Origin of the sequence: Marinobacterium sp. BA1, from assembly GCF_041155135.1 — a bacterium.
Classification (GTDB): Bacteria; Pseudomonadota; Gammaproteobacteria; order Pseudomonadales; family Balneatricaceae; genus Marinobacterium; species Marinobacterium iners.
This window is the reverse complement of sequence record NZ_BAAFHC010000001.1, coordinates 863,829-921,499: the sequence shown is the minus strand read 5'-3', so window position 1 is coordinate 921,499 and position 57,671 is coordinate 863,829. Positions and strand designations below refer to the sequence as shown.

At 57.3% G+C, this 57,671-nt stretch carries 54 protein-coding genes, 1 tRNA gene and 1 pseudogene (2 of these 56 cut by a window edge); 6 read left to right on the top strand and 50 right to left on the bottom strand.

The annotated features are described in order from the left end of the window. The 9 genes from ACAM29_RS04460 to ACAM29_RS04420 form a co-directional block, all read right to left on the bottom strand. Positions 1 to 922 carry the 5' portion of a nitrogen regulation protein NR(II) gene (locus ACAM29_RS04460; RefSeq protein WP_206834338.1) on the bottom strand. It extends 509 nt beyond the left edge of the window, so only the first 922 of its 1,431 coding nucleotides appear in the window; the start codon lies at positions 920 to 922; its stop codon lies off the left edge, out of view. A 135-nt stretch (positions 923 to 1,057) separates the two neighbouring features. Further along, the gene (locus ACAM29_RS04455) at positions 1,058 to 2,362 is read right to left on the bottom strand and encodes a TRAP transporter large permease (protein WP_369623342.1); all 1,305 of its coding nucleotides are present in this window, start codon (positions 2,360 to 2,362) and stop codon (positions 1,058 to 1,060) included. Then, positions 2,352 to 2,846 (bottom strand): TRAP transporter small permease, encoded by a 495-nt coding sequence (locus ACAM29_RS04450; RefSeq protein ID WP_369623341.1) that lies wholly within the window; start codon positions 2,844 to 2,846, stop codon positions 2,352 to 2,354. Before ACAM29_RS04450 ends, ACAM29_RS04455 begins: the two co-directional genes overlap by 11 nt. A 63-nt stretch (positions 2,847 to 2,909) precedes the next feature. Further along, positions 2,910 to 3,923, bottom strand: coding sequence for a DctP family TRAP transporter solute-binding subunit (locus ACAM29_RS04445; protein WP_206834340.1), 1,014 nt, complete (start codon positions 3,921 to 3,923; stop codon positions 2,910 to 2,912). 170 nt (positions 3,924 to 4,093) lie between these two features. Next, a complete protein-coding gene (gene clpX, locus ACAM29_RS04440; protein ID WP_091822958.1) occupies positions 4,094 to 5,368 on the bottom strand; it encodes an ATP-dependent protease ATP-binding subunit ClpX in 1,275 nt (424 codons plus the stop codon). 80 nt (positions 5,369 to 5,448) lie between these two features. Further along, positions 5,449 to 6,084 carry an ATP-dependent Clp endopeptidase proteolytic subunit ClpP gene (gene clpP / locus ACAM29_RS04435; protein ID WP_091822961.1) on the bottom strand — a complete coding sequence of 212 codons (636 nt, stop codon included), beginning with the start codon at positions 6,082 to 6,084 and terminating at the stop codon, positions 5,449 to 5,451. A 97-nt stretch (positions 6,085 to 6,181) separates the two neighbouring features. Next, complete coding sequence (gene tig / locus ACAM29_RS04430) at positions 6,182 to 7,510, bottom strand: trigger factor (protein ID WP_091822964.1); 1,329 nt, start codon at positions 7,508 to 7,510, stop codon at positions 6,182 to 6,184. 76 nt (positions 7,511 to 7,586) lie between these two features. Continuing rightward, positions 7,587 to 7,760, bottom strand: coding sequence for a hypothetical protein (locus ACAM29_RS04425; protein WP_175527565.1), 174 nt, complete (start codon positions 7,758 to 7,760; stop codon positions 7,587 to 7,589). Positions 7,761 to 7,780: 20 nt separating this feature from the next. Beyond that, positions 7,781 to 7,856, bottom strand: a tRNA-His gene (locus tag ACAM29_RS04420). 405 nt (positions 7,857 to 8,261) lie between these two features. Here ACAM29_RS04420 and ACAM29_RS04415 point away from each other — a divergent pair. Beyond that, positions 8,262 to 8,767 (top strand): annotated as a pseudogene (locus ACAM29_RS04415) (transposase); the annotation flags it as partial. Between the two features lie 550 nt (positions 8,768 to 9,317). Here ACAM29_RS04415 and ACAM29_RS04410 read toward each other — a convergent pair. The 16 genes from ACAM29_RS04410 to ACAM29_RS04335 all read right to left on the bottom strand — a co-directional run bounded on the left by ACAM29_RS04410 (position 9,318) and on the right by ACAM29_RS04335 (position 24,690). Beyond that, entirely contained in the window at positions 9,318 to 10,970 is a 1,653-nt protein-coding gene (locus ACAM29_RS04410; protein ID WP_369623340.1) for an electron transfer flavoprotein-ubiquinone oxidoreductase, read from the bottom strand. Beyond that, complete coding sequence (locus tag ACAM29_RS04405; protein WP_369623339.1) at positions 10,967 to 11,620, bottom strand: TetR family transcriptional regulator; 654 nt, start codon at positions 11,618 to 11,620, stop codon at positions 10,967 to 10,969. The genes ACAM29_RS04410 and ACAM29_RS04405 overlap by 4 nt, the downstream gene beginning before the upstream one ends. Before the next feature lie 12 nt (positions 11,621 to 11,632). Beyond that, positions 11,633 to 12,388, bottom strand: coding sequence for an SDR family NAD(P)-dependent oxidoreductase (locus tag ACAM29_RS04400; RefSeq protein WP_369623338.1), 756 nt, complete (start codon positions 12,386 to 12,388; stop codon positions 11,633 to 11,635). A gap of 64 nt (positions 12,389 to 12,452) precedes the next feature. After that, positions 12,453 to 13,658, bottom strand: a complete 1,206-nt coding sequence (locus ACAM29_RS04395) for an acetyl-CoA C-acyltransferase (protein WP_369623337.1) — start codon at positions 13,656 to 13,658, stop codon at positions 12,453 to 12,455. Positions 13,659 to 13,669: 11 nt separating this feature from the next. Further along, complete coding sequence (locus ACAM29_RS04390; RefSeq protein WP_369623336.1) at positions 13,670 to 14,140, bottom strand: MaoC family dehydratase; 471 nt, start codon at positions 14,138 to 14,140, stop codon at positions 13,670 to 13,672. An 11-nt stretch (positions 14,141 to 14,151) separates the two neighbouring features. Continuing rightward, positions 14,152 to 14,937, bottom strand: a complete 786-nt coding sequence (locus ACAM29_RS04385; RefSeq protein WP_369623335.1) for an SDR family oxidoreductase — start codon at positions 14,935 to 14,937, stop codon at positions 14,152 to 14,154. A gap of 11 nt (positions 14,938 to 14,948) precedes the next feature. Next, positions 14,949 to 15,833, bottom strand: coding sequence for an SDR family oxidoreductase (locus tag ACAM29_RS04380; protein ID WP_369623334.1), 885 nt, complete (start codon positions 15,831 to 15,833; stop codon positions 14,949 to 14,951). 65 nt (positions 15,834 to 15,898) lie between these two features. Continuing rightward, a complete protein-coding gene (locus ACAM29_RS04375) occupies positions 15,899 to 17,053 on the bottom strand; it encodes an acetyl-CoA C-acetyltransferase (protein WP_369623333.1) in 1,155 nt (384 codons plus the stop codon). After that, positions 17,053 to 18,114: an acyl-CoA dehydrogenase family protein gene (locus ACAM29_RS04370; RefSeq protein WP_369623332.1), complete on the bottom strand. Its 1,062-nt coding sequence runs from the start codon at positions 18,112 to 18,114 to the stop codon at positions 17,053 to 17,055. Before ACAM29_RS04370 ends, ACAM29_RS04375 begins: the two co-directional genes overlap by 1 nt. An 8-nt stretch (positions 18,115 to 18,122) precedes the next feature. Beyond that, on the bottom strand, positions 18,123 to 19,289 hold the full coding sequence (locus ACAM29_RS04365) for an acyl-CoA dehydrogenase family protein (RefSeq protein ID WP_369623331.1): 1,167 nt from the start codon (positions 19,287 to 19,289) through the stop codon (positions 18,123 to 18,125). An 8-nt stretch (positions 19,290 to 19,297) separates the two neighbouring features. After that, a complete protein-coding gene (locus tag ACAM29_RS04360; protein ID WP_369623330.1) occupies positions 19,298 to 20,050 on the bottom strand; it encodes an enoyl-CoA hydratase family protein in 753 nt (250 codons plus the stop codon). A 1-nt stretch (position 20,051) separates the two neighbouring features. After that, complete coding sequence (locus ACAM29_RS04355; protein ID WP_369623329.1) at positions 20,052 to 21,146, bottom strand: NAD(P)H-dependent flavin oxidoreductase; 1,095 nt, start codon at positions 21,144 to 21,146, stop codon at positions 20,052 to 20,054. Continuing rightward, positions 21,143 to 22,066: an enoyl-CoA hydratase gene (locus ACAM29_RS04350; protein WP_369623328.1), complete on the bottom strand. Its 924-nt coding sequence runs from the start codon at positions 22,064 to 22,066 to the stop codon at positions 21,143 to 21,145. Before ACAM29_RS04350 ends, ACAM29_RS04355 begins: the two co-directional genes overlap by 4 nt. A gap of 13 nt (positions 22,067 to 22,079) precedes the next feature. Further along, positions 22,080 to 22,889, bottom strand: coding sequence for a CoA-transferase subunit beta (locus ACAM29_RS04345; protein WP_369623327.1), 810 nt, complete (start codon positions 22,887 to 22,889; stop codon positions 22,080 to 22,082). Positions 22,890 to 22,902: 13 nt separating this feature from the next. Beyond that, a complete protein-coding gene (locus tag ACAM29_RS04340) occupies positions 22,903 to 23,775 on the bottom strand; it encodes a CoA transferase subunit A (protein ID WP_369623326.1) in 873 nt (290 codons plus the stop codon). Between the two features lie 24 nt (positions 23,776 to 23,799). After that, positions 23,800 to 24,690, bottom strand: coding sequence for a VOC family protein (locus tag ACAM29_RS04335; RefSeq protein ID WP_369623325.1), 891 nt, complete (start codon positions 24,688 to 24,690; stop codon positions 23,800 to 23,802). Positions 24,691 to 24,893: 203 nt separating this feature from the next. Between ACAM29_RS04335 and ACAM29_RS04330 the strand changes: the two genes are divergently transcribed. Next, a complete protein-coding gene (locus ACAM29_RS04330; RefSeq protein ID WP_369623324.1) occupies positions 24,894 to 26,024 on the top strand; it encodes an ADP-ribosylglycohydrolase family protein in 1,131 nt (376 codons plus the stop codon). A gap of 219 nt (positions 26,025 to 26,243) precedes the next feature. Here the strand turns inward: ACAM29_RS04330 and ACAM29_RS04325 are convergent, their stop codons facing one another. The 14 genes from ACAM29_RS04325 to ACAM29_RS04260 all read right to left on the bottom strand — a co-directional run bounded on the left by ACAM29_RS04325 (position 26,244) and on the right by ACAM29_RS04260 (position 40,917). Continuing rightward, positions 26,244 to 26,975 (bottom strand): hypothetical protein, encoded by a 732-nt coding sequence (locus tag ACAM29_RS04325; RefSeq protein WP_369623323.1) that lies wholly within the window; start codon positions 26,973 to 26,975, stop codon positions 26,244 to 26,246. Next, on the bottom strand, positions 26,975 to 27,364 hold the full coding sequence (locus ACAM29_RS04320; protein ID WP_369623322.1) for a hypothetical protein: 390 nt from the start codon (positions 27,362 to 27,364) through the stop codon (positions 26,975 to 26,977). The genes ACAM29_RS04325 and ACAM29_RS04320 overlap by 1 nt, the downstream gene beginning before the upstream one ends. A 4-nt stretch (positions 27,365 to 27,368) precedes the next feature. After that, positions 27,369 to 29,405 carry an ATP-binding protein gene (locus ACAM29_RS04315; protein ID WP_369623321.1) on the bottom strand — a complete coding sequence of 679 codons (2,037 nt, stop codon included), beginning with the start codon at positions 29,403 to 29,405 and terminating at the stop codon, positions 27,369 to 27,371. A 516-nt stretch (positions 29,406 to 29,921) separates the two neighbouring features. Further along, positions 29,922 to 30,857: an NAD(P)-dependent oxidoreductase gene (locus ACAM29_RS04310; protein ID WP_369623320.1), complete on the bottom strand. Its 936-nt coding sequence runs from the start codon at positions 30,855 to 30,857 to the stop codon at positions 29,922 to 29,924. Positions 30,858 to 30,860: 3 nt separating this feature from the next. Beyond that, on the bottom strand, positions 30,861 to 31,787 hold the full coding sequence (locus ACAM29_RS04305; RefSeq protein ID WP_369623319.1) for a TauD/TfdA dioxygenase family protein: 927 nt from the start codon (positions 31,785 to 31,787) through the stop codon (positions 30,861 to 30,863). A gap of 15 nt (positions 31,788 to 31,802) precedes the next feature. Next, the gene (locus ACAM29_RS04300) at positions 31,803 to 32,573 is read right to left on the bottom strand and encodes a class II aldolase/adducin family protein (RefSeq protein WP_369623318.1); all 771 of its coding nucleotides are present in this window, start codon (positions 32,571 to 32,573) and stop codon (positions 31,803 to 31,805) included. A 108-nt stretch (positions 32,574 to 32,681) separates the two neighbouring features. After that, entirely contained in the window at positions 32,682 to 33,680 is a 999-nt protein-coding gene (locus ACAM29_RS04295) for an AraC family transcriptional regulator (RefSeq protein WP_369623317.1), read from the bottom strand. A gap of 37 nt (positions 33,681 to 33,717) precedes the next feature. Continuing rightward, the gene (locus ACAM29_RS04290) at positions 33,718 to 34,986 is read right to left on the bottom strand and encodes a HipA domain-containing protein (RefSeq protein WP_369623316.1); all 1,269 of its coding nucleotides are present in this window, start codon (positions 34,984 to 34,986) and stop codon (positions 33,718 to 33,720) included. After that, positions 34,962 to 35,273 (bottom strand): helix-turn-helix domain-containing protein, encoded by a 312-nt coding sequence (locus ACAM29_RS04285; protein WP_369623315.1) that lies wholly within the window; start codon positions 35,271 to 35,273, stop codon positions 34,962 to 34,964. The genes ACAM29_RS04290 and ACAM29_RS04285 overlap by 25 nt, the downstream gene beginning before the upstream one ends. A gap of 242 nt (positions 35,274 to 35,515) precedes the next feature. Continuing rightward, positions 35,516 to 36,448, bottom strand: a complete 933-nt coding sequence (locus ACAM29_RS04280; RefSeq protein WP_369623314.1) for a MaoC/PaaZ C-terminal domain-containing protein — start codon at positions 36,446 to 36,448, stop codon at positions 35,516 to 35,518. A 3-nt stretch (positions 36,449 to 36,451) separates the two neighbouring features. After that, on the bottom strand, positions 36,452 to 37,663 hold the full coding sequence (locus tag ACAM29_RS04275) for a thiolase family protein (protein ID WP_369623313.1): 1,212 nt from the start codon (positions 37,661 to 37,663) through the stop codon (positions 36,452 to 36,454). 17 nt (positions 37,664 to 37,680) lie between these two features. Beyond that, positions 37,681 to 39,510 (bottom strand): long-chain-acyl-CoA synthetase, encoded by a 1,830-nt coding sequence (locus tag ACAM29_RS04270; protein ID WP_369623312.1) that lies wholly within the window; start codon positions 39,508 to 39,510, stop codon positions 37,681 to 37,683. 38 nt (positions 39,511 to 39,548) lie between these two features. Then, the gene (locus ACAM29_RS04265) at positions 39,549 to 40,178 is read right to left on the bottom strand and encodes a nuclear transport factor 2 family protein (protein ID WP_369623311.1); all 630 of its coding nucleotides are present in this window, start codon (positions 40,176 to 40,178) and stop codon (positions 39,549 to 39,551) included. 7 nt (positions 40,179 to 40,185) lie between these two features. Then, on the bottom strand, positions 40,186 to 40,917 hold the full coding sequence (locus ACAM29_RS04260) for an SDR family NAD(P)-dependent oxidoreductase (protein WP_369625116.1): 732 nt from the start codon (positions 40,915 to 40,917) through the stop codon (positions 40,186 to 40,188). 226 nt (positions 40,918 to 41,143) lie between these two features. Between ACAM29_RS04260 and ACAM29_RS04255 the strand changes: the two genes are divergently transcribed. Both ACAM29_RS04255 and ACAM29_RS04250 read left to right on the top strand, forming a co-directional pair. Beyond that, positions 41,144 to 41,974, top strand: a complete 831-nt coding sequence (locus ACAM29_RS04255; protein WP_369623310.1) for an alpha/beta fold hydrolase — start codon at positions 41,144 to 41,146, stop codon at positions 41,972 to 41,974. A gap of 51 nt (positions 41,975 to 42,025) precedes the next feature. After that, positions 42,026 to 44,155: an FAD-dependent oxidoreductase gene (locus ACAM29_RS04250; RefSeq protein ID WP_369623309.1), complete on the top strand. Its 2,130-nt coding sequence runs from the start codon at positions 42,026 to 42,028 to the stop codon at positions 44,153 to 44,155. A 59-nt stretch (positions 44,156 to 44,214) separates the two neighbouring features. Here the strand turns inward: ACAM29_RS04250 and ACAM29_RS04245 are convergent, their stop codons facing one another. From ACAM29_RS04245 to ACAM29_RS04205, 9 genes are all read right to left on the bottom strand, one after another. Beyond that, complete coding sequence (locus ACAM29_RS04245) at positions 44,215 to 45,888, bottom strand: methyl-accepting chemotaxis protein (protein ID WP_369623308.1); 1,674 nt, start codon at positions 45,886 to 45,888, stop codon at positions 44,215 to 44,217. Between the two features lie 149 nt (positions 45,889 to 46,037). Further along, positions 46,038 to 47,171 carry an acyl-CoA dehydrogenase family protein gene (locus ACAM29_RS04240; protein WP_369623307.1) on the bottom strand — a complete coding sequence of 378 codons (1,134 nt, stop codon included), beginning with the start codon at positions 47,169 to 47,171 and terminating at the stop codon, positions 46,038 to 46,040. After that, entirely contained in the window at positions 47,168 to 48,382 is a 1,215-nt protein-coding gene (locus ACAM29_RS04235) for an acyl-CoA dehydrogenase family protein (protein ID WP_369623306.1), read from the bottom strand. The genes ACAM29_RS04240 and ACAM29_RS04235 overlap by 4 nt, the downstream gene beginning before the upstream one ends. Positions 48,383 to 48,405: 23 nt before the next feature. Then, positions 48,406 to 49,572 (bottom strand): acyl-CoA dehydrogenase family protein, encoded by a 1,167-nt coding sequence (locus tag ACAM29_RS04230; protein ID WP_369623305.1) that lies wholly within the window; start codon positions 49,570 to 49,572, stop codon positions 48,406 to 48,408. 10 nt (positions 49,573 to 49,582) lie between these two features. Next, positions 49,583 to 50,758, bottom strand: a complete 1,176-nt coding sequence (locus tag ACAM29_RS04225) for a lipid-transfer protein (RefSeq protein WP_369623304.1) — start codon at positions 50,756 to 50,758, stop codon at positions 49,583 to 49,585. A gap of 16 nt (positions 50,759 to 50,774) precedes the next feature. Further along, positions 50,775 to 51,194, bottom strand: coding sequence for a MaoC family dehydratase (locus ACAM29_RS04220; RefSeq protein ID WP_369623303.1), 420 nt, complete (start codon positions 51,192 to 51,194; stop codon positions 50,775 to 50,777). Next, entirely contained in the window at positions 51,166 to 52,299 is a 1,134-nt protein-coding gene (locus ACAM29_RS04215) for an acyl-CoA dehydrogenase family protein (protein ID WP_369623302.1), read from the bottom strand. Before ACAM29_RS04215 ends, ACAM29_RS04220 begins: the two co-directional genes overlap by 29 nt. Before the next feature lie 9 nt (positions 52,300 to 52,308). Then, positions 52,309 to 53,280 (bottom strand): OB-fold domain-containing protein, encoded by a 972-nt coding sequence (locus ACAM29_RS04210; RefSeq protein ID WP_369623301.1) that lies wholly within the window; start codon positions 53,278 to 53,280, stop codon positions 52,309 to 52,311. 55 nt (positions 53,281 to 53,335) lie between these two features. Then, complete coding sequence (locus ACAM29_RS04205; protein WP_369623300.1) at positions 53,336 to 54,118, bottom strand: SDR family oxidoreductase; 783 nt, start codon at positions 54,116 to 54,118, stop codon at positions 53,336 to 53,338. Positions 54,119 to 54,255: 137 nt separating this feature from the next. Here ACAM29_RS04205 and ACAM29_RS04200 point away from each other — a divergent pair, with 137 nt between their 5' ends. Together ACAM29_RS04200 and ACAM29_RS04195 are read left to right on the top strand one after the other, a co-directional pair. Then, on the top strand, positions 54,256 to 55,047 hold the full coding sequence (locus ACAM29_RS04200; RefSeq protein WP_369623299.1) for an enoyl-CoA hydratase: 792 nt from the start codon (positions 54,256 to 54,258) through the stop codon (positions 55,045 to 55,047). A 72-nt stretch (positions 55,048 to 55,119) separates the two neighbouring features. After that, positions 55,120 to 55,872 carry an SDR family NAD(P)-dependent oxidoreductase gene (locus tag ACAM29_RS04195; RefSeq protein ID WP_369623298.1) on the top strand — a complete coding sequence of 251 codons (753 nt, stop codon included), beginning with the start codon at positions 55,120 to 55,122 and terminating at the stop codon, positions 55,870 to 55,872. A 77-nt stretch (positions 55,873 to 55,949) separates the two neighbouring features. Here ACAM29_RS04195 and ACAM29_RS04190 read toward each other — a convergent pair whose 3' ends face one another. Together ACAM29_RS04190 and ACAM29_RS04185 are read right to left on the bottom strand one after the other, a co-directional pair. After that, a complete protein-coding gene (locus ACAM29_RS04190; protein ID WP_369623297.1) occupies positions 55,950 to 57,188 on the bottom strand; it encodes an NADH:flavin oxidoreductase in 1,239 nt (412 codons plus the stop codon). Positions 57,189 to 57,201: 13 nt separating this feature from the next. Beyond that, positions 57,202 to 57,671, bottom strand: partial view of an acyl-CoA dehydrogenase family protein gene (locus tag ACAM29_RS04185; RefSeq protein WP_369623296.1) — the 3' portion only. Its footprint extends 727 nt past the window's final position; the window shows 470 of its 1,197 coding nt (coding positions 728–1,197); its start codon lies off the right edge, out of view; it ends in the stop codon at positions 57,202 to 57,204.

Genomic DNA, 57,671 nt, shown 5'->3' with positions numbered 1-57,671 from the left:
CAGTTGTGCGCCCACGCGCAAATTCGAGCAGATTCTGAATCACTGACTCGACTTCTCGCCCGTTTTCGGCTGCGTTCTGCAGCAAGCGGTGAAGGCGTGCGACCTCCTCTTTCTGTTTGCCGCCTTCCTGCAGGAAGCTAGCGGATTCCAGCAGACTGTGGAAGCTGCGCAGATCAAACAGTATCGCCTGCAATGGCTTGTTTATATCGCTGGCCATGGTGGTGGCAAGCTCGCCCATCGACGCCAGTCGATCGTGCTGAATCAGCATGTTTTCGGCAATCACACGGCGGGTAACATCATCCACCATAATCACCACACCCGGCTCGCTGTAGTTTTCAAGCGGATAGACGGTGATATCCATGTAGTAACTGCCCGGCTGGCTGTAGCGCAGCGTCAGGGTTTCGTTCTTCTGCAGCGCCTCTTCAATGTGGCTCGGTTTCAAGGTGATGTCCGGATAGATAGCCCAGAGGTTGCGCCCGATCGCGTTGATCGCCTTGATACCGGAAAGCTTCTCGGCACGCGGGTTCCACTGTGTAATCGTGCCTTCCCGGTCAAGACCGACCAACACCAGCGGCATGGAGCTGAGAATATTCTGAATATAGGCCTCTGACGCCTGAAGGCGCCCAGTCGTCACCACATGCTCTGACACTTCCTGTTCCAACCGTGCGGTACGCTCTTTCACTCGTTTTTCGAGGTTGGCCTTGATCTCTTCCAGCTCGTGGTTGTAACCACGCGCCCGCCGCCAGACGATAAACAGCACGAGTGCCGCCAGCGTCAGCAGGATGATCAGCACACCGCTGGAAAAGTTGGCAACATATTGCCACTTGGTATTGCCATCCTCATCTCGGAACGGCGCAAATATATCGGCCTGGGCGAAGGTGGCAGGCAGCAAAAGCAACAGAGCTATACAGTATCGAAACATGATGCAAAGGGTATCCGGATGTAAAAAACTGGAAAGACGGGTGACTCAAGGCCCACATTATAATGAATCAGAGTGGCTTCGGGATACACCTGATCTGACCGGCCATGTCATGACCGGTCAGATCGGATCGGATGGCTACCAGGGGCCGACGACGTAACCCAGCTTGTCCGGCAGCCACAGGGCAATACCGGGCACCAGCATCACCAGCAACAGACTGCAGGCCATGGCTGCAATAAATATCAACGTCCAGCCAATGGTATGCTCCAGACGGATATTGGCGATCCGCGTGGTGACCATCAGGTTGACCGCGACGGGCGGTGTAAACTGGCCAATGGCGATATTCATCGCCAACAGGATGCCGAACCAGACCGGGTTCCAGCCAAAATGGTTCATCAGCGGCAGTACGATCGGGATCAGGATAAGGTAGATCGACACCGCATCCAACAGCATACCCGCAATCAACACCAGCAGCATGACCAACACCAGCAGGACCCAGCCGCTTTCCGACAGCGCCAGCAGACCATTGGCCAAGTGCTGGAATGTGCCAAGCGTAGTGCCGGCCCAGGCAAAGATACCCGCCAACGCTATGATCAGCATCACCACACCCGAGGTCACCGCTGCTTCCGTCATCAGATCAAACAACTGGCGAATCCCCAGATTGCGGTAAACCAAACAGCCAACGATAACACCATAGGTGACCGCAACCACAGCCGCCTCGGTCGGTGTGAACAGGCCTGAACGCAAACCGCCGAGAATGATCACCGGTGCAAACAGTGCCGGCAGCGCCGCCTTGAGGCTGGGCCAGAATGGCGGGCGCTCGGACTTTTCCGGGTCTTCCCAGCCATACTTGCGTGCCAACAGCAGTGCTGGCACGAGAAGGGAGAGCCCCGCGAGAATGCCGGGAAACAAACCAGCAGCAAACAGTGCACGCAGATCGACGCCAGGCACCACGATGGAGTACAAAATCAAGGCGATCGAGGGCGGGATCAGAATCGCGGTGGATGAAGATGCCGCTATCAGCGACGCCGAAAAGGCCTGAGGATAACCGGCCTTGCGCATGCTGGGCAGCATCACCATCGCCACGGCAGCGGCATCGGCGGGGCCTGAGCCACTCATCCCGCCCATAATCAGACAGACCAGTACGGCGACAACGGCAAGCCCGCCATGGCGAGGCCCGATCACCGACTGGGCAAAACGAACCAGGCTGGCTGCGACCCCTGCCCGCTCAAAAATAAGGCCCGTGAGGATAAACAGTGGAATGGCAATAAGGGGATATTTGGCCACACTGTTGTAGGTATTGGTTCCCAGAGTCGCCAGCATGTCTGGCGACAGCCCGGCCAGAATACCGACGATGCCTCCCAAGCCCAACGCAATGGCCACTGGCACACCCAGAAGCAGCGCCAGCAGGAAACTGCCGATCAGCAGTAGATCAGGGCTCATGGATCACCTCCTGTGGTTCATTGCCACGCAGGCGATCGATGAGATTCTGCGTCGTGCGCACAACGATGGCTGCTGCCAGCAACGGCAGCCAAGCCACATAAATCCAGTTGGGCAGCCCGAGCCCCGGGGACAGTGATTCCCATTGATACTCTTCCAGCGCCAGCTTGGCACCGTACCAGCAGGTAACGCCCAGTACGATCACGCCTGCCAGCCACTGCAGCACATACACAACCTTGAGCGCAGGTTTGGGCAGGTGATGTTCGATCAGTTCAATGCGAATGTGCTGATTATGACGTGCCGCTACCGCTGCTCCAGCAAAGGTGAGCAGTACCAGCAAAAAGACCGAAAACTCTTCCGTGAAGGCAAAAGAGGCATCGGTCGCATAGCGCACGATCACATTGCCCAGACTGATCAGACAGATCGCGATCAATGACAGGGACGCCAGCCAGGCCTCCGGCCTGAACTTGGGGGGTCGGGTAGACATTATCACTCCACTTCAGACAACAACGCCCGCCGGGGTGGCGGGCGTCCTCATGCAGGTGCCCTATTACTGCGGACGGTTGGCAATGGCTTCCTGCGCCTGCTTGACCAGCTCTTCGCCGATACGCGGCGTCCACTTTTCGTATACGGACTGAGTGGCTTCGACAAAGGCTGCGTGCTGTTCAGGGGTCAGGTCGGTCACCTGAACGCCACGCTCCTTGATTTTGGCCAGCGTCTCATCCAGTTCAGCACGGGATTTTTCGATCTCCCATTTGCCGGCATCAATGGCAGCCTGCTTCAGCAGGGCCTGATCTTCCGGGCTGAACTGGCTCCACACACGGTTGCTGACGGCAAATACCAGCGGGTCAGCCATGTAGTGCCACTGAGTCAGGTAGGTCTGGCCCACCTGATCAATACGCGCCACATCAAATACGGACAGAGGATTTTCCTGTCCATCAACCGCACCCGTTGTCAGCGCAGGCTTGGCGTCCGCCCAGCTCATCTGAGTCGGGTTGGCACCCAGCGCCGTAAAGGTATCCTGGAACAGCGGTGAACCCACAACACGGACCTTCAGCCCTTCCAGGTCAGACGGCTGCTTGACTTCATGCTTGGAGTTGGACAGTTCACGGAAGCCGTTTTCACCCCAGGCCAGCGGAGTAACACCGCGCTTTTCGATCGCTGCAAACACCGCTTTGCCCGCTTCACCCTGAGTGATTGCGTCGATGGCAGCGTAGTCCGGCATCAGGAACGGCAGTGAGAACAGGTTCAGTTCAGGCACCTGCGGTGACCAGTTGATGGTCGAGCCAACCGCCATATCAATCAGGCCGGATCGCATGGCTGAGAACTCCTTGGTCTGGTCACCGGAGACCAGCTGGGAGTTGCTGTAGATTTTCATGTTGATGCGGCCTTCAGACCGTTCTTTTACCAGCTCGACCCATTTGTCGGCAGCCTGTCCCCAGGGAAAGGCGGAAGGCAGAACGGTAGAGACGGTATACTCAGCCTTGTATTCGGCACTGGCAACAGAGCTGAACAGCAGTGTAGCGGCTGCAGCGGCCATGAATGTGCGACGTTTCAGCATCATGTCTTCCTTTTTTATCTGTTGTTGTATGGCAGCGGCATTATCCCGACCGCTTGCTCCAACCAATTATAAAAGGCTTGTCGACAGCGACGCAAAACAATTACACCCACTACCCTGCCCACAAACGAAAATCCCCGCACAGGGCGGGGATTTAGCGATAACGCAACACAGGATCAGCTGTCAGCCGAGGCTTTGGCTGGTTCCTGATTTTCGTAGATCAGGATCGGTTCGGAGGTGCCGGTGATCACACCTTCGTCGATCACTACCTTGGCAACATTATCCATCGACGGCAGCTGATACATGATATCCAGCAGAGTCGCCTCCAGAATGGAACGCAGACCACGGGCCCCGGTCCGACGCTCCAGCGCCTTTTCGGCGACCGCTTTCAATGCGTCTTCACGGAAGTCCACATCGACCCCTTCCATCTCGAACAGGGCCTGATACTGCTTGACCAGACTGTTCTTGGGCTCGGTGAGAATCTGAATCAGTGCCTCTTCATCAAGCTCGGACAACGTGGCAATCATCGGCAGACGCCCCACAAACTCGGGAATCAGACCAAACTTGACCAAGTCTTCCGCTTCGACATCGTGCAGTGCTTCGCTAAGACGGCTGTCGTCCTTGCTCTTCACCACGGCACTGAAGCCGATGGAGCTGCGCTCACTGCGGTCACGGATAATTTTTTCCAGACCGGCGAAAGCACCACCACAGATGAACAGGATATTGGACGTGTCCACCTGCAGGAACTCCTGCTGAGGATGCTTGCGTCCACCCTGAGGAGGAACGGAAGCGACCGTACCCTCAATCAGTTTCAGCAGTGCCTGCTGTACCCCTTCACCGGACACATCACGCGTGATGGAGGGGTTATCAGATTTGCGTGAGATCTTGTCGATCTCATCGATGTACACAATACCCAACTGGGCCTTTTCGACATCGTAGTCACACTTCTGCAGCAGCTTCTGGATGATGTTCTCGACATCTTCACCCACATAGCCCGCTTCAGTCAGCGTGGTGGCATCCGCAATGGTAAAGGGTACATTAAGCAGGCGTGCCATGGTTTCCGCCAGCAGGGTCTTGCCGCTGCCGGTGGGACCGATCAGCAGAATGTTGCTCTTGCCAAGCTCCACTTCACCCTTCTTCTGGAACCGCAGACGCTTGTAGTGGTTGTATACCGCAACCGCCAGCACTTTCTTGGCACGCTCCTGCCCGATTACGTAATCGTCCAGGGTTGCCTTGATCTCGGCCGGAGTCGGCAGGGTATCACTGGGCTCTTGCTCGTCCGAATCCTGAATCTCTTCGCGGATGATATCGTTGCAGAGATCAACACACTCGTCACAGATAAAGACAGAGGGACCTGCGATCAATTTGCGCACTTCATCCTGGCTTTTGCCGCAGAAGGAACAGAACAGCTTACTGCCCTCTCCCCCCTTGCCGGTCGTCTCGTCTGCCATCTTCTTACCTCAAAAAAACCATTTACACTTGTTATGCGCCCGAGGCGGCCGAATTTCAACCCGGCCGCGACTACAAAGGGTTATTCGCTTTCGATACGGCGCTCAAGTACGGAGTCGATCAGCCCGTATTCAGCAGCCGTTTTCGGATCCATGAAATTGTCACGATCCGTGTCACGCGCAATCGTCTCAAAATCCTGACCTGTGTGGTGAGCCAGCAGGCGATTCAATTTTTCGCGAATTGACAGAATTTCACGGGTATGGATCTCAATATCGGTCGCCTGGCCCTGATAGCCACCCAGCGGCTGATGAATCATTACACGCGCATTCGGCAGCGCAAAGCGCTTGCCCGGCTCACCTGCCGCCAGCAGGAAAGCGCCCATGCTGGCCGCCTGGCCAATACACATGGTGCTGACGTTGGGCTTGATGAACTGCATGGTATCGTAGATTGCCATGCCCGCCGTAACCGAGCCACCCGGTGAGTTGATGTACAGGTGGATGTCCTTGTCCGGATTTTCGGCTTCAAGGAACAGCAACTGGGCGACAATCAGGTTGGCCATATGGTCTTCGACCTGACCCACCAGAAAAATGACCCGTTCTTTGAGCAGACGGGAGTAGATATCGTAGGCGCGCTCGCCTCGTGAGCTCTGCTCCACCACCATCGGGACCAGCCCGGAATTGGTGATTTCGGTGGAACGCCCGGAATAGATATCTGCCATGCAAGAATTCTCCTTACCCTGATAAGCGAAAAAACGACAGTCAGCCAGGCCAACTGTCGTTTCCTTTACGGCTTACGCCCTGACCGGCTGTTCCGGATCAGGCTTCGGTCTCTTCAGCTTGCTGCTGAGCAGGCTTGATAGCCTCCTCGTATGCAACCGCTTTTTCAGTGACTGTAGCAGAAGCCAGCAGATGATCAACTACCTGATCTTCCAGTACCAGGCTCTTGATCTGGTTCAGGATCTGGTCGTTGCTGTAGTACCAGTCGATAACCTGCTGCGGTTCCTGGTAGGTTTCAGCCATCTCTTCAACGGTTTCGCGCACACGCTGCTCATCCGCTTTCATGTCGTTGGCCTTGACCACTTCCTGAACCAACAGACCTACGCTTACACGGCGCTGAGCCTGAGCTTCGAACATTTCTTTCGGCAACATGTTCGGGTCGATGTTGGCATCCTGACCACCGAACTGCTGAATTGCCTGACGACGCAGGTTGTCAATTTCGCTGTCGATCAGGGCTGCAGGCACCTCAATCTCATTGGCCTTGAGCAGCTCAGTGAAGACCTGATCTTTCAGCTTCATTTTCAGAGCGTGCTTGAGCTCGCGCTCCATGTTCTTGCGCACTTCAACCTTGAAGCCATCCAGCTCTTTCTCTTCGATGCCAAAGCGAGAGAAGAACTCTTCGTTCAGTTCAGGCAGTTCCTGAGCGGAAACGCTCTGTACCTTGGTCTTGAAAACAGCCGCTTTACCTTTCAGGTTTTCAGCGTGGTAGTCTTCCGGGAAGGTGATTTCCAGATCGAACTCTTCACCCGCCTTCTTGCCTTCCAGACCGGCTTCAAAGCCAGGAATCATGGAGCCGGAACCCAGCACAAGGCTGTGACCTTCTGCCTTGCCGCCTTCGAATGCTTCGCCATCGATGAAGCCTTCAAAGTCGATCTTGACCTGATCGCCTTCAGCCGCAGCGCGATCCACTTCGGTCCAGTTTGCCTGCTGCTTGCGCAGGGTATCGATCATCTGATCCATGTCGGCATCAGTGATTTCGGCAGTCTGCTGTTCCAGTTCAACGCCGGACAGATCTTTCAGTTCAATCTCCGGGTACACTTCAAAGGTAGCCACGTACTGAAGGTCTTCACCTTCTTTGTCGTTCTTGAACTCGATGTTGGGACCACCCGCCGGCTGCAGTTTTTCCTGCTCAACAGCGGTATAGAAGCTTTCCTGAACGACCTGACCCAATACGTCCTGACGGATCGCGCTGCCGAACATGCGCTTGATCACCTTGGGCGGAACCTTGCCCGGACGGAAACCATCCAGACGGCGAGTGCGCGCCTGCTGAGCAACCAGCTTGTCTACGTCCTGGTCAATGCGTGCAGCCGGGACAGTTACGGTCATCTGACGCTCGAGGCCGGAAGTCGTTTCAACAGAAACTTGCATGGAGATCCTCACAAATAGTTTGCAGCATGATGTTGCGACCTGCAGGCTCGCCCTCCGTAATATTCATCCCGTTGATTCAGGGATCAATATGCGGCTGATGACGACCGACCAGCAGAGCCAAAATTCTAAAGCGCGAAATTTTCTTCCAACTGCCGCCATTAGTCAAGCAAAAGCCCAACAGCAGTAAAATGAAAAAGAATGTATTAATGAAGGCAAAGCCTTGAGAATCATAAAGATAGAGGGGAGGCATAACATAATATCAGGGCACACTGGGGTGGACGATGGGGCTCGAACCCACGACCACCGGAATCACAATCCGGGGCTCTACCAACTGAGCTACGCCCACCATATAGTGTGTTGCCTGTGTGGTGCGGACGGAGAGACTCGAAATTACTAAACGAATCAATCTGTTACCTAACCAATCCTAGCATTTTGTACATTCCATTGTACACGACTTTTGGCGCTTCGCTTTAAGCCGTTTCGCTGTGATTGAGTGTCTCACCAATCACGGAGCGGCACTATATAGATGCCGAGTTTCGAATGCAAATTTTTTTAGCATCCGTTAGCTCATGAACCAACCAAATGCATGTTGGCTTCCCGTACACTATGCAACTGTTCGATATCAGCCTTGCAGTTGATCTGCTCAAACCATGCTCACGCGCCACTGCTTCAAACTCAGACAGTACGTCCAACAGCTCGGTAATACATTCCCGCGCGTCATTCCAGGACGCAAACCCCGAACGCCGAGCCTCTTTTGGAGCGCCACGGTCTGTCTCGACAGGTTTTTGAAGAGGTAAACCAATGGCTGTCTGAAGCCGGAGTCCTGCTGAAAGAGGGCTCACTGGTCGATCCCAACATCATCGAAGCTCCCAGCTCCACCACGAACAAAACGGGCGAACGCGATCCCGAAATGCACCAGACCAAAAAAGGGAATCAATGGCACTCCGGGATGAAGGCTCACATCGGGGTTGATGCCCGCACCTTAAAGATGTCAGCGCGGACTGGTACATCACCGAACAGCCAGGGAAGCTGAAGACACTGAAAAATACCCTCGGATCAATAAAGTCAGAATCCGCACCGAGTATCTGAAAGCCAGTATCCGTGCGAAAGTTGAGCATCCGTTCCGGATCATCAAGTGCCAGTTTGGTTTTGTAAAAGCCCGCTACCGTGGCCTGAAGAAAAACGACTGCAAGTTGGCCATGCTGTTCGCGCTGGCCAATGTTGTGCGGGTGGCAGATGTTGAGGGCGCAGGGTTAATCCGTCTGTGCTGCCTGCAAAGGTGGTTGCAGCTGGTTAAAAAGGATTAAAAGTTTTGAATTTCCGCCGCTGAGGCAGTGACAACGACGTTTCAGAGCCTTAGGTCGGACTTATTCGTAGCTTCCCTATCGTAAACGGCCGACGTTCAGTGACACTGAGAGTTTCTTGTCACTGAACATCGCCACTTATTATGCTTTTTTCAGTGAGTAAGAGCGCTGTGTGTAATCACATCAACTTTATTGGGGTCATACCCTTCCGGGTGGTATGAGCTGATCAGATAGTCATAGACGTTAAAAATCTGAGATCCACCAAAGAAATCATAATGAGATTCTGTTGAACCTTTCGGCTGATTTTTAACGTATGACACTGTCACAAGCCCTACCAACGCTGTAAATATTAGACACTGAGCACAGATTATGGCAAGGCGGGATCTGTTTTTTATCATTGTGATCTCCCACTTTTTGCTTGTTCCAGAGCTACCTTCTACCTGCAGCCTGCACCGCGAATCGTCCAAATGGACTAGAGCGCTGTGCAGGGCAGTTTCAGGCCGCTACATGTTGGGATATGTCGGGCCTCCGGCACCTTCAGGCACCACCCAGGTGATGTTCTGGGCCGGGTCCTTGATATCGCAGGTTTTGCAGTGAACGCAGTTCTGCGCGTTGATCTGGAACTGTGGGCCGCCCTCGCCTTCCACTACCTCATACACACCTGCAGGGCAGTAACGCTGTGCCGGCTCGGCATATGTCGGCAGGTTGTGGCTGATCGGAATGCGGGCGTCTTTCAGCTGCAGATGGCAGGGCTGGTCTTCCTCGTGGTTGGTATTGGACAGGAATACTGACGAGAGCTTGTCGAACGAGAGCACGCCATCCGGCTTGGGATAGTCGATCTTTATGGACTGATCCGCCAGCTTCAGCTGAGCGTGATCATGCTCGGTATCATGCAGCGTGATCGGGATTCTGCCGCCAAACCAGTTTTGGTCAACATAGTTGAAGGCACCACCGAGCCAGGTACCCAGTTTGTGCATCGCTGGACCAAAGTTGCGGGAGCGGTACAGCTCGTCATATAGCCAGGACGCCTTGAACACATCGGTGAACGCGGATAGGTCTCGACCACCTTCATCACCGGCCAGCAGTGTTTCGGCCACTGTTTCCGCGGCCAGCATGCCGGATTTCATCGCGGTGTGCGTACCCTTGATCTTGCTGAAATTCAGCGTACCGGCATCACACCCCAGCAGCAGTGCACCCGGCATGGTCATTTTCGGCAACGCATTGAAGCCGCCTTTCGCGATGGCACGGGCACCGTAGGCGACACGCGTGCCTCCCTCCAGTACCTGACTGATCTCGGGGTGATGCTTCATACGCTGAAACTCGTCAAACGGGCTCAGCCAGGGGTTGGAGTAGTTCAGGTCAGTGATCAGACCCACGACTACCTGGTTGTCATCGGTGTGGTAGAGAAAGAAACCGCCGCTGGCGCCGGACTCACTCAAAGGCCAGCCGGAGCCGTGCACCACCAGACCGGGCTGATGTTTGGCCGGGTCGATGTCCCATAGCTCCTTGATGCCGATGCCGTAGTGTTGGGGGTCCGCATCCCGATCCAGCTGGTAGCGGCTGATCAACTGCTTGCCCAGATGACCACGGCACCCTTCGGTAAACAGGGTGTATTTTGCGTGTAGCTCCATACCCGGCATGTAGTTGGGGCCCTGTTCGCCTGCAGCCGTCACACCCATATCACCGGTGGCGATGCCCTTTACGCTGCCATCCTCGTGATAAAGCACCTCGGCAGCGGCAAAGCCCGGGAACACTTCCACACCAAGACCTTCGGCCTGCTCGGCCAGCCAGCGGCACAGGTTGCCCACACTGACGATATAGTTGCCGTCGTTGTGCATCGGCTTGGGAACAAACGCATTCGGCAATACCGTCGTGCGCTCGGCATCCTTGAGCATAACCACGCGGTCAGCGGTCACTGCCGTATTCAACGGCGCGCCCTGCTCTTTCCAATCGGGAAAGAGTTCATCCAGGGCGCGGGTCTCCATCACCGCCCCCGACAGGATATGAGCACCGACTTCGGAGCCTTTCTCCACCACACAGACGGTCAACTCCCGTTCGGCCGCCTGAGCCTGCTGCATCAGGCGACAGGCCGCTGACAGCCCTGCCGGACCGGCACCGACGATCACCACATCAAATTCCATCGATTCACGACTCATAATGTACATACCTCATCATCGACAGAGTCCGGAACAGGCTGTAACGCACTCAGGCTGGCAATCACCGTATCCACAAACACGTCTGCATTACTTGAAATCGAAAAATAGTCGCTGCGTTGAAGCCAGCTGGTGATATAGCCATCCACCATCGCCTTGATCAGCCAGGATGCCGCCTCGGGATCGATGCTGGCAGGCAACTGCCCACGCTTGATCGCGTTACGAATCACGCTCAATCGACGCCGATGCTGGTACTGCATGAACTGCGCAACCGGGTCGGATATCTCGCCCACACAGATCCCCGAGCTTTCACGGATGAACATCACCATCATGCGCCTGAAGCTTGGATCAAACTCGATCTTGCTCAGCAGACCCACCAGCAACTGACGCAGCTTGCCCAATGGGTCCTGTTCCTGATCAGACAGGCTGGCATCACTGAGCTGCTTGAACGGCTGCGAATAGAATTCACAGATGGCATCAAACAGATCCCATTTGTTCTTGAAGTGCCAATAGATCGCACCGCGTGTAAAGCCGGCGTCCCGAGCGATATCACTCAATCGGGTCGCGGCTACGCCCTGCTCGGAGAACAGCTCCAGTCCCTTCTCCATAATCGCAAGCCGTGTCGCTTCGGCTTCTTCACGGGTGCGTCGCATGATGGTTCAGCCTCAGGAAGTGATAGAGCCGCCGTTGAGCGGCAGCACCTGACCGGACATCCAGGAGGCCTCGCGGGACGCCAGATAGGCCACCGCCGCCCCCACATCTTCCGGCGTACCGGTACGGCCCACGGCGGTTGCCTTGGCGTACTCGGCGTAGTCGCCAAAGTTGTTCATGGTGCCCAGCGATACCGCGTTGGCGGTGATGCCCTTGCGCCCAACCTCATGGGCCAGATGACGCATGAAACCCAGTGCGGCGGACTTGGCGGCGGCATAGTTGGTCAGACCAAACTGCAGCCCCTGACGCCAGGACTCGGAGCTGATAATGATGATGCGTCCAAAGCCCTGCTCCACCATGCCATCGACGACACGACGGGTAAGGCCCAGAATGGCACGCAGATTCAGGTCCAGCTGGCGTTCGAAATCCTCGTCAGCCAGATCCTTGAAGTGGCGCAGCGAGTCCGGCATGCCCGGCGGGACACCGGCATTGTTGACCAGAATGCTGACCGGACCAAACTCGCGCTCGGCGGTAGCCACGATACTTTCACGCACCTGCGCATCGGTGATATCACCCGGCGCGGCGAAGACGTCAAAGCCTTCCTCACGCAGCTGAGCCACGGCGCTCTCGGCACGCTCGGCGTAATAGTCATTGATCACGACCCTGGCCCCCTGGGTTGCCAACGCACGGGCAACACCCAGGCCCATGCCCTGACCGGCTCCGGTCACCAGCGCCACCAGACCTTCAAGTTCAAACAGTTTCTGGCTCATGTTCTTGTCCTTGTATTTGAGCGTTTTCAAGACAGGGCGCCCCACAGGACGCCTTTTGCGTCGATCAGGGGCAGACTTCAAACAGGCCCGCCGCCCCCATGCCACCGCCGATGCACATGGCGATAACCACATACTTAACGCCACGGCGACGGCCTTCGATCAGGGCATGACCCACCATGCGCGCACCGGACATGCCGAACGGATGGCCGATGGAGATGGCCCCACCGTTCACGTTCAGGCGGTCATTGGGAATGCCCAGGGTGTCACGGCAGTACAGCACCTGACTGGCAAAAGCTTCGTTGATCTCCCACAGACCAACATCGTCCACTTTAAGGTTGAAGCGCTCCAGCAGCTTGGGAATCGCATAGACCGGACCAATGCCCATCTCTTCCGGCTTGCAACCGGCAACGGCTATGCCCTTGTAGATACCCAGCGGTGCGATACCACGACGATCCGCTTCTTCACGGCTCATCAGCAACGCAGCAGAGGCACCATCCGAAAATTGGGAGGCGTTGCCAGCGGTGACATGCTTGCCCTCGGCGACCCACTGCCCGTCCTTCCATACCGGCGCCAGATCGGCCAGGCTTTCGTAAGTGGTCTGCGGACGGTTGCACTCGTCACGATCCGCGACCACTTCCTTGTGACCGGCCGGCTTGCGATCAGCATCAAACACCAGCTGCTGAGCGGTCAGCGGCACGATCTCGTCATCGAACAGACCCGCGTCCTGCGCGGCAGCGGTGCGCTGCTGGCTTTGCAGGGCGTAACGGTCCTGCTCTTCACGGCTGATACCGTAGCGCTCGGCCACGATCTCGGCGGTTTCGATCATCGGGATGTAGGCGCTGGGGACTACTTCTTTTACCGCCTCGGACTGAGCGCGATAGGTATTCTTGTGCTTGGTCTGGGTCAGTGACAGCGACTCGACACCACCGGCGATGGCGATTTTCATCTCACCGGCGATGATGCTCTTGGCCGCCACGCCGATGGTCATCAGACCGGAGGCACACATGCGATCCAGCGCCATGCCGGGCACGCTGTCCGGCAGGCCGCCGGTGTACGCACAAAGTCGACCGATATTGTAGGCCTGGGTACCCTGCTGTACCGCCGCGCCCATGATCACGTCTTCCACCGCTTCCGGTTCGATATCGGCGCGCTCAACAACAGCACGAACAACATGGCCACCCAGCACCGGGGCTTCGGTATCGTTGAAGGAGCCGCGGAACGACTTGGTCAGCGCGGTACGCGCCGTGGATACAATGACTGCTTCGCTCATCTCGATTCTCCTTACTGAGCCGGATTGAAGGTGTAACGGCTGATTGTATCGATGACGCAACCGGGACGGTCACTGCCTTCGATCTCGACGGTCACGCGCACGGTGGCCTGCACCGCCTGCTTGATCGCTTCCACGGCGATCACTTCACCTCGGCCACGGATGCGGCTGCCCACCGGCACCGCCGCCGGGAAGCGCACCTTGTCGCAGCCGTAGTTGACGCCCATCTGCAGGTTCTCGACCGCCATCAACTGCGGCAGAAAGAGGTTAACCAGCGACAGGGTCAGGTAGCCGTGAGCGATGCACTTGCCGAACGGGCCGTCAGCGGCCTTTACGGGATCGACATGAATCCACTGGTGGTCACCGGTGGCCTCGGCAAAAAGGTTGATCCGCTCCTGGGTGATCTCCAGCCACTCGCTGCAGCCCAGATCCATCCCTTCAGCGGCCAGCAGCGCCTCGGCGCTGCAAAACGTCTGGTTTGCCATCCTGAATCTCCTTAAGCGTGCTGCGAGCTGACCGAAAGCACTTCACCGGTCATGTAGGAGGAGTAATCGCTGGACAGGAACATCATTACGTTGGCCACTTCCCACACCTCGGCGGCACGGCCGAACGCCTCGCGGCTGGACAGCTGTGCCAGCAGCTCTTCGCTGGAGGCTTTTTTCAGGAAGTCATGCAGCGCGATGGACGGCGATACCGCATTGATGCGCACGCCATGTTCAGCGGCTTCCAGTGCACTGCAACGGGTCAGCGCCATCACACCGGCCTTCGCCGCAGCGTAGTGCGCCTGTTCTTTCTGCGCGCGCCAGCCCAGTACCGAGGCGTTGTTGACGATGGTGCCAGCACCACGCTTTTGCATGTGCGGCAGCATGGCGCGGGTCATGCGGAAAGTGCCGGTCAGGGTGATATCCAGCACTCGGTGCCACTCCTCATCGGTCATTTCGACCACGGTCTTCTGACCGCCGAGACCGGCGTTATTGATCAGCACATCGACACCGCCCAGCTTGGCTTCTGCCTCGGCAATCAGCGCCTGCACTTCCTCTTCCACGGTCACATTACACAGCTGTCCGTAGACTTCGTTCAGGCCGGTCTCCTGCTTCAGCGCGGCAACCGCCTCTTCCAGACGGCGCGGATGAATGTCGGAGATCATCAGCGCACGGCAGCCTTCTTCGGCGGCGCGTTTCGCTGCGGAGAACCCGATGCCTGCCCCTGCAGCAGCGGTTATCAGCACGGACTTGCCCTTGAGCAGACCGTGACCTTCAACGTATTTCGGTATAGTGCTCATGTGCCTTCTCCTCAGCTGCCCCAGACTTTCTGTGCCGGAACGGCGTCCTTGATCAGTGTGTGGATCACTTCACCCAGCTCGGACGGCTCCCAGCGGTCGCCCTTGTCCACGCCTTCAGTGGTGCGCCAGCCGTCACAGATGCAGATGCGACCGCCTTCAGACTCAAACACCTTACCCGTCACATCGCCCGCTTCTTCAGAGGCCAGCCAGGCCAGCAGCGTGGAAACGTTTTCCGGTGCCCAGTAGTCGAAACTGCCGTCTTCCGGCTTGGCCATACGGGTTGCCATCGCCTCGACCGCAGTGGTCATGCCGGTACGCGCCGCCGGAGCAACGGCGTTGGCGGTGATGCCGTAACGGCCGAGTTCGGCGGCCTGATTCAGCGTCAGTGCGGCAATACCGCCCTTGGCAGCGGCATAGTTGGACTGACCGATGGAGCCCTGCAGACCGGCACCAGAGGTGGTGTTGATGATGCGTGCGGCAACCGACTTGCCCGCCTTGACCTGATCACGCCAGTAGTGAACGGCATGGGAAGCGATGCAGAAGTGGCCTTTCAGGTGCACCGCCATGATGGTGTCCCACTCCTGCTCAGTCATGGACGCGAACATGCGGTCGCGGTTCACACCGGCGTTGTTCAGCACGATGTGCAGATCACCGAAGCTCTCGATGGCCTGTTTCACCGCGTTGGCGCTGTCTTCGTAATTCGTAATATCGGAGGTGTTGACGATCGCCTTGCCACCGGCCGCCGTGATCTCGTCCACTACGGCCTGAGCCGCGGCTTCATTGATGTCGTTTACCACCACGGAGCAACCTTCGGCCGCAAACACTTTGGCATGAGCTGCACCCAAACCACCGCCCGCACCGGTAATGATGGCCACACGGCCTTGCAGAATAGACATAGCTTCCCCCAGGGCCCGCCGCAGCGAGCCTGTCTTCAATTCGGATGTATAGCTTTCGGCTGGACTTAGCCGAGGCGCTCAATAATGGTCACATTCGCCTGACCACCGCCTTCGCACATGGTCTGCAAACCATATCGCCCGCCACGACGCTCCAGCTCATGCAGCAGACCGGTCATCAGACGTGCCCCCGTAGCCCCCAGCGGGTGGCCCAGCGCGATGGCGCCGCCGTTGACGTTGGTCTTGTCGTGGCTGTAGCCGGTTTCCTGCAGCCAGGACATCACCACGGATGCGAAGGCTTCGTTGATCTCGACCAGATCGATCTGATCCATGGTCATGCCGGCTTTTTTCAGCGCGGCCTGCGTGGCCGGAATCGGTGCCCGCAAGTGCCAGATGGGATCGTCACCGCAGACACTGATGTGATGGATGCGGGCACGCGGCGTCAGGTTATAGCGCTTCAGCGCAGCCTCGGATACCACCAGCAATGCAGCGGAGGCATCACAGGTCTGGCTGGACACAGCTGCGGTGATCGACGGATAGGTCGGATCCACCGGTTCCAGCTCGGCCATTTTTTCCAGTGTTGTCTGGCGCGGGGTTTCATCGCGGGTAACACCGTCCAGCGGCACGATCTCGCGCTCGAAGTGACCGGATTCAATCGCCGCGATAGCACGACGGTGGCTTTCCAGTGCAAAGGCTTCCATGTCGGCACGGCTGATGCCCCAATGGTCGGCGATGCGCTGCGCGGCATAGAACTGGTTTACCGGCGCATCACCGAAACGGGCCTGCCAGCCTTTGCTCTCGGCAAAGGGCGTTGTGAAACCGTAGGGCTGACCGGCCAGCATGGCGGCGGAGATCGGAATCTGGGTCATCGTTTGTACGCCGCCCACGGCTATCACGTCCTGAGTCCCGCTCATTACCGCCTGTGCCGCGAAGTGCAGCGCCTGCTGAGAAGAACCGCACTGACGGTCCACGGTAGTACCCGCGACATTGAGCGGCAGACCGGCAGCCAGCCAGCTGGTGCGGGCGATATCACCGGCCTGAGAGCCGATGGTATCGACGCAGCCAAAGATGACATCGTCATACTCGTCGGCCGGTATGGCGTTGCGTTCCACCAGCGCCTTGAGCACGTGGGCGCCCAGATCAATGGCATGGACATGGGACAGCCCCCCCTTGCGGCGTCCGGTGGGCGAGCGCAGAGCATCGACAATATAGGCTTCAGCCATCATGACCTCCCGAATGTCTGACCCGGGCCCAAGGGCGCGCCGTCAGCAAAAATGGCGTCGCTGATGCGCGCCTTGTGGAATCCATGGTCACCCCATGAAGATTCGAGTGCCCAAGTGCGTTTCATGAACATCTGCAGGTCCACTTCCCAGGTGTATCCCATGGCGCCGTGTACCTGAATGCCATGACGGGCTGCCAGATGGGCCGCTTCGCCACAGGCAATGTGTGCCTGAGAGATGTGCAGCGCGGCATCGGGGTTGCCGTGCTGCAGGGAATAGGCAGCGCGATACAGTACCGGCTTGGCGAACTCGATCTTGCCTGCCACGTCGGCCAGATGGTGTTTGACCGCCTGAAAGCTGCCGATCGGTTTGCCGAACTGCTTGCGCTGGGCCACATAGTCCACCGACAGGTCCAGCATGCGCTGAGCCAGCCCCAGCAGCTGGCCCGCAACCGAAAGCGCACCTCGATTCAGGGCCTCATCCCAGATGGGCGCGCCGGTCTCGGCATCAGCGATGCCGGTGGCACTATTGGGCTCCCACATCACGCGGCACAGACGCCGCGAAGAGTCGATGCTGGGGTTCTGCTCAACATCGACCAGGGAGCGCGGCACGGCGTGAATTTCGCCTTCGTGGTTCAGCAACACAAAGTCTGCCATGTGCGCATCCGCCACCAGCGGGTTGACGGGATGGCCCACGGCGATGCGCAGGCTGCCATCGGCAATCTGTTCCAGCCAGCCGTTGCGGTCGCTGACCGACTCGGGCAGTGCGGCAATCATGCTGGTTGCCACATAGGCGGTATCGGCCAATGAGTCGGGGATGCCGTAGTAACCCAACTCCTGGGTCATCAGCGACCAGGCCACATCCCCCATGCCAAGGCCACCGGCCTCTTCCGGCACAGACAGCGCTGTCAGTCCCTGTTCAGCCATTTTGTTGCGCAGGTCCGGCGAGCGGCCGCTGTCGGTTTCCCAGATTTCGCGCAGCGCTTCCGGGGCCGCCTCGGTCATCAGGAAGCGGCTGATAGCTTCCTGGAAGGCGCGTTCGTCATCGGTAAAAGTGAAGTCCATGGCGCACCTCAGGCTTTTGGCAGGCCGAGCATGCGCTCGGCGATTATGTTGCGTTGAATCTCGTTGGCACCGGCGTAGATCGGTCCGGCCTGAGCAAACAGGAAGCCCTCCAGCCAGCCATAGTCATCCTCGTTCTGCGGTGCGCTGCTCAACAGTTCGCCACGTGCACCCAGAATGCGCATCGCGGTTTCATGGATTTTGAGATCCAGTTCGGACCAGATGATCTTGTTGATGCTGGACTCGGCACCGATCTTCTCGCCACGTGCCAGGCGACCAACGGACTGATAGGCCGACAGTGCGTAGGACTCGACACCGGCCCAGACATCCATCACCGCATCACGAATGCTCGGGTCACGGTCAGCGGTGGTCTGGTTGGCCTTGTACAGCTCGATCAATTTGCGTACCGGCTGCTGGAAGCGGGCCGGCGAGCGCAACAGCAGACCGCGCTCGAAACCGGCAGTCGCCATCGCCACATGCCAGCCGCTGCCCTCTTCGCCGATGCGGTTTTCAACCGGCACCCGCACGTTGTCGAAGAAGATTTCGGCAAACGCATCCTTGCCGTTCAGCGCCTTGATCGGACGAATGGTCACACCCTCGGCATCCAGCGGCACCATCAGGAACGACAGGCCGTGGTGGCGCTTGGAATCGGCATCGGAGCGGAACAATCCAAAGGCCCAATCGGCATAGATAGCGCGAGTGGACCAGGTTTTCTGGCCGTTGATCACGTAATGGTCGCCATCACGGATCGCCTTGGAGCTGATCGCCGCCATATCGGAACCGGCGTTGGGCTCGGACCAGGCCTGAGCCCACATGTCGTCACTGGCCGCCATGCGTGGCAGGAAGCGCTTTTTCTGCGCCTCGGTACCAAATTCCATCAGCGTGGGGCCAAGCAGCAGCTGGCCGTTCTGGTTCACGCGCATGGGAGCATCGGCGCCGTAATACTCCTCTTCAAAAATCAGCCACTCGATCAGGTCACAGCCGCGACCGCCGAGTTCTTCCGGCCACATCACCATCGACAGGCGCGCTTCAAACAGTTTGCGCTCCCACTCACGGTGCTGCTCGAACCCTTCACGGGTGTCATAGCTCGCCAGCTTCTGCGCCGGCAGATTATCCTTGAGCCACGCACGCACTTCCTGACGGAAAGCCTGCTGGCGAGGGGTATAGTTCAGATCCATGGCGAACCTCAGAAATTGGCGTCACGTTTTTCGACAAAGGCGCGGCGGGTTTCCGCCGAGTCCGGACTGGTATAGGCCTGCAACGTGAAGCCCTGCTCCCAGCGGTACTTGTCTTCCAGGTTGCCGTCCTCGATACCGTTCAAGGCCTCTTTGGCGATGCGGATCATGGCCGGGCTCTTGGCCGCGATTTTGGCTGCAATCTCCAGCGCAGCCTCACGCAGTTGCTCTTTCGGCACGATGCGTTCGATGAAGTTGTAACGGTCTGCCTCACGGGCCGACACGGCTTCACCGGTGAAGAACATCTGACGCACTTTCTGTACCGGGAACAGGCGTTGCAGGTGAGCGCCGCCTCCCATGGCACCGCGATCCACTTCAGGCAGGGCAAAGCTGGCACATTCGGACGCGACCACAATATCGGCGGCACCGGTGATGCCGATGCCGCCACCCAGTACATAGCCATGTACGGCCACGATCACCGGCACGTCACAGCGATGTACCGCCTTGAAAGTGGCGTAGTTGCCGGCATTCACAGCGACGATGCGTTCGGGGTGCTGATCCAATTCCTTGATGTCAACGCCGGCACAGAAGCCACGCCCCTCGGCCCGAATGACGATGACGCGCACTTCAGAATTACGGCCCAGCGCTTCAACCCCCTCGGCCAGTTCAAACCACTCGCGGCTGTCCAGGGCATTCACGGGACGCTTGTCGATCACCACTTCGGCGATACCGTTATCAATCTGTGTTGTGTATGCAGTACTCATTTCAGGATGCCTCCTCAAGTGCCTGCCGATTGGCGCGGGAACAGATCGCCTCCAGACAGGTTTCGGCCTCACCGGCGATCGCTGCGATCAATTCCGGTGCGCTGATCAGTTCGTTGATGGCGGCGGCCACCTGGCCGCTGGGCAGAATGCCCTCGTCAGGGAAGCCCTGAACCATGGAGCGTTGCAGCAGAACCGGCTGATTGGCCGACATCACCACCTGTGACATCTGCGCCGGGTCCTCTTTCACCGCCTTGATGAAGGTCTTCACCATATGACCAAAGGTCATGCCGGTCTCGCGTTGCCACTGGCGTGCGCTGCTCAGGGCGATCCACAGCTTGCGCATGGGGCTGGCCCCTTCCAGCTTGTGGATAAAGGCGTTTTCCACCATGCGATGACGCATGCCATCCACCGCCAGAGTGACGCGGATCTTCTGCGGGTCCTGCACGGCAAGGTAACGCTCCAGCGTCTGCTGCGGGGTGGGTGAGTCCGAGGTCATCATGAAACGGGTCCCCATGGCGATACCAGCGGCACCGGCGGCCAGCGCCGAAGCCAGACCACGCCCGGTGGAGTACCCACCCGCCGCAATCACCGGCACATCGACCGCATCCAGCACCTGCGGCAACAGGATGGTGGTCGGTACACCACCGGTATGACCGCCACCCTCACTGCCCTGAATGGTGATCATGTCCGCCCCAAGCTGCACCGCTTTGACGGCGTGCTTGAGCGCCCCCACTGTGGGGATACAGAGCACGCCGGCTGCCTTGAGTCGGCCAATGGTTTCCTTGTCCGGGCCTCGGCCATAACTCACGGCCTTCAAACGGTACTGAATCGCCAGTTCCACGCACTGCATGGCGTTTTCCTGGAACATGTGGAAATTAAGACCGAAATTGCTGCCACCGGTAGCCTCGATCACTTTCTTGATCTCGCCTTCCAGCTGTGACGGCTCGATGGTGGCACCGGCCAGAAAGCCAAAGCCGCCGCCGTTGGTGGTGGCGATCACCAGATTGGCATCCGACACCCAGCCCATGGCGGTCTGGATGATCGGATAGCGGCAGCCCAGACGGCGGGTCAGCTCGGTCTGCAACAGCGGACTCATGCTTTCTCTCCGTTGGCTGATGCTTCTGCCTTGTTCGCTTTCACCATGCCCTTGGCGTCGTAGCCACCCAAGAGGTCACCGGAGATCTGTTCATTGTGTACGTGGGCAAAGTGGTGCCAGGCAAAGGCCGCCTCCATCCCGGTGCGCTTGCCGGCCAGATCTTCCACGTGGTTGATCACCTGCTTGGTCAGCGCCAGCCCCATGCGCGGCTGACGGGCGATTTTGGCCGCGATCTCATAGGTGGCATCGGCCAGCTCATCACGGCTGAAAATCCGGTTGACCATCCCCATTTCGCGGGCACGCTCGGCGCTCATGCGATCACCCAGAAACAGGAATTCCTTGGCCACACGCGGATTGAGTTCGTAGGGATGGGCGAAGTACTCCACCCCCGGAATCCCCATGCGCACCACCGGGTCCTGGAAGAAGGCGTCATCACTGGCGATGATCAGGTCACAGACCCAGGCCAGCATCAGACCACCGGCGACGCAGGCGCCCTGCACCATGGCAATGGTCGGCTTGGGCAGATCGCGCCAGCGGCGGCACATGCCCAGATAGACTTCCTGCTCGCGGGCATAGAGGTATTCGCCACCCGGCTTGTTGGTGTGGTCCCACCACAGCGTGCTGCGATCGAATTCCTTGTTGATGTCGCGGCCGGGAGTGCCGATGTCATGACCGGCGGAGAAGTGCTTGCCTTCACCGCGCAGCACGATCACCTTGACGCTGTCGTCATCCACCGCCTGACGAAACGCCGCATCCAGGGCGTAGGTCATCTGCGAGTTCTGCGCGTTATTGAACCCGGGCCGGTTCATGGTCACGGTGGCGATACCATCCTTGACGCTGTACAGCACCGGCTGCTCGGTCTCGTAGACCGATTTGTCTTCGCGCTGAACGAATTCCTGCGTTTGATTGGCTGCTGTCATGACAGGCTCCTGTTTACTGTTCGGTGGACGCGGTGCGGATACCCGGCGGGTTATCCTTGAGCTGACGGGCACGCAGGTTGTGCGGGTCCAGCCTGGCGATGATCGCCAGCTGCTCAGGCGTAGGGTGTGCGGTTTCGCCCATGTCCGGCGCCTTCAGCAGCTCGAAGCCGGTATTGTCCTGAACCTCTTCAAAGGTCACGCCAGGGTGCAGGGAACGCACGCGGATAGCATGATCAGGCCCCTCGAAATCCATCACGCACAGGTTGGTGACGATGTGACGGATCTCCATCAGGTCCTGACGCATATGCTCGGACCAGCGCGCCGGGTTGTAGCCCACGCCGGAGACCATATCGACCTCGCCTGACACGAAGGCACGCGTATTGTGGTTGGGCACGAACAGCGAGTTGATGTGGTTGATGCTGTTACCCGGCAGACCGCGTACACCCAGCATCGCCACTTTCGGCTTGTCGTAGTCACCGACGATGGACAGGTTGGTCTGACCGAAACGGTCGATCTGGGTCGGGCCGATCATGGCGTGACGCTTGCCACCCCAAACGCACTCGAACACGCGCTCGAAGGACATGTAGCCGGAATACTTGGGCTCGTAGTCGCCACGGGGGCCGACCGGAATCGGCTCCTCAACCAGCAGACACTCGCTGTCGGTCATCATCAGTTCAGGGGTATGGGTCATCTTCGCCAGACTGGCCCCCAGACGCGGGATGATGCCCAGACCGGACGCAAGGATTTCACCGTCGCCGCGGAAGGCTTCGGACGCGGCCACAATCATCAGCTCGGCCAGCGTAAATTCACAGTGGGTCGTCATTGTGTGCCTCTCCTCAGAATGTCGGCAGCGGCAGGCTGCTCATCGCTGCAACGCCACCATTGGCGGCCTGATAGGCGTCTTCGCCACCGTTCACAAACTCATCCATGTACACCTGCCAGCCGTTGTCATCGCTGGCACTGGCGACATAGCGCTTAAGGTGGGACAGATCCCAGCCATAGTTCGGCGCGCACATGGTCGGATGAGCGCCCTTGGGCGCATGCACCACGCCCTGTACCAGATAGCGTTCAAAGGTGTTGAGGCGGGCGGTGTCACGATCCAGTTCCAGGCGGTCGACCACCTCTTCCGCAGAGACGATGCAACGCTCGGCTGCACGGGCCACCAGATGATCAAAATAGGGATCGGTGCCGGTGATCAGGGTGTTGCCCAGCCTGTCCGCCTTGTTGACATGAACAAAGGCCATATCCAGATTCAGCGCCGGCATCGCCAGCAGCTCTTCGCCGTCGTCATAGGGCGAACGGATGGTGCGCAGGTCGTTGTATTTGACAACATCGGTCGCCAGACCACAGCGGGTCGGCAGGAAGGGCACTCGCATGCCAGCGGCACGCAGCCCCCACTGGAACATGCCTTCATCCAGCTCCATCACCTCGATCTCACCGGCCTGACGCACCTTGCGGAACCAGGGCTCCAGCGGAATCGCATCCAGTGTGGCAAAACCGAAAATCAGCTTTTTGACCTTACCGGCCGCACAGAGCATGCCCACTTCCGGGCCACCGTAGGCCACCACGGTCAGGTCCTTTACATCCGAACGCAGGATCTCGCGCACGATCGCCATCGGCTTGCGCCGCGGCCCCCAGCCACCAAAGCCGATGGTCATGCCATCGCGCAGCTGGGCTACCGCTTCAGCGGTTGTCATCTGCTTGTTCATTCAATACTCCTTGCTCAGGGCCGCTTATTTGAAACCGATTGAGAAGTCATGGCCCCAAACGCTGACACGGGTAAATTCGAAGGCACTGTGCTCGTTCCAGTCCACCTGCAGACCACCAAAGCCGTACTCAATATCGAACCCGGACGGCGTCTTCATATAGAAGGAGGTCATGCGATCATTGAGGTGTTCGCCCAGGGTGGCGGACAGCTTCACGCCATGCGCCTGCATGCGGTCATGGGCACGCCCCACTTCGGTCATGCAGTCCACTTCCACCATGGCGTGAACACAGCCGGACGGCACCGGGAACTCGGCAATAGCCAGGCTGTGATGGCGAGCGTTATTGCAGTGCATGAAATGGATGCGCAGCGGATCGGCATCCGGCGCGGGTTTGTGATTCATGATGTCGGAGAGACCGAAACCGAGCACGTTCTTGAGGAAGTCGCGGGTTTCGTCAAAGTTGGGCGCCGGCAGAACAACATGACCCAAGCCCATCGCGCCGGTGACAAAGCGCGGCACGCCCTGGGGGGATACGAACGGCAGGAACTCGGAGCGATGGCCCCAGTACAGTTCATGGCGGTTGCCCGCCGGGTCACGTACAATGGCCAGCTGCTGCACCGCGCGCTGGTTGCACAGGCTGGCATCCCCCGCTTCCCAGGCAATGCCCTTCTGATCCAGCTCGGCGATGGCCGCCGCAAAGGCTTCTTCGGACGCTAGCTCCCAGCCGGAGGCCAGATAGCGATTTTCGTTGCCTTCCAGAATCAGCATACGGAAGGGGCGCTCGTCCATCTTGACGTAGAGCCCGCCTTCCGGCGCGTCCATGCTCATCATGCCGAGTACGTTCTCGGCATAGTCCTGCCATTCCTTCAGGTTCTCAGACTGGGCAACCAGGTAGCCCAACTCGCGAATATCGATCATCACATCCCTCCGGGGTCTTGTTCTTTTGCCCATTATCAGGAGGGAGGTACAGCGTCTCATCGTCCATTGAGACTAAACAGAATTGGGGAAAATGAATGGATAGCGCGAAGGCGTAGCCGACAGTCCATGACAGCAAGGGTGCCCCCTGTTGCAGGGTCTACACTACAGGTGACATTTGCACATACCCTGAGTGAGGCAATCCCATGGCAGCGCATGACATCACCCCCTCAACCGACGACAGACTCCGTGACAGGGCGATGGGGGCCCTGATGGGCGCCTTCATTGGTGACGCCCTGGGGGTTGGGCCGCACTGGTATTACGACCTGGACCAACTGGTCGCCGACTACGGCCCCTGGATCGACACCTACACCCGCCCGCGTCCCGGACGCTATCACGAGGGACTCGAACCCGGTCAGCCCTCGCAATCAGGTATCCTGTTGGAGATGATGCTGCGTTCACTGGTGGACTGCGGAGGCTATGACGAGGCCGATTTCTGCCGCCGGCTCGATACCGAACTGTTCCCCCAACTGGACGGAACCCCGATGCATGGCCCGGGCGGCTTCACCAGCCAGTCCATGCGGGATGCATGGCACAAACGGGTTCAGCAAGGGTTGCCCTGGGGGGCCATCGGTGGCAACGCCGACAACACCGAAGCTGCAGAGCGCATCATCGCCATCGCCGTGCGCTACGCCCTCACACCCGGCGAGCTGGCCCGGTCGGTCACGGCCAACACGGCCCTGACCCAGGCGGACGGCACCGTCATGGCCATGACCACCGCATTCGGCGCAGTGCTGGGCATGCTGGTAGAAGGCCATCGCCTCGACGGCGATCTCTCAGACAAGCTGATGGCCCGCGTAAAAACCGGCGAGCTGCCCTTTCACACCATTACACAAGGCAAACTCGAAGCCCCGTCACGCAAGCAGCAGGAAAAGCGGCATGAAGGCCTGTTTGCCTCGCCCGATGCGCTGCTCACGCCGTCCTGTATTGCCCGCGCCGCCCACGCCAATACCATTCGCATCGAACCCGCTTCGCAGGTGGGCCTGCTTTACGGCCTGCCGTGTGCGGTCTACCACCAGTTCCCGGCCGCCTACTATCTGGCGGCTCGCTTCACGGACGACTTCGAGCCGGCGGTGCTGCACGCGATCAACGGTGGCGGCCAGAACATGGCACGCGCCATGCTGACCGGCGCCCTGAGCGGCGCGATGGTGGGGTTGTCAGGCATTCCGCAACGATTCATCGATGGCCTGGAGCGGGCTGAGCCGCTGCTAGCATTGGCCGAGGCACTGGCTGGCGATATAAAAGGTCACGGGGGTGAAGCCCGGGATAGGTCGTGAAGGGTGTTGATGTTTGAATATGACTCGGTATTGAGGCAATGAAATCATATGTGACGCAGTATCCACTTGGCAATATGGCAGCCCACTACCAAGTGAATACTGTCACTGTACACAAACAGCACTATTATATTAGCAAGGTGAATAAATATTGGACAAATTAATTAAATATTTCTTTAAACTCGTTCAGGTTATTTAGAGTAATTAATAACACATGGTATATTATTTACAATTAGTCTCTAATAAATCCTTGGCATTATTTAATGCCTCTTCTACAGATTTTTTAACATCGTTATCCAGAGATAATCTAAGAATTTTTTTATACAGCGAAATATATGAAACCCTTGGATCACTGTCTAAATATCTCACTCCCTCATATAACTCGTTCTGTAGGTCTGTGGTGATTGCCTTATCACCACTTTCTAACAGAATTTCTTGTAAACGCATTCTTTTCTGAAACAAATTTAGTTCCTTGTTAGCTTTTTGTGCTAATTCCGCAACAATAAATTCGAATTTTTCCTCTAACTCTTTTCGTTGTAAGCTGAGCTCCTTATCCTGTAATTCAAGCGCTCTTTTAGAATTTGTGTTTTCTCTAATCGTAATATAAACCCCAATACCACCCAAAGTTATAGTGATGGCAATTATTCCAACAACAACTCCATATATACTCCAGTAACTATTTTTAGCTTCTGAAATTTCTTTTGATAAAAAATCATACTTTTGATGTAACACGTCAACTTTATTTGAAACTTTTGACCCAGCATTTTCAACTGAGCTCATCTTAATATTTATATTATTTAAATCATCCCTTAAATAGCTTATTATCACATCATAACCAATATTTGATTCGGTAGTTGGAGTTATATTTTCGGAACTAGGATCATTTGATGCAGAGTAACATGCAGAAGCCATGGGAAGTAAAAAAAACATCATTACAAATGAAGTCCATTTCATCAAAAAAAATCCTCTTTTAAAATTGAGAAAACTTCATTAATTCCACTACTAAGGGGCTTTTGTATATATTTAGTCAAAATATTATCTATTTTTATTTTTATATCTTCTTTGTTTTTTGCTGAAATAATAACGATTTTTTTATTAGGATATTTATCTCTAATTAACTTGTAAAGAATCTCACCAGTTTCAAGACTATTATTAACATCCTGTTTACTTCCCTTCCTTAACATTATATCTAAAAATATTATCTTATAACTATTTAGACAATCTATTATTTCTAATAGATCGTCTGCAGAGTTTTTTATATCGCAAGTGACATCTTCCATTTCTAATAGTGTCGCAAAATCTTCACAAAAATATTTATCATCGTCAAGTAATAGAACCTTCATATTTCTAGTACTCCATATTTTTTGGGACAGGGAACTTCAGGGTAAACTCAATATCTTTGGGATCAGAATGAGGAACAAGGAGAAGGTCGCCTCCTGACTCGATCATAATATTCTTCGCAAGAAATAAACCAATACCAGTACCATGTATTTTCTCATCTAAAACTTTTTTACCTCTATAGCCATCTTCAAAAATCTTTTTCCTCTCTGCTTTGTTTATAGGAATCCCTCGATTCTTAACACTGACATACAAATAATCTTCACCGAAGTCATGTTTACAATCTATTACTATTTTCTGATGCACATCATCACAGTATTTTGCAGCATTATCAACCAAAGCATTCAATGCAATTGTATAAAGATCTCTATCCCCAACAACATACCATGAATGCATTGAGCCCATATCAATATAAACAAAACAATCGTGCTGTTTTTCCAAGTATGGTTTAGTAATATTTACTATTGGGTAAATAATCCCTTGCAAAAGGGATATCCTCTCTCTTTTTCTTAACTTAATAAGCTCGTCAAAATAATAAGAGTCAGTTAGTAACTTTAACCTCCCACCTAAAACTTGAATATCTTCTAACTGGCTAATATATTTTCTTTTCTTATCTTCTGGTATATTTTCTCTGGACAATCCTCTTTTTATTATCTCTGGTCCTGTATTAAATTTAGATATTGGTGTTCTTATCTCATGCAAAAGGACGCGGTTAAAATTATCATGCGCTTCCAGCTTTTTATTTAGGTCATTGTACTTATAATATATATCAATAGAACTCTCCAGAATAACTTTTGCTCTTTGAAGAGTATCAAAGTGTACGGGGCGGGGAGGTTTTATTGTTCTTTTACCGTCACCTGATATAACATACTTATTTTTAACACGAACAACTCCTACCAACTCATTCCCAATTTCAATTGGTATTCCAACCCAATTCTTCCCTTTATTTTTTGTCTTTTCATCATATATATGAGAGTTATGATGCTCTTTTTCTAAGTCATACGAGCAGTATATTTTTTTCGATTTAGCCACTTTAGTTGTTAATGAATTGACATTAAGCGGATATACAATATCACTATTTGATTTAAAACCTTCTTTATCGAATGATGCGGTTAATACAAGAAGGTTCTCTTCGCTCTTGATAAAAACAGAGCATGCTTCATAAAGCAAAATTTCGCTTACAAGTTTACAAAACCTCTTCAAATAAACTTCTAATGACTCTTTTTCAATATTAGGTAAGCTCTCATACGTTAGACGGCCAAATTGTTCTTCTGCTAACTGAATACTTTCTATATATTTTGTTTCAACTAGTCTTTTCAATCTTGTGACAACTGAATCCCCAAGATAAAACCCTTCTTTTTCTGAATAAAAATTCACCACCACAGGTGTTTTATTTTGGAAACCTATATCAAGCTTTATTCTATTAACAGATTTAATCTTTTTTCTTCCTAAAATATCAGAGTTCATGCAATCATTATATGGAGATCTTGCCTCAAAGCCTTTATATTTATCATCAAGAACATCTGATAATCTACACGCATCACCACTAATAAGATACCCACACGCCTCCTCTAACGAAGTTGCCTCACAGGTGAAGAAATTAGTAAGACTATTATAAGACCATAGTGAGAAGTGTTCACAGAAAACATATTCTGACAACTTCTTTAAATAGTCATGTAGACTTATGTCTTTTCTAGTAATGTTAAATAATAATTTTTCTTTCTGTTCATGTCTAAAGTTACTTACAACATCACCGTTTACTTGTTTCAGAAAATTATAAGTTGCTTCCGTATCACCAAGAAAATACTTGGTGAAAAATGTTGATTTATAAAATAAATACTCTCTATCTTTTTCTATAAGAATATATTTTGATTTTTCATTAAAGAAATTCCCTATTTTTTTGTTAAGCACTCCTCCGAGGTAGGGGCTATTTTTCGGAATATCAATGAGCTTACTTTCTGGTATAAATACCTTTTCGCCAAAATCTTTCTCATGAGATAGAGCGATAAAGTATCCATTTAGCTGGTAGAATACGATTAATTCCATTATAATAAAATTCCCAAAATATTATATTTAAATATAAGTTTTTGAAATTTTAAACCCTATGTGTATTTTATAACAACCATTCCGAAAATCACAATAATTTAACTATTTATCCGAGCACGTTAGAATAATCTTAATACTTATTTAGCGAAATGCTTATTATTGTATTAAATAGCATGAAAAGTCAGTGACCTGTCCTATCAGAGCTTACAGCTCCACGCCCCCCGCCAACACCGTTTTGTTTGCGAAGTAAAAATTTCCGAAAGAGGTCTGATGACCGCTATGCTCGGTGGATTCAACCGATAGCTATTTCCAATAATCCTTAAAACATCACCGACAATGCAGTCCTTGTCAAATCTAAGAAAAGTGTTCCAGCGGTTGACGCAGGAGCCGAATACTTCAGAATGATGAAAACATCGCGCTCACACGGGCGATAAGAAATGGTATGACTCTTCACGACTTCCAGCACATGTAGCAGGTGAGCCACCATCGTGGTAACCCACCTCTCCTTCAAAAGCCTCAATACCCAACACAGGTATCAATGGCACCCTGCAGTGATTCACCCGCACACCAGCGGCGCAGGTTGTCCAGAAACGCCTGGCTCATGCGCTCGTGACTGCGCGGGCCATTCCAGGCAATGTGCGGACTGAGATGTACACTCGGGTGCTGATACAGCCAGTGTCCAGCCGGCAGGGGTTCAGGGCTGACCACATCCAGCGAGGCACGCGCGATCTGGCCGCTATCCAGCTGTTCCTTGAGGGCGTCATGGTCGATCAGGGCAGCGCGCGAGATGTTGATTAGGTGACTGCCGGGTTTCAGCCTCGAAAGACGTGCTGTATCCATCAACCCGACGGTTTCCGCGGTGGATGGCAGTGCAAGCACCAAATGATCCGCGTAGGGGATCATTTCATCCAGGCTGGCCACCGATTCGACACCCGACATGCCCGATGACCGATGTGTGCGCATATGGCAGATCACGTTCATATCAAATGCCAATGCTCTACGCGCTATCGCCTGTCCGATCTGGCCAAAGCCGATAATGCCCAGCGTTTTGCCTTCCAGCGTATCAAGGTCGGCCATGAACCATTGCTCCGGTGGCACTGAAGCCCAGCTTGAGGGCAGCCGTTTCGCGTGTGCCAGCATCATCGCCAGCACCCATTCGGCAATCGGAACGGCAGTGGCACCTTTTGAGCAGCTAACCAATCGACCACGCAGCAGATCGATGGGGTAGTCATCCACACCCGTTCCCAGAATGTGAATCCAGCCAACATCCGGCTGGTGATCCAGCAGGCGACGCAGTGTTTGACTGCCGCCCGGCGTAGCCAACACAACATCGACCCGCCCCAACTGATCCAGCGGATCGGTTGGGGACAGCGTCAGGATGTCAGCCTCCGGTACGATTTCACGAATCCGTTCACTCAGTGCCGGAAAATCGAACATCATAACGATGCGCATGGGTCACTCCTCCAGCAAGACACGTCCAAGCTGCACATCACCCTGAATGGTGGTGCGGTTGATGCGTCGGCGCACGCCAACCGGAGTGCCGGTGGCGCAGTGCATGGCACGCCAGTTGTCCCACAGCACCATGTCACCCGGCTGCCACTGGTGGAAATAGTGGAACTGCGGATCACGGGTGTGTGCCACCAGGCGCTCCAGCAGTTCGATGGACTCGTCATTGGAAAGACCGGCCTTGTAGGGCGTCACGACGCGATCCAAAAACTGCTCGACAATGCCCAGCACCTTGATGCCGGTGATCGGATGGGTCATGGCCGCCGGGTAGACCGACTCAGGGAAGTCCGGGAATTTGACGTCCGAGGGTTTCCTCGGGCTGTGAGGCCCCGGCTCGTAGCCTTCCAGATCCACGTAGCGCATATGGCGGCGCTGCATGCTGAAGGCATAGGCCACTTCCAGCTTGTCGAGCAGTGCCTTGGTGTCGGCATCCAGTGCATCATAGGCCTTGGCCAGATCACCAAAACCGGTCAGGCCTCCCTCGCCTGCCACTTCGACCGCTGTCAGGACGGCGCCATGGTTGGGTTTGCCGGTGTAGTGCAGATCCAGATGCCAGTCGAGCCGGCCAACAATCGTCTCGCCCTTGTAGAAAGCGGTCATCGACTTGTCCTTGTCGCCGCCGCTCTCCAGCTCGAACAGTTCAGGGTACTCGTCAGACAGCGTTGCCTTGAGCGGGTGCAGCTCCAGCTCGCCGAAGATTAGGCTGAAGGCGATCTGCCGTTCGGGGGTAATCGCCTGATTGCGAAACACCAGTACCCCATGCTCATACCAAAGCGCACGCAGCTGTTGCTGCAGTTCATCATCCCAGTGTTGAGTGATATCGAAGCCCTGTACCTCAACGCCGATGTTATCCAGCGGTTTAACGGTCAGTGTCATACCTGCGCGCTCCTCTCAGTTCACGACATTCGGATCGCGACGCAGTTCACGGCGCGCCATCGCTTCCCACAGGAACGGAAAGCCGTTCGGATCCGGCAGGCTGACCTGTTGGATCACTTCCTCGGCCAGGGGCTCGGCACCTCCCGCCAGACGCACTTCATAGGCACGACGACAGCGCCACTCCAGCGTTGCCGCACGCAGATGGGCCTGACGCAGATCGCGACCGACCACCAGTGCACCGTGATGGGCCAGCAGCGCCCACTTGGCATCACCCAATGCTTCGACCGCCGTCAGGCTGGTGGCCTTGTTCTCAAAGGTACCCAGATATTCGTTGTAAATCGGCAACTCGGAGCCGCAATAGGCACCGGCCTGATCATAGATCGGCGGGGTTTCCTGCAGGTTGGCCCAGATACCACTCCACTTGGGATGGTTATGAATAACCACATTGATGTCGGAGCGGGCCTCGTGCAGTTGCAGATGCAGGCCGATGGCGGGGGTGGTGTTCCAGTTGCTGTCGAGAATATTACCCTGATCGTCCAGGGTCACAATATCGCTGGCCGTGACCTCATCCCAGGTCAGCTCCCAAGGGTTGGTGAGGATGGTGCCGTCGGATTGGCGCACGGTAATATGCCCGGCGATATGGTCATCCCAGCCTTCTGCATAGAGCATGCGGCACATCAGCGCCACCTGCGCCTTGGGTGTCAGCTCGGGCAGCAGTGCACGTTCGCCCGGTCGTGGCGCAAATTTTTCAAACATTTCGACATTGAGGTGATCGGTCTTCAACACGGCGTTAATCCTTATTTTGTTGCGTGTCGAATGATGATAATCACTCCTGACTGGAGGGCATTGTAAAATCCGGCCAATCAACAGGCCCAAGTGGACAGATTGAGAGGCTTAAAACAGGCGCCCACGAAACTCGCTCGGGGTCATGCCGGTCCACTTTTTGAATGCCTTGAGAAAGCCGGAATGATCGGAGTAGCCCAGTTGCACGGCGATTTGCGTAATGGGCAAGGTGGGATCGCTCAATGCACGGCGTGCGTGGATTTCACGGACGCAATCAACAATTTGCTGGTAGTGCCACCCCTCAGCTTGCAATTTGCGCCTCAGGGTACGCGGGCTGCAACACAGCACCTTGGCCGCCTCGATCATATCGGGCGGGTTGGCAGGATCTTCGACAATCAGCGGCCAGAGCCGCCAGGCCACATTACCCCCCTGTCGGCGGATACTCTGCTCTTCACACATCGCTTCATACAGTCGTGCACTGTGTGGACTGGCATTAGGCAGGGGTTGATCGAGAATCGCCGCATCGAAAAACAGCTGGATCACCGGTGCATCGAACTGCAGTTCGCACTCAAAGATGGCGTGGTAGTCATCTGCATGGGGTGGTGCCGGATAGTCACAGCGCAGCCGAGTCACCGGCAAGGGCTGTCCCAGCACCCAGCGTGCCGTTGTGATGATATTGCTGAGCAGGTCCTCAACCGCCAGCAGCCTCAAGTCATCCAGCGCCTCTTTTACATTGACCTGAAAGCAGCCCTGCCCTTCGATTTCGCTAAAGGTGGTAATGATCGACTGCCCGGAAAAACGCCCCGGATAGCTCTGGTATTTAAGTCCTCGCTCAATCGCCTCGCGCAGGGTCGTGCAGCTCATCATCAGGTACGCCAGCTGGTCGTAGGTCGCCAGTGAGCGCTGATACCCTATTTTCAAGCCAAGCCCGGTGTCGCCCGTCAGGCGCAGGGCATCGGCCAACAACGCGCGATGCGTCACGTTGCTGATTGAAACCTCCAGAGACGTTAGCTGATTGAGGTTGTGTGCTGCACTCAGCGCTTGTGTATCAACGCCTTTGCCCGACAGAAAGTCGAGGAGCCAGATGATATAGCGGGCATCAGTATTCATGGGTTGAACAGGTATAGCCAAATCATTGTGTTCCCACTCAAGATGTCAATCGTGTAGCCATATCGGCAATCACCCCGTGCTGGATCTGCCGCAGCAAACGCAATTCGCCTTCCTGGCTCACGCTTGTAGGATACGGTGTTGCTTGGATTTCATCATAGATCGCGGGGAACTGCTGCTCAATTGCCTTGACCATGCGACTGACAGTTTGCGTCTGTAAACGCGGCGGGACCTTGAGGATACGGCCCAGCTCTGCCAGGTAGGCAGGACTCACCTCGCCTAGTGTCTTCACCAAGCCAATCTTCCACTCCAGTCTCGCCTTCAACCAACCATTGTCAGGTTCATAGACCGCCGTACTGAGCAAATCATAATGCGGGGTGATGACCACCCCTTCCGGTGACATATAGAACGACAGGTTCTTGAGGTGGTTATCCGTATTACCAATCAACAGGCAGAACACAAACCAATCGAACAACACTTTTCGCGTCGCCGCCTTGGCTCGGCACTGATCAACGATGGCCGTCAACGTATCCGGCAGGCATTGGGTGTACTTGAATGCTCTGTCCAAGGACAACAACTGGCAGGCATCGATGACATGCTGCCGCCGGGTTACGTTGTTTTCCAATGCACGGTCGAAACGCTCTACCAGGTAAGCCGGCTCCGGTACGTGGATCAGGTACACGTCTGGTACAGCCAGCCCAACGGCCCGTGCCAGTTTCATCATCACAAACTCATTAATGGCGCTGTGGGGGTACTGATCGGGCTTGCTGTGGTCGGGTTTCAGAATATGGGTAGACGGTTCCGCGGCATCGGGCTCAAACAGCTCTCCGTTGTCAAAAATAACAGGCAGCTTGTGCTGAGCACCGGCCAGTGACATTCGCTTGCTGCCGCCCTGAGACAGCGGCACATCCGGAAGGGCTTTAATGCGAGCCGAGAGCTCTAAAAATGACAACGGGTGCCGTCCTCCCGGGCCCGGGGTCTCAGCAGGGCCCAACAGGGTCAGTGCACCTGCTGACTCTGCACCGAAATGAGCAAGAAGCCCAAATGCATCGGCTTCATCAATATCGGCATCAGCCGCCAGGAGTGTCCGTGCTCCTTCTTCAGGAAGCAGGTTATCGAAGAACCACTGGGTGGGTCGCTTACTCGATCCATCCTCGATCCTGCCCACCGCGCGCGGCAACGTCGGAGACAAATCGAACATCGCCCACGCTGGATCGTATTCAAAGACCCACAGGTTGTTATGTTCCTGCAGGGTGCCGACTTTGCTGTGGTTCGACCACACCACTAACGTTCGATCTGAGACAGCCATTTTTCGCGCCTGTGATTGGGAATGGCAGTATCTTGAGACAACAGCTTCTGCTTAAGTACGTCGACAGCATCTCCGGGTAAATCAACGGTCACTTCAATCCCAAGCTCCTCCAGCAGTGCCAGCAGCAGCCCGGTCTGGATCGTCGGTTTGCCCTTTTCGACATCCACCACATATTTGTGACTGCAGCCTGCCATGGCACCCAGGTCGTCCTGACGGAGCCCTTGGGCTTTTCGTGTGAGTCGAACAAGCGTCCCGATGTCTTCTACGCTCTCGATGCGAAGCTTCATATAGCCACCCCAATAACCGTTCAGTTAGAGAATATCGAAAACCCGGACATTTTCAACCAAGTATAACCGAACGGTTAAATACGAGCATTGTGAGCGTTAATAGCGACGATTAATAACCGTTCGGTTGTTTTAATAACCAACTGAAGGGCAAATAAGCACTTCTCCACAGCACTGCAACACAAAAAAGCCGCCCAACTCACGAAGGGCGGCAAAACAAGCACACAGCATGAACAAAACAGAAATCAGCGATACAGAATGACCAGATCGTTGATGACCGAGGGTCGGTCATTACCCACAACGTGGATATTGACCTCGAGCGTCAGCGCAGTGCCCTTGCGGGACTGCTGCACCGACTTCACCCGCGCCCGGGCATGGATCTCGGAACCAGCCGGAACGGGCGACGGGAAACGCAGACGGTCAGAGCCGTAATTGACCATGGTCTGGAATCCCGTAATTTCAAACGGCAACGCAAAGTTCAGGCGCGACTGCAGCACCTGCACCAGCGAGCCATGGGCGATGGTGGTGCCGAACGGGCTGTCCTTGGCGGCACGCTCCGGATCGGTGTGGATCCAGTAGTTGTCGCCGGACAGTTCGGCGAAGGTGTTGATCAGCGCCTGATCCACCAGCAGTGTGTTGCTCCAGTCGGTGTACTCATCGCTGACCAGTGCCTGCAGGGCCACCGGGTTATCCACCGCCACCTGTACCTGCCCCTTGTCGTTGCGCGGCAGGCTGTCCAGCGGGTTCACATACGGCAGGCTGTCCAATGCCTTGTCGGCAGCGGTGAAGCGCAGCAGGGTGTTGCCCTTGGCATCGACCTGATCCAGCACCGGCTTCAGCGCCATGCCGACCTTGATCTCGTCTTCGGCCAGTCCCACCAGGGTGGCGTTGACGCGCACGCCCTGCTCCAGCTCGACCACCGCCAGCGCCTGCGGCATCTCGTCGGCAAACTCCGGCAGCGTCGGGATGCGGGTCAGGGTATAGGTATACAGCGTGCCCTTGCCGGACACCGACTTCCACTCAAGATCATGGGCCAGGCAGTGGGTGCAGTGACGGCGCGGGTAGAACACCCAGCCGTTACAGGCGTTACATTGCTGAATACGGATCTCGCCTTCGTTCAGGCCCTGCCAGAAGGGCTTGGAGATCTCGGTCATCTCTGGCATCGGTTTCAGACTCATGACTTAGCCCCCCTGCAGAATCAATGCACCCTGTTCACTCATCACGCCGCCGGTTCCGGAGACGAACACCTGATCGCAACGCGTGAGCTGACGTGCATCGGCACGCCCGGCGATCTGGGTGTAGGCTTCGATCACCTGCGAGAAGCCGCCGGCACTGCCGGCCTGACCGAAGCTGAGCTGACCGCCGTGGGTGTTCAGCGGGAAGTTACCCTTGAAGGTCAGGTCGTTCTCCTTGATGAAGCGCATCCCCTCCCCTTTGGGACAGAAGCCGGCATCCTCCAGCGACAGCAGCACGGTGATGGTGTAACAGTCGTAGATCTGGGCCGCGTCCATATCCTGCGGCTTGACGCCCGCCATTTCGAAGGCGCGCTTGGCCGCAGCCGCCACCGGGGTCACAGTCATATCGTTAGCATAAGACGGCGACTTGAACGACAGGCGCTCGCCAAAGCCCTTCACGAAGGCCGGACGGTGTTTGGTCTTGGCCGCCAGCTCTTTGGAGGTGACGATCACGGCGGCACCACCGGCCACCGGCATCACGATCTCCAGTACGTGCAGCGGGTCGGCCACCATTTTGCTGCCCAGCACATCCTCGACCGTCAGTGGCTTGCCGAAGAACATGGCATCCGGGTTGGACAGTGCATTGGTGCGCTGATCGACGCAGATCTTGGCCATGGCCGCCTGGTCGTAGCCGTACTGCGCCGCGTAGCGCTGGGCGATCATGGCATAGCCGGTGTTCTGGCCCATGTGACCGTAAGGCAGGTCGAATTCCGCCTCCGGGGCACCATAGGCGGTGCTGTGTCCGCCAAAGCGCATGGCGCGCGCCATCCAGGCCGGATCTTCGCTTGGGCCGAACGGTGCCAGGCGCATCGGAATGACGCAGAGCACCGCTTCACACAGGCCCATCTCGATGGCTGCGGCGGCACGCCATACCATGCCCACGGGGGTACAGCCGCCCAGATCGACCACTTCGGCAAAGTTCAGCTCAATGCCGAGGTACTCAGCGGCCATGGCCGGTACGAAAACGGACGCCTCGTGAAACTGGGGCCCGTTGATCACCAAGCCATCCAGATCGCTGGCCTTGAGACCGGCATCTTCCAGTGCCTGGGCCGCCAGATCGGCCACCTGCTCCAGGTGAAACATCTGCGGCGCCGTGGCATATTTTTCAGGCTTGTACTGCGCCGCGCCCACTATCGCGGCATCTCCTCTCAATCCCATTGTCATCTCCCGACGCCTTATTGATATTCAAATGGTGGCAACCCGACTTCGGCCAGTACATCGGTCGAATAGGGTCTGTAGGTCCCGGCCCGGTCATCACGCACATACAGCGGATCGGCACAGTGCTCGGGCGCATAGCCCTGACGCTGCAGGTCCACCTTGCGCAGCTTGAAGGTGGTGGTCATGTCGGCCGCGGCACTGACGCGCACGAACAGCGGTGCCGCGTAGTTCGGCACCCGCTCAACGGTCAGATCGTAGAACGCCTGCGGATCAAACGACTCGCCTTCCTGCATGACAATCGCCGCCATACCGGCACGGCCCTCATGCTGCGGCACCTGTACACCGTAGATGTTGATCAACTCGGCGCCCTTGAAGTCGCCCAGCGCACTGGCCACTTCCTGAGTGGAGACGTTCTCGCTCTTCCAGCGGAAGGTATCACCGACACGGTCAACAAAGTAGAAATAGCCATCTTCATCAAACCGCAGCAGGTCGCCGGAACGCCACCAGCTGTCCCCCTCGCTGAACACGCCGCGCAGGATCTTCTGCTCGGTGGCATCCCTTGAGGTATAGCCCTCAAAACGCCCGCCACCGATCTCCGGGTGATTGATGATCATCCCGACGCCCTCGCCAACTTCGTTGGGCTCGCAGAGGATACAGAAGCCGTTTTCGTCACGCAGGTGAACATCGTTTTCCAGATCGTAGCGGATCAGGCGGAAATTGGTCTTGTTCCAGTCCGGTACACGGCCACAGGAGCCGATATGGTTATCCACATTGATCAGGTTGGTGTTGGCTTCGGTGGAGCCCCAGCCTTCATAGATATCCATTTCGCCAAACCGGTCAACCCAGCGCTGCCAGGTCTCGGCCGTCAGGCCTGCACCCATCATGCAGCGCAGCTTGTGACTGCCTGCCGGGGCATCCTGATTGAGCAGATAGCGGCAGATTTCGCCGATGTACTGGCATACGGTAACATCGTTGTCACTCACATCCTGCCAGAAGCGGCTGACGCTGAACTTGCGCCGCACCACAATGCTGGAGCCCGCCTTCAGTGCGGTTGAGGTCACCGAGGTGGCCGCCGCGCCGTGATACAGCGGCAGGCAGCAGTAGAAAACGTCGTCCGGCGTGGCGTCGATGGTCACTTCCATCACATCACCCGAACAGAGCCAGCGCATATGGCTGTAGATGGCGGCCTTGGGCAGTCCGGTGGTACCGGAAGTGAAGATCAGCAGGGTCGGTGTCTCGGCGGTGATCCCTTCGCGGTAGCGACGGTCGACTCGCTCAGATGACGCCTGTTCCAGTGCCGTAACGAACTCACTGCCAATCCCCTGCAGGTCGGCTGCCGTTGCAGGCTTTTCTGCATCAGGAAGCAGCCACAGCGGCGTATTGATCTCGGGGGTTTGGGCGAAATTGTGCGCGCACTCTTCACCCACGATTGCCGCCCTGGCCTGAGTGGATTCCAGTGCATGCTGCAGTGGTCGGCCATTGATCTGGTTGTTGATAAAGGCCACCACCACACCGATTTTGGTCAAACCAAACCAGGTGGTAAAAAATTCCGGGCGGTTTTCCATTGCCATCGCACAGACATCACCGGGCTTGAGGCCACAGGCCAGCGCCGCATGTGCGACCTGGTTGGCGCGGGCATCCAGCTCGGCATAGCTCAGACGGGTTTCACCGTAAATGATGAACGGGTGGTCTCCCAGTGCATCGGCCTGTTCTTCAATACGGTCGGCAAGGGTGTAATGATCCAGGGGCTTGATCAGCGCAGCCGCCTGGGAACGGCGATCCAGCTTGTGCTGGGTTTCCTCGCGCGGGACCGCGGCTGTTGACGGCGCAGATTGGTTGGCTCTCATGCGCATCTTCCTTTTTTGTTATGTTGCGGGCCGCTGCTTCAGCGTACCCGGATTTTCGGCGCGGGTGTATCGCCGCGCATGGTCTGCAGGAACTGGTCTACAGGTGCCGGAACTGCCACTTCGGGCAGCACATCCTCGGCCGGTCGCCGGCTCCAGAACTGCTGCCAGGACGGGAACAGACCATGAAAGGTGCCCTCGTAGGGTTCACGACCCGGCCAGCGCATTTTCATGTCGCCAATGGGCGGCTTGTTCAGATCGGTTGCATACCAGTAGCACGGCAGGCGACGACGGAAATACCACTGGCCATCAATGCGTTCGTAGTCATCCCAGTAGAGCATCTGCATGATCACCCACTCGGGACCGGCCTCGTGCTCGTTCTTCGAATACACCACGCCGATGGCGTGATCGGCATCGACGAACTCGATGATGTGCTGTCCCAGGTGATGCGAGGTGCCGGTGAACTGATCGCGCAGGGTGGAGTCCACCCAGGCCTTGAGGTGTTGACGCCCCACCTTCTCGCGTCCGACGCGGATATCCGGTGCAAACAGGTTCACGTGCGCATCCAGATCCCGCATATCCAGCGACAGTGAATAGCGCCCTGCCAGCTGCCGAATGGCTTCGGTGGACTCCAGACGATCGATTCGCTGTTCCAGTGTCATCTCAGCCATAACCACCTCAGATGAAGACCATGCCGCCATTGACGGCGATGTTCTGTCCGGTGATGAAGCCGGCATCGTCACTGGCCAGGAAGGACGCCACCTTGGCCACATCATCCGGCTCGGCCATACGGCCCAGCGGGATGGCACTGATCATCTGCTGCATCCACTCTTCGGGGATGCCCTGCATCATCGGGGTATTGGTCGCACCGGGGACCAGAGTGTTAACGCGGATACCGTTCGGCGCCAGCTCACGCGCAATGCTGCGCGTCAGACCCATGACACCGGCCTTCGATGCCACGTAATGACTGGGGCCCTCACCGGAAACGGCCGCCGAGCTGGAGACATTGATGATCGCGCCGCCACCGTTTTCGAGCATCAGGCGTGCGCCTTCGCGACAGCACAGGAAGGTGCCTTTCAGGTTGACGCCGATGACGCGATCCCAGTTTTCATCCGGCGTATCGAGAAAGGCATCAACCGAGCCGGTACCGGCGTTGTTGATGACCACATCCAGACGGCCAAAGACGTCCTTGACCTGCTGCATCACGCCCTTGACGGACTCACTGTTGGCGATATCACAGGCGATGGCGATCACTTCACCTTCACAGGAAGCAGCGGTATCGGCAGCCGCGTCCTTGTTGATATCGATCGCGGCCACTTTGGCACCTTCGGCAGCGAAGCGTTGTACGATCGCCCGTCCCATGCCCTGACCCGCGCCGGTTACGAATACCACCTTGTCTTGATGTTTCATCACACGTCCTCCCGTGCGCCCTTGGGCACATCGCTTTCAGGTTCTTGTTGTGTGATGCATCTTTGACCAGCGGCGCAAGCTGAACATCGTCCATCAAGACTAAGTGGCACCCGCGCCGGCGCTGGTCTGAACGGACGATGCAGACAGGGGAGGTCAGTTGGAGGATAAGCGAGACCCGATCTGTCCGCGGCACTGTTACAGTGCCGCCCATAATAAGGAGAACACAATGGATCATCAGGACCTGCCATTGCCCGTTGGCCAGTATGCCCAACTCGAAAACGGTTTGACGCTGCACTATCTGGACGTGGGCGAAGGCCCGGTCGTGCTCTGGCTGCACGGCAGTGGCCCCGGCGCCAGCGGCTACAGCAACTTCAAGACCAACTACCCCGTATTCGCCAAGGCCGGCTATCGCAATATCGTGCTGGATCTGCCGGGCTTTGGCCGCTCCAGCAAGCCGGAAGATGCTCACTACAATCTGGATTTCTTTGTCGAGTGCCTGAGCCAGTTCCTGCATGCAACCGGCATCGAGCGTTGCACTCTGCTGGGCAATTCTCTCGGCGGTGCCATTGCCCTTGGGCAGGCACTGGCGCATCCTGCTTCGGTTGAGCGTCTAGTCCTGATGGCACCGGGCGGTGTGGAAGAGCGCGAAACCTACTTCCAGATGGAAGGCATCGTGCGCATGGTCGAAGTCTTTGGCCAGGGCCCCATGGGCGTGGAAGAGATGCGTCAGGTGATGCAGCTGCAGCTGTTCGATGCCTCCCAGCTGGATGAAGAACTGCTGAAAGAACGCGCCGCCGTTGCCGTCACTCAGCCGGCCAACCTGTTCTCAACCATGATGGTCCCCAACATGACCGAGCGTCTGGGTGAGCTGACCTGCCCGATTCTGGGGTTCTGGGGCAGCAATGATCGTTTCAACCCGGTCGAGGGCGTGTTCAAGTTCCTCGACAAGGCACCCGAGGCACGCTTTTTGATGCTGAACCGCTGTGGTCACTGGGTTCAGGTGGAACACACCGACCTGTTCAACCGCACCTGTATCGATTTCCTGCAGCAGGGTTGATGCCATGTCAGCTGCGACTTCATACTCTGAGCAGACGCGAGGGTGATACCTATGGCCGCTTATCAACATCTTTTCCAACCGGGCAAGATCGGTTCACTTGAGCTGAAAAACCGGATTCTCATGGCCCCGATGGGGTCCAACTTCGCCGAGTCCGATGGACGCTGTGGCGAGCGCATTCAGGCGTTTTACGAAGCCCGCGCCAAGGGCGGTGCCGGTCTGCTGACCATGGGGGTCGGCTCCATAGCCTATCCCGCCGGCACTGCCGAACCCTATCAGGTGGGCATCTCCTCGGATGATTTCATTCCGGGCCTGAAGCAGCTCACCGACCGGGTCCATCGACACGGCGCCAAAATCGCCATCCAGCTGCAGCATGCCGGCAAGACCTCGGTGCGCGATCTGGCCGAAGGCCGTGAGCTGTGGGTGCCTTCCATGCCGCCCGCCGCCAACACCGACATGTTCGCCGCCCTCACCCAGTCGGAACTGGGCCGTTTCATCAGTTCCTCCAAGGGGCGCGATAAAAAGGGCGTGCGTATCCGTGTGATGGACAAGGCGGACATTCAGCAGATGGTGACCTGGTTCGCCGATGCCGCCGAACGGGCACAAAAGGCCGGTTTTGATGGCGTCGAGATCCACGCCGGTCATACCTATATCATTTCCGGCTTTCTCTCGCCCTACTACAACAAACGCGATGACGAATACGGTGGCCCGCTGGAAAACCGCGCACGCCTGCTGCTTGAAGTGATCCACGCCGTGCGTGAGCGTGTCGGCCGTGATTACCCGGTCTGGATGCGGATGGATGCCATCGAGCTGGATCTGCCCGGCGGCATCAGCCTTGAAGATGCCACCCTGACTGCCCTGATGGCTCAGGACGCCGGCATCGATCTGATCAGCGTATCGGCCTATGCCAACCTGAGCACCGGCAACGCCTTCACCAAGGCACCAATTCCCCAGGAACGCGCCATGTTCCTCGACTGGGCTGCACATATTCGCAAACAGGTGGATATTCCGGTTACCGCCGCAGGTCGCCTAGACCCCGATGTGGCCGACAAGGCCGTAGCCGATGGCAAGTGCGACTTCGTCGCCATGGGACGCAAGCTGCTGGCCGATCCGGATCTGCCCATCAAGCTGCAGGAAAATCGTGCCGCCGACGTGCGGCCCTGCATTTATTGCTACGCCTGCGTGAGCCAGATTTTCGTCAATGAGCGGGTCAAGTGTGCCGTCAATCCGCAAACCGGGCATGAGTCAGAACTGCAGTTGATCGCCAGCGACAGCCCGAAAAAGGTGCTGGTGGTGGGCGGCGGTCCGGCCGGGCTTGAAGCCGCACGTGTCACCGCGCTGCGTGGTCATCAGGTCACCCTGGTCGAGCGCAGTGGCCGTCTGGGCGGCACCCTGTTCTTTGCCGCGCTGGCCTACCCGGAAAACGGCGCTCTGCTGGACTACCTGATCAAGCAGGTCCGTGATCTGCCGATCGACATCCGCCTCAATACCCATGCGGATGAAGCGTTGGTCAGTGCACTCAAGCCCGATCAGGTCATCGTTGCCGTAGGGGCACGCCGCAATGCACCGGATATCCCCGGCGCCGATCAGAAACATGTCTGGTCCGGTGACGAACTGCGCAAGCTGATGACTGGTGAAGGGGGCGATATCGCCAAGCGCAAGCTCAACGTCACCCAGCGCATGATGATGAAGTCGGGCTCGCTGGTGGGTGTGACCAACAGCACCGAAGCGATGCAGAGTCTGTCCAAACTCTGGATGCCGCTGGGCAAGAACGTCACCATCATCGGCGGTGGACTGGTCGGCCTTGAACTGGCCGAATTTCTGGTTGAGCGTGGCCGTAACGTCCATGTACTGGAACCGGGCCCGGACCTGGGTGCTGAACTGTCCATCGTCCGTCGCTGGAAGGTGCTGCACAACCTGGAAAGCCACGATGTGCGCATGGAGAAAAACACCCAGGTCCACACCATCGGCAAAAAGAGCGTCAACTACTCCGATGCCGAGGGGAACTGTCATGAACTGGCGGCAGACTCCGTGGTGCTGGCGATCGGTGCCGATACCAACAACTGCCTCAGCCGCTGCCTTGAAAAGCAGGGTATCGAGGTGGTGAACATCGGGGATGGCACGGAAGTGGCCTATATCGAAGGCGCGCTGCGCTCAGCCATGCAGACGGCAACACTCATCTAAGCCCACAGGGCAGTCTGACACGCAAGGGCGGCAATGGCCGCCCTTTTACTGATCCTGTATTAAACCCGAAACGTCATCACCAGTCGGCTCAGGCGCTGCTCCAGCTCGGCCATTCCTGCCGTCGTATCGGCCAGCGTGCCGGCATTGTGGTCTGCCTTGTCGGCCAGTCCCGCGACCGCTTTCACGCTGATTTCGATTTCGTTGGCCACGGCCGTTTGCTGCTCGGCGGCACCGGCAATCTGCGTGTTCATTTCGCTGATCGTCGCAACCGAAGCGGTGATCTGCTGCAGTGATCGTGTTGCGCCGGCTGCGCGTTCGGTAGTGGCAGCGCTCTGCTCACGGCTGTTGCCCATGACCTTGACGGCCTCACGCGAGCCGGCCTGCAGGCGTTCGATCATGCGTTGAATCTCTTCAGTACTCTGCTGGGTACGGCTGGCCAGGGTGCGAACCTCATCCGCCACCACCGAGAAGCCGCGCCCCTGATCACCGGCGCGGGCTGCTTCAATCGCCGCATTCAAAGCCAGAAGATTGGTTTGCTCCGCGATGTCGGAAATGACCGAGACCACACTGCCGATGGCATCGGCATCCTTGCCAAGGCGCATGATCACATCGGCTGAACGCTCCACGTCCTCAGACAGATGGGTTATCGAATCGATGGTCTGTGCCACGACGCGATCACCCTCCAGTGCATCAGTGTCCGCCTGACGCGCCGCATCCGCAGCCTGGGTCGCACTGGACGCCACTTCCTGTACTGCCGCCACCATTTCCTGAATGGCCGCAACCGTGCGTGCGGTATCCTCACGCTGTTGACGGCTGTCGGCCTGCGTCTGACTGACCACTTCGGTCATCGACTCGGTTGAGCGGCTCAAGGACGCTACAGCGCTTTGCACTTCACGTACCAGTTGGTGGATCTTGTCCACAAAACCGTTAAAGCCGCGCGCCACGTCGCCAACTTCATCGCGACTTTGTACATCCAGCCGGCGCGTCAGGTCGCCCTCCCCTTCGGCAATATCCAGCAACGCCTGAGCGGTCTGCTGCAGGGGGGCCAGCATGCGCCGCGACAACAGCAGATTGACCGCACTGACCAACAGTGCCAGCGCAAGGCCCGCACCCATAATCCATATCATGGTCTGGGTAATGGTATGCGCGATACTGGCTTCACGTCGGGCCACCTCGGTATCAATGTCATCAATGAAAAACCCGGTGGCAATGACCCAGCCCCAGACTTCGATTTCACGGGCATAGGTCAGGCGTGGCGAGGGCTCGGCGCCGGCCTCTCGGGGCCAGCGAAACTGCACAAAACCGCCCCCGTCCATCGCCGTGTCGATGATCTCACGGACAAATGGCTTGCCATCGGAATCGGTGAGATCCAGTACCGACTTGCCGATCATGTCGGTGTTGCCGGAATGAAAGACAATGTTGCCATCCAGGTCATAGCCATAGATGAAACCGCTGTCGCCAAAGGTCATCCCGTTCAGCACTTCCTTGGCCTGAGCGATTTTCTCCTCATAGCGCATGTCCAGGCGGTGCTGCAGCGGACGAATGGCCCCCATCGCCATGTCGATGTAATTCTGCAGTTCCTGCTGTCGCGCCGTGAGCATTTCGGAACGGATAGTGGAAACCTCCGCCTGCTCCAGACGCTTCAGCTGCCACTGCACAACCAGCATCACGGCCAGCACCACAATGATCATGGGCACGATGGAGATGGAGAGAAATTTTGTTCTTATTTTCATGGGGTCCCTCAAAAACAATATCTGAGGCCTACACACTTTATGGCGATGATCGTGTGGGCGCGTTGTCTTCAGGTGTAAAGGAAAGGTGGTTGGTTCAGTCCCATATCGGTGACTGAAAGGCAGGGAGCAGACGCTCCCTGCCGACAGAGTCAGGCCACCTCAAGCAGAGGAGCGGCCCGATTGAGGTGATAGTCGGCATCACCCAGCAGCGCCTGCAGCACGCGAATGCGCTTGAAGTAGAGACCCACGTCCAGCTCATCGGTGACACCGATGCCTCCGTGCATTTGCACCGCTTCACCGCTGACCTTGTCCGCCATCTGGCCGACCTTCCACTTGGCCAGACTGACCAGTTGACTGGCCTGAGCATCGCCGGTATCGAGAGCCTCCAGAGCCGCCATCAGACTGGAGCGAGCCAACTCAATATCCACATGCATCCAGGCGGCGCGGTGCTGCAGCGCCTGGAAGGAACCGATCGGCACGTCGAACTGCACACGGGTACGCAGATATTCTAGTGTGGTCTGGAACAGACTTTCACAGGCACCCTGCAGCTCGGCGGCGATACAGACACGGCCACGGTCCAGTGCGCGATTCAGCACCACAGAACCCTGATCCAGCTCACCGATCAGGGCATCGGGAGCGAGCTGTACCTTATCCAGCACCAGACGCGCCGTGTTACGCGAGTCGACCAGGTTCTGGCGCGTGACCGTTACGCCCTTGGCATCGGCGGGCACGATAAACAGGCTGATGGCATTGGAGCCAGCGCCGGTACGAGCAGCGACAATCCAGCCATCGGCTCCCAAACCGTCGACGACCAGCACCTTTTGGCCGTTCAGCTCGAAGCCGTTGTCATTACAGTTGGCAGACAGTACGATCTGTTCCGGGTTGTGACGCGCACCCTCGTCCACCGCCAATGCAAGACGCTTGCTGCCGGCAATCAGTTCACCCAGCCAGCTCTCCTGCTGGGCTTCACTGCCACCCAATTCCAGCACCGAACCACAGAGCACGATGGAGGACAGCAGCGGAGAGGCGCTCAGATGGCGGCCGGCAGACTCAAATACAGTGCCCATGCCGGTGTATCCGAACTCCAGGCCACCCAGGCTTTCCGGGAAGGGAATAGCGGTCCAGCCCAGCTCGGTCATCTCCTGCCAAAGCGCCGGTTCAAAGCCCAGCTCGTCACCGCGATCACGCAGCGCACGCAGGGCCGAAACCGGACTGCGCTCGGCAAAGAATTCCTGCGCCGTATCCAGCAGCATGCGCTGCTCTTCGTTATAAATCAGGCTCATTTGGCGCCTCCTTTGGGAGCATCGGGCAGATCCAGTACGCGCTTGGCGATCACGTTCAGCTGCACTTCGGATGAACCACCGGCAATGGTCTGGGTATAGCTGAGCAGCCATGCCTTGCTGATCGCCAGCTCCTGCTCACTGAACTCGTCACCGTCCCAGCCCAGCGCGCGATACCCCATAGCATCGACCAGCAGCTCGAACTTCTGCTTTTCCTGTTCGCTGTGGACCAGTTTCATGATCGCGGCGATGCCGCTCACGTCCTGACCGGCACGGGCCTGCTGGCCCATACGCTGCACGGTCAGGTTGTAGGCGTGTTCGTCCAGGGCCGCAGCACGCGCCCGGGCACGCAGCGCAATATCAGATGGGCTGGCGCTTTCAGAGCCGGGCAGGTAATTCCCCAGAATGCTCATCAGATCAAAGTGGGTCGGCAAACTGAATTCGCCGAACTTGGACATGGCACTGCGCTCATGCTGCAGCAGACGCTTGGCCAGGGTCCAGCCGCCGTTCAGCGGGCCAATCAGGTTTTCTTTCGGTACCTTCACGTTGTCGAAGAAGACTTCACAGAAGGTGGACTTGCCGCTGATCAGATCGATCGGGCGCGCATCGATGCCCTCGGCGTGCATGTCCAACACTACCAGGCTGATCCCTTCCTGTTTCTTGGCGCTGCTGTTGTCGGTGCGCACCAGACAGTACATCCAGTCGGACTTGTCGCCGTAGGAGGTCCAGATCTTGCTGCCGTTGACGACATAGTGATCACCGGCATCCACCGCCGAGGTACGAATATTGGCCAGATCGGAGCCGGCGTTGGGTTCACTGAAACCCTGACACCAGCGCACTTCGCCACGGGTCATCGGGGTCAGCAGGCGCTTTTTCTGTTCTTCGGTGCCAAATTCCAGCAGTACAGGGCCCAGCATCCAGATGCCCAGGTTGATCTGCGGCGGGCGGCATTTGAGACGCTTCAGCTCCTGCTGCAGCACGGCGTCCTGCTCCGGTGTCAGGCCACCACCGCCATAGGCTTCGGGCCAGTCGGGGCAGAACCAGTTTTTGTCGCGCATGCGTTCAAACCAGAGACGCTGGTCTTCACTGCCGAACTCCACCTGGGAGCCGCCCCAGACCAGATCACCACTGGCCGCTGCACCGCGCAGCGACTCGGGGCAGTTGGCCTCAAGCCAGGCGCGGGTTTCTGCACGAAAAGTATCAATTGCACTCATTATTGTTCTCTCCTCGTGCCGGCTTAGCGGCCACGCTGCATGCCGAGACCAAACTGGGCAATCAGCTCGCGCTGGATCTCATTGGTGCCGCCACCAAATGTCAGGGTGACAGACGCACGCACTTCATACTCCAGTTCACCCATCAGCAGTGACGCCGCAGAACCTTCCCGGATCATACCGTTGGCACCCACGATGTCGACCAGTCGGCGCAGAATTTCAACCGCAGACTCAGAGCCATACACCTTGGTGGTAGAGGCCAGTGCCACATCCATCTGACCGGCTTCAAGGTCAGCCGCGATACGGAAGTTGATCAGGCGCATCGCTTCCAGACGCGAGTAGCATTCGGCCAGTGCCGAACGTACCCAGGCCTGATCCATGGCACAGCGACCATTTTCATCCCGGGTCTTGGCCCAAAGATAAACGCGGCGGAACAGCCCAACCACTTTATCGGACCAGGACCCCAGCCCCAGACGCTCATGGTTCAACTGAGAGGTGATCAGCTTCCAGCCGCCATTCAGTTCGCCCACCAGCATCTCTTTGGGCACTTTGACGTTATCGTAGTAGGTCGCCGCCGTCGGGTTGGAACAGGTCGGGATCACCGTGTGCGAGAAGCCCTCGGTGGTGGTGTCCACGATCATGATGGAGATGCCCTTGTGACGGGGCAGATCCGGATCGGTACGGGCCGCCAGCCAGACGAAGTCGGCAGACTCGGCACCCGAGGTCCACAGCTTGTTGCCGTTGACGACAAAATGATCATCCTCAAGACGGGCGCTGGTTTTCAGTACCGCCAGATCGGAGCCGGCATCCGGTTCGGAATAACCGATGGAAAAATTGATTTCGCCTTGCGCGATCCCAGGCAGAAATTTTTCCTTCTGCAGCTCGGTACCGAACTCCATCAGCGCAGGACCAACCGTGCTGATGGTCACGAACGGCAGCGGCGCACCGGCAATGTTGGCCTCTTCAAAAAAGATCAGCTGCTCGGTGGCCGCGTAACCCTGACCGCCGTGCTCTTTCGGCCAGCCTACGGCCAGCCAGCCATCCTTCCCCATCTGGCGGATGGTGTCGCGGAACTCGTCGCCACCTTCCTTGCCACGCAGGGAAGCACGCAGCTCCGGCGTCATCAGGCTGGTAAAGTAATCTCGAATCTTCAATCGCAGCGCATGCTGCTCGGGTGTCAGATCGACAAACATGTTGACCTCCTTAGCTTGCGCTCAGAATCAGACCGCTGGTGGGCACGCCGGTACCGGCGGTGACCAGCACGTTTTCCACATCACTCACCTGGTTGACCGAACTGCCACGTACCTGACGCACGCCCTCGGCCACACCGTTCATGCCATGGATGTAAGCCTCGCCCAGCTGGCCGCCGTGGGTGTTGATCGGTAGACGACCACCACGCGCATGCTCACCGGCACGGATAAAGTCCTTGGCCTCGCCGCGCTTGGCAAAACCGAACTCTTCCAGCTGCGGCAATACGAACGGCGTAAAGTGGTCGTAGATCACCGCGGTCTGGATATCATCCGGGGTCAGGCCGGACTGACGGTACAGCTCACGCGCCACCACACCCATCTCCGGCAGACCAGTGATGTCTTCACGGTAGTAGGAGGTCATGATCTGCTGACCATCGGCGATACCCTGAGAACCGGCCTTGATCATCACCGGCTTCTGCTTCAGATCCTTGGCGCGATCGGCGCTGGTGATCACCATCGCCACGGCACCGTCGGATTCCTGACAGCAGTCCAGCAGGTGCAGCGGCTCACAGATCCAGCGCGAATTCTGGTGGTCTTCCAGGGTAATCGGCTTCTCGTAGAAGAAGGCATTCGGGTTGGTCGCCGCGAAATCGCGCACCGCCACCGCTACACGACCGAAGTCTTCAGAGGTCGCCCCGTAGGTGTGCATGTAGCGCTGGGCAAACATGCCGACCCAGGCCGCCGGGGTATGGAAACCGTGCGGCATGTACCAGCCGTAGTTGACGTTCTCGAAGATCGGGGTATCGGCAAAGCCGTAGCTGCCGGTGCCGAAGCGGTACCAGGAGCGCTCGTTCATGGCACGATAGACCACCACGGTCTTGGCCACGCCCGTGGCAACAGCCATGGCCGCATGCATGATCGGCGCACAGGCGGCGCCGCCACCGTGCGGAATCTGGGAGAAGAACTTCACGTCCTTGCAGCCCAGCAGGCGGGCGATTTCGTACTCCGGCACCTTGTCCACGGAGTAGCTGCTGAAACCGTCCACTTCAGACGGATCGATGCCGGCATCTTCCAGTGACGCCAGCGTGGCTTCCATCGCCAGACGCAGTTCGGTACGGCCGGAGTTCTTGGAAAACTCGGTGGCGCCAAGGCCAACGATTGCGGCCTTGTTGCTGATGTTATCGTTCATTCTTGTCTCCTCCGGCTCAGGGCAGCGTGACCGCTACCGTGCCTGTGACGTGGTTGCCCATGGAGTTCTTGCCCTTGAGCGTCACTTCCACACTGCGGCTGTCGGTATCCACAGCGGTGATTTCGCCCTGAAACTTCATGCTGTCGCCGGGATAGTTCGGCGCACCCAGACGGATTTTCAGATCCTGGAAGCGGGCTTCAGGACCACACCACTGCTCGACAAAGCGTTGCACCAGACCACTTGTAGTCAGGATGTTCATGAATACATGCGGCGAGCCCAGCCCCTGAGCCGCATCCTTGTCGTGATGACCCGGAAAGTAGTCCCGGGTCGCGATGGCACCACCGGTGATCAGCGCCACGGTGATGGGAACGTCCAGCGGCGGCAACTGATCACCGAGGCTGACATCTTCAAATCGCATTGTTTTCTTCGAGGTCATATTTCCATCCCAAGGTATCGTGAGTTGCCAACCAGTCGCCAAGGCGTTCCAGAGTAGCCCGACTGCCGCCCAGGCCCAGACTCAGAGCGCGGCTCCAGTAGAGAAAACGGTGAATCGGATAGGTCAGATCGACACCGATGCCGCCATGCACGTGCTGTGCGGTGTGGCCGATCTTGTGTCCGGCCTCACAGGCCAGCCAGGCCGTTGCCAGCGCTTCGGACGGAGCGGGCAGACCGGCATCGATGCGATAGCACAGCTGCCACAGGGAGGAGCGCAGGGCTTCCAGCGCCACCTTGCAGTCCGCCATGCTCATCTGAACCGCCTGGAACTGGCCAATGGTGCGACCGAACTGAACACGCTCATTGACGTACTCCACGGTGCGGCGGATCTGCTCGTCGCTCACGCCCAGCTGCAGTGCTGCCTGAGCAGCGATGGCACGGGTTTCCAGCCAATCCGTTGCTGCAGTGGGCAGCACCGCGGCCGTGCTCAGCTTGACGTTATCGCACGCAATATCCGCCACGCTTTCGCCTTGGGTCAGCACGCCCGCCACCCGATTGACTCCTGCTGCATCAAACTCGACACAGGCCACGCGAGCACCTTCAGCCGTTTCAACCAGCACCAGCGCAGCGGCAGCTTCACCGGCACCCGAGACAGCATGAGCAGTACCGTTCAGTACCCAGCCGCCATCGACCTGCTCTGCTTTCAGCGCCAAACCGGTCGCACGGCTGCGATCACCGGCACTCAGCGTCAGTACCTTCTCGGCACCGGCTGCGGCTTCCAGCAGACTCGCGAACTCATCGGCGGCAAACTGTGCCAAAGTGGCAGCCGCAACCTGATGACGCCAGAGCGGCACCAGCCCCAGACCGCGCCCCTGAGCTTCCAGCACCAACATCAGCTCGGTCATGCCCAAACCGCTGCCACCCACTGCTTCCGGGATGTACAGCGAGTGCAGGCCGGTTTCGATGCAGGTCTGCCACAGGTCCTGCATGAGGGTGGCACCGCTTTCATCGAAGTCACGCATGCGCTCGTCGGTGCAAAAGTCGGTGAACAGCCCGCCCGCCATTTCGGCGATGGCACGCTGGTCTTCAGTGAGATTAAAATCCATACATCCTCCTCAGGCCGTTACCGGCCGGAACAGCGGCAGCGTGAGTTCATCGTCAAAGGTCTGGAACTCGACCTCCACGCGCTGGCCGATCTCCAGATCTACCGGGTTAACGCCGACCAGACCGGCCGGAATGCGAACGCCTTCATCCAGCTGAATCAGGCCGATCGGGTTGGGATAATCAAAAGGCGGCACTTCCGGGTAGTGCATCACAACGAACGAGTACAGTTCGCCCTTGCCGGTGCTAATCTGGTAGTCCAGCTCAAAGCTCTGGCAGTGGCTGCACACGGGTGCCGGCGGATGCTGCAGCTTGTTGCAGCTCTTGCAGTGCTGAATGCGCAGCTCACCCGCTTCGCAGCCTTCCCAGAAGAAACGGGTGTCATCACTGATGCCCGGCTTGGGACGCTTGATCTTGGGAACAGCGGATTCGCTCTTTTCAACCGGTTTTGGCTGCTGAGCCGGCTTGAACTTGATCACGCGGAACAGCAACTCGCCGACCTTTTCGTCGCCTTCCGGCTTTTCGGAGAAGAAGGACATCACCTGAGTGACGAAGAAACCGGTGCCCAGGGCGGTGGTTTTCTCTTCGCTCACTTCCTTGATCAGGGTGGTGTAGTACAGCTTTTCACCCATGCGCACGTAGCGGTCAAAGGTCAGCTCCGAGTTCACCGCCACCACTGCCGGGTAGCCCTGGGCTTCGATCAGGCCCAGTACTTCATAGGGATTTTCGTCGGTCGAGCCCGGTGGGTAATTGTTCATGTGCAGCCCTTCCAGACACCAGGCCTGCAGCATGGCGGGAGGGGCAACAATTTCGCCAAACTCGGTGGTCGCGGCATAGTCAGGGTCGGTATAGAGCGGGTTATCCACCCCCATCACCTCGCACCATTGCCGAACCATCGCCGGGTTCACTTCGTCCCATGCATAGATGCGGCCATATTCCCGCCCCACCATGGAACGTACTTCCGATAACCATTCGTAATCAGCCAAGATACGTCTCCTTTACGATATGGGGCCACCCGGTCACGGGCGGCGCCGGGTTGTTTCAGTTGTTGGCCTTACCGGCCTGAAGAAATGCAGGCTTCTCGCCACCGCCGTTGAGCAGCAGATTGCTGCCACTGGCATAGGACGCGAGCGGTGAAGCCATATAAAGACAGGCGTTGCCGATATCGTCCGGCGTCGCAAGACGACCGGCCGGAATCGTTGCAGCCACCGCCGCGATGCCGGCTTCGTCACCGTAGTGCAGGTGAGACTGCTCGGTTTGCACCAGCCCCGGGCTGACCGCCGACACACGCACTTTGGGTGCCCACTCCACCGCCAGCGAGGACGCCAACGAGAGAATGCCAGCTTTGGCAGCACCATAGGCCGCAGTCCCGGGGGAGGCACGCAGGGCGCTGATGCTGCCGATAAAGATGATGTTGCCGCCCTGCTCCTGCTGCTGCATCTGACGATTGGCGAGCTGTGCCAGGTTCAGCGGGGCAATCAGGTTGAGGCGCAGAATGCCTTCATGGAATCGGGGTGACACATCCGCTGCCAGCGCATGGGGAGCACCACCGGCGTTGTTGATCAGCACGTCCAGATGGCCATATTCGTTGGCGATCGCCTGCACCAGTGCCTCGGACGCCTCGTAATCGCGCACATCCAGCGGCATGAACACGGCCTCACGACCGCTCTCGGTCGGCAATTGCTCGGGGGCGTTGCGACCACATACAATGACCGTGGCGCCCGCAGCCAAAAACGAACGGGCAATACCGGCACCAATCCCCTTGGTTCCGCCGGTCACCAGAACCACCTGGCCGCTGTAATCAAAGTGTGCTGACTGCGTCATAAACGCCTCCTTATTCTTCTTGATGCTTGCAGTCTAATAAGGGGCCCGAACTTCACTCTTCGTCTGAACGGACGATGTTTATCTGGCGCCAGCTGACAGAATCGCCGTCAATATCCAATCTCAGTGAGGCGATGGCTGTGACTGATCAACAATCTCCCGAAGACACACTGCTGCTGGAGCACCCGGAAACGGGTATTGCGGTGCTGCGACTGAACCGTCCGCACGCTACCAATGCGCTTAGTCTGGAATTGCAGCAGCAGCTTAATCGCCGTTTTACCGAGCTGGCTGCGGATGACAGCGTGCGCTGCATCGTGCTGACCGGGGGTGACAAGGTATTTGCCGCCGGTGGCGACATTACCGGCCTGATCGACGCCGATCCCATCGAGATCTATAAGCGTCACACCGAACGGGTGTGGGGCCCCATTCAGCACTGCCCCAAACCAATTGTGGCGGCCATCTGCGGCTACGCCTTCGGTGGTGGCTGCGAACTGGCCATGCATGCCGACATCCTGATCGCCGGTGAAGGCGCCAGCTTCTGCCAGCCGGAAATCCGTATCGGCATCATGCCGGGGATCGGTGGCACCCAGCGTCTGGTGCGCGCCGTAGGCAAAACCAAGGCGATGAGCATGGCACTGACCGGCCGTCCGATCAGTGCGCATGAGGCCTGGGTCAGCGGCTTGGTGAGCGAGGTATGCCCGGATGATCAGGTGATGGACACCGCGCTCAAAACTGCCCGTACCATCGCCCGCATGCCGCCGCTGGCAGTTGAGCAGATCAAGGAATGCATCCTGCACGGCATGGATGCATCGCTGGAAAGCGCCCTGTCACTGGAGCGCAAGGCCAACGCCATGTTGTTCGCCTCACGGGATCAGCAGGAAGGGATGCAGGCGTTTCTGGAGAAACGGCACCCGAACTTTACCGGTGAATAAACCCGCCAGGCTGACAGTTTCAGTAACACTGCATGCGTTACCACCAATAAGATCAATAAGGAGACGTGATAAATGGAACCGCTGTTTTCTCTCAAGGGCAAAAATGCACTGGTTACCGGTGCCGGTCGTGGCATGGGGTTGGGCGTTGCCCGCGCGTTGGCACGCCAGGGTGCCCGCGTGGCGATCAATGATTTCTACCAGGATCGTGCCGATGCCGCCGCCGAGCAGCTGCGCAGCGAAGGCTTCGATGTGATCGGTGTCGCCGCTGACATTACCGATCCGGCCCAGCTGAAACAGATGGTTACCGCCGTCAACGAAGCCTTTGGCAGCCTGGACATTTTTGTTGCCAACGCCGGTGTTCCCACCGATGGCATGGGCTATGGCAAATTTCTGGAGTCCGACCCGGCTCAGTGGCAGCAGTTTCTGGACCTGAACCTGAATGCCCTGATGCATGCCGCTCAGGCCGTGCTGCCCGGCATGCTGGAACACGGCTGGGGACGTTTCATCTGCATCACATCTGAATCCTGGCGCGCTGGAGTGCCCATGGGCATCGCCGCCTATGCCGCGTCGAAAGCCGGTGCCGTTGGCTTTATCCGCCAGCTGGCCGCCGAAACCGGTCGCCAGGGCGTCACGGTTAATGCCCTATCCCTTGGCACCATGAACAACTGGGAAGGCTCGGAAAAGATTGCCGCCAAAAGCTGCATGGTGCCCCGCGCCGGATCACCTGAAGACGTAGGTGCCGGAGTTGCCTACCTGGCATCGACCGAAGCCAGCTGGGTGACCGGTCAGATCTATCCTCTGAATGGCGGCAGCCTTACCGCCTGATTGTTATTCCTGTCGAGCACTCTCACCATCTCGCATGGTCTTGGCTCCCGGTGGTCGCACAACCCCGGGGGTCTTTTTTATGTCAGCTCTGCACTGGCAATTTGTTGATTCAGCGCAACATCATTGGCCGGGTTTTCAATGCAGCGGGTACCACCCGGATGGTAGATGTAGGGCACACAGCCGTTGCAGTGGGTGCAGCCGCTCTTATTGACGATGCCCTGCTGGAACTTGCGCACCAGCTCCGGGTCGTGCAGCAGTGGACGTGCCATCACCACGGATTCAAACCCTTCTCGCATCGCCTGCTCCACGTCATCCATGGATGAAACCCCACCCAGATAACCCAAGGGTATATCCAGCGCCGCGCGGATCTTGCGGGAATAGTCGAGGAAATACATGGGGCGAAACTTCACCTGAGGCACGCCCTTCTGTGACAGCTTGATCATGGTGAGCGTGAGTTTCTGGTCGGCCAATACCTTGCTCATTTCATCCAGATTCATGTTGCTGCCGAACATGAACCAGCCGGATTCAATATTGCGCCCGCCGGATAGTACCAACATATCGGCACCCGCCTGCTGCAGGATACGTCCGGTAACGATGGCATCCTCAACGCTGGCACCTCGACGCACACCATCCGCCACGTTGATCTTGGCGAGAATGGCCAGATCCTGTCCAACTGCGTCTTTTACCGCCTTGAGTACACGGGCGGGAAAACGCACCCGATTCTCGGCACTGCCGCCATATTCATCCTTGCGCGTGTTGGACAGGGGCGAGATGAACTGGTTGAGCAGGTAGCCGTGGCCCATGTGCAGCTCTACCGCATCAAAACCGGCGTCACGACAGATTCGGGCAGCGGCGGCAAACTCGTCGACCACCTGGGCCATATCGCGCTCGTTCATCGCCCGCTGCAGAAAATTGCCACACAACAGCCCCGCCTTGTTAATCCCGGACGAAGCACTGATGGTACGCCCCTTGACCTTGATGGAGGTGACAAAAGAACCGCCATGGGTCAGCTGCATGGAGATTTTGCCGCCTTCGGCATGCACCGCATCGGTCAGCACCCTCAGATCGGGAATGATCTCCTCGCGCAGCCAGATCTGATTCGGCAGCGTTCGCCCACGCTCGGACACGGCGCCGTAGGCGACTGTCGTCAACGCAACCCCGCCCCGTGCCATGTCGCGGTGATGCTTGACCATGGCCCGGGTCGGCGTGCCGTTCAGGCTCATTGCTTCATTGGCACCGGCGCGGACAAACCGGTTGCGCAGAGTAATCGGCCCCAGCTGAAACGGGGTGAACGCCTGCTGTTGATGATTGGACATGAACGTCTCCTGCTTAACGCCACTTGGGCTCGCGCGGCATTTCCAGCCCGCGCTCGGCGATGATATTGCGCTGAATCTGGTTGCTGCCGCCGTAGATCGTATCCGAGCGTACAAACAGGAACAGCGACTGCAGTCGGGTCAATTCGTAGGGCGCCGCTTCGAGCAGCTGCCCCAGCTGACCGCACACGTCGATCGCCAGCTCACCCAAACTTCGGTGCCAGGTGGACCAGAACAGTTTGTAGATCAAACCTTCCCGCTGCAGGCTGCCGTCGCTGCCGCTCTGACCGGACAGCATCCTCAGACTGTTGTAACGCATGATCTTGAGTTCGGCATGGGCCTTGGCAATACGCTGCCGAATGACCGGATCGCGATCCTTGCCGTTCTCTTTGGCCACACGGATCACTTCGTCCAGCTCATTCTGAAACTGCATCTGCTGGCCTAGGGTGGAAACACCACGCTCGAAGCCCAGCAGCCCCATGGCCA

Coding starts and splice junctions, on each gene's coding strand:
- ACAM29_RS04195 (WP_369623298.1), top strand. CDS start 55,120: ATGGAACCGCTGTTTTCTCTCAAGGGCAAAAATGCACTGGTTACCGGT.
- ACAM29_RS04335 (WP_369623325.1), bottom strand. CDS start 24,690: ATGATCGATATTCGCGAGTTGGGCTACCTGGTTGCCCAGTCTGAGAAC.
- ACAM29_RS04285 (WP_369623315.1), bottom strand. CDS start 35,273: ATGAAGCTTCGCATCGAGAGCGTAGAAGACATCGGGACGCTTGTTCGA.
- ACAM29_RS04225 (WP_369623304.1), bottom strand. CDS start 50,758: ATGAACGATAACATCAGCAACAAGGCCGCAATCGTTGGCCTTGGCGCC.
- ACAM29_RS04235 (WP_369623306.1), bottom strand. CDS start 48,382: ATGAGTGCAATTGATACTTTTCGTGCAGAAACCCGCGCCTGGCTTGAG.
- ACAM29_RS04230 (WP_369623305.1), bottom strand. CDS start 49,572: ATGTTTGTCGATCTGACACCCGAGCAGCATGCGCTGCGATTGAAGATT.
- ACAM29_RS04245 (WP_369623308.1), bottom strand. CDS start 45,888: ATGAAAATAAGAACAAAATTTCTCTCCATCTCCATCGTGCCCATGATC.
- ACAM29_RS04205 (WP_369623300.1), bottom strand. CDS start 54,118: ATGACGCAGTCAGCACACTTTGATTACAGCGGCCAGGTGGTTCTGGTG.
- ACAM29_RS04370 (WP_369623332.1), bottom strand. CDS start 18,114: ATGGACTTCACTTTTACCGATGACGAACGCGCCTTCCAGGAAGCTATC.
- ACAM29_RS04340 (WP_369623326.1), bottom strand. CDS start 23,775: ATGAACAAGCAGATGACAACCGCTGAAGCGGTAGCCCAGCTGCGCGAT.
- ACAM29_RS04305 (WP_369623319.1), bottom strand. CDS start 31,787: ATGACACTGACCGTTAAACCGCTGGATAACATCGGCGTTGAGGTACAG.
- ACAM29_RS04410 (WP_369623340.1), bottom strand. CDS start 10,970: ATGAGTCGTGAATCGATGGAATTTGATGTGGTGATCGTCGGTGCCGGT.
- ACAM29_RS04350 (WP_369623328.1), bottom strand. CDS start 22,066: ATGACAGCAGCCAATCAAACGCAGGAATTCGTTCAGCGCGAAGACAAA.
- ACAM29_RS04275 (WP_369623313.1), bottom strand. CDS start 37,663: ATGGGATTGAGAGGAGATGCCGCGATAGTGGGCGCGGCGCAGTACAAG.
- ACAM29_RS04320 (WP_369623322.1), bottom strand. CDS start 27,364: ATGAAGGTTCTATTACTTGACGATGATAAATATTTTTGTGAAGATTTT.
- ACAM29_RS04360 (WP_369623330.1), bottom strand. CDS start 20,050: ATGAGTACTGCATACACAACACAGATTGATAACGGTATCGCCGAAGTG.
- ACAM29_RS04290 (WP_369623316.1), bottom strand. CDS start 34,986: ATGGCTGTCTCAGATCGAACGTTAGTGGTGTGGTCGAACCACAGCAAA.
- ACAM29_RS04280 (WP_369623314.1), bottom strand. CDS start 36,448: ATGAGTCTGAAACCGATGCCAGAGATGACCGAGATCTCCAAGCCCTTC.
- ACAM29_RS04355 (WP_369623329.1), bottom strand. CDS start 21,146: ATGAGTCCGCTGTTGCAGACCGAGCTGACCCGCCGTCTGGGCTGCCGC.
- ACAM29_RS04405 (WP_369623339.1), bottom strand. CDS start 11,620: ATGCGACGCACCCGTGAAGAAGCCGAAGCGACACGGCTTGCGATTATG.
- ACAM29_RS04395 (WP_369623337.1), bottom strand. CDS start 13,658: ATGAGCGAAGCAGTCATTGTATCCACGGCGCGTACCGCGCTGACCAAG.
- ACAM29_RS04330 (WP_369623324.1), top strand. CDS start 24,894: ATGGCAGCGCATGACATCACCCCCTCAACCGACGACAGACTCCGTGAC.
- ACAM29_RS04425 (WP_175527565.1), bottom strand. CDS start 7,760: ATGCCTCCCCTCTATCTTTATGATTCTCAAGGCTTTGCCTTCATTAAT.
- ACAM29_RS04450 (WP_369623341.1), bottom strand. CDS start 2,846: ATGTCTACCCGACCCCCCAAGTTCAGGCCGGAGGCCTGGCTGGCGTCC.
- ACAM29_RS04385 (WP_369623335.1), bottom strand. CDS start 14,937: ATGAGCACTATACCGAAATACGTTGAAGGTCACGGTCTGCTCAAGGGC.
- ACAM29_RS04455 (WP_369623342.1), bottom strand. CDS start 2,362: ATGAGCCCTGATCTACTGCTGATCGGCAGTTTCCTGCTGGCGCTGCTT.
- clpP (WP_091822961.1), bottom strand. CDS start 6,084: ATGGCAGATATCTATTCCGGGCGTTCCACCGAAATCACCAATTCCGGG.
- ACAM29_RS04215 (WP_369623302.1), bottom strand. CDS start 52,299: ATGGATTTTAATCTCACTGAAGACCAGCGTGCCATCGCCGAAATGGCG.
- ACAM29_RS04325 (WP_369623323.1), bottom strand. CDS start 26,975: ATGAAATGGACTTCATTTGTAATGATGTTTTTTTTACTTCCCATGGCT.
- ACAM29_RS04270 (WP_369623312.1), bottom strand. CDS start 39,510: ATGAGAGCCAACCAATCTGCGCCGTCAACAGCCGCGGTCCCGCGCGAG.
- ACAM29_RS04445 (WP_206834340.1), bottom strand. CDS start 3,923: ATGATGCTGAAACGTCGCACATTCATGGCCGCTGCAGCCGCTACACTG.
- ACAM29_RS04310 (WP_369623320.1), bottom strand. CDS start 30,857: ATGCGCATCGTTATGATGTTCGATTTTCCGGCACTGAGTGAACGGATT.
- ACAM29_RS04365 (WP_369623331.1), bottom strand. CDS start 19,289: ATGGATCTGAACTATACCCCTCGCCAGCAGGCTTTCCGTCAGGAAGTG.
- ACAM29_RS04265 (WP_369623311.1), bottom strand. CDS start 40,178: ATGGCTGAGATGACACTGGAACAGCGAATCGATCGTCTGGAGTCCACC.
- ACAM29_RS04255 (WP_369623310.1), top strand. CDS start 41,144: ATGGATCATCAGGACCTGCCATTGCCCGTTGGCCAGTATGCCCAACTC.
- ACAM29_RS04220 (WP_369623303.1), bottom strand. CDS start 51,194: ATGACCTCGAAGAAAACAATGCGATTTGAAGATGTCAGCCTCGGTGAT.
- ACAM29_RS04190 (WP_369623297.1), bottom strand. CDS start 57,188: ATGTCCAATCATCAACAGCAGGCGTTCACCCCGTTTCAGCTGGGGCCG.
- ACAM29_RS04260 (WP_369625116.1), bottom strand. CDS start 40,917: ATGAAACATCAAGACAAGGTGGTATTCGTAACCGGCGCGGGTCAGGGC.
- clpX (WP_091822958.1), bottom strand. CDS start 5,368: ATGGCAGACGAGACGACCGGCAAGGGGGGAGAGGGCAGTAAGCTGTTC.
- ACAM29_RS04400 (WP_369623338.1), bottom strand. CDS start 12,388: ATGAGCCAGAAACTGTTTGAACTTGAAGGTCTGGTGGCGCTGGTGACC.
- ACAM29_RS04375 (WP_369623333.1), bottom strand. CDS start 17,053: ATGGCTGAAGCCTATATTGTCGATGCTCTGCGCTCGCCCACCGGACGC.
- ACAM29_RS04240 (WP_369623307.1), bottom strand. CDS start 47,171: ATGAGCCTGATTTATAACGAAGAGCAGCGCATGCTGCTGGATACGGCG.
- ACAM29_RS04345 (WP_369623327.1), bottom strand. CDS start 22,889: ATGACGACCCACTGTGAATTTACGCTGGCCGAGCTGATGATTGTGGCC.
- ACAM29_RS04295 (WP_369623317.1), bottom strand. CDS start 33,680: ATGAATACTGATGCCCGCTATATCATCTGGCTCCTCGACTTTCTGTCG.
- ACAM29_RS04390 (WP_369623336.1), bottom strand. CDS start 14,140: ATGGCAAACCAGACGTTTTGCAGCGCCGAGGCGCTGCTGGCCGCTGAA.
- tig (WP_091822964.1), bottom strand. CDS start 7,510: ATGCAAGTTTCTGTTGAAACGACTTCCGGCCTCGAGCGTCAGATGACC.
- ACAM29_RS04380 (WP_369623334.1), bottom strand. CDS start 15,833: ATGTCTATTCTGCAAGGCCGTGTGGCCATCATTACCGGTGCGGGCGGT.
- ACAM29_RS04315 (WP_369623321.1), bottom strand. CDS start 29,405: ATGGAATTAATCGTATTCTACCAGCTAAATGGATACTTTATCGCTCTA.
- ACAM29_RS04250 (WP_369623309.1), top strand. CDS start 42,026: ATGGCCGCTTATCAACATCTTTTCCAACCGGGCAAGATCGGTTCACTT.